The organism is Pseudoalteromonas sp. G5_S1_14_S5, assembly GCF_054968605.1.
In genome coordinates this window covers 1-45,666 of record NZ_JBQKUM010000041.1, presented here as the reverse complement: position 1 = coordinate 45,666, position 45,666 = coordinate 1, and the positions used below count along the sequence as shown (strand labels likewise).

Here is a 45,666-nt window from a genome sequence, read left to right as displayed (position 1 = left end):
ACTCCCACAGGCTATTTATTAGATAAATTTCGGTTCAGGTAAACCCTTGTGCTATACTCCGCGCCCCAATCCGAATTGGCTTGCTTAATCTTAGGAAATTATTATGAGTGCTAAAAACGAACTTCAACAAATTAACAACCGTTTAGACAAGTGTCGCCATAAGTTAGCGGCTGCTAAAGCTCGTAATGATCGTCCTGTTGTTCGTCAATTTGAAGACGAAATCAAAAAGCTAACAAAGAAGATTGCCCAGCTTAAGCACAAGCAAAGCTACGATGTAAATCAAGAACGTAAGTCGTTGCTTGATATGCCATTTAGCCGTGAAATTACTAAAGCTGAGCAAGCGGATATGGGTAAACTGAAAAAGTCTGTAAAAGGATTAGTCGTTGTTCACCCAATGACGAAGATTGGTAAAGAGCTTCGTCTTGAGGTTATGACGGGTTATGCCCCTAAAAAATTCTAATTACCAGCGATTGTAATAAAAGAGGAGCTAGCAATAGCTCCTTTTTGCTTTTTTAGGGATTCAGAAAGGGTTAAATCGACGCTCGCATTGGCGATATAATAGACAGGTAGGTGTTAATTTGGGTCACAAAACCTCTCATCGCCTACTAAATTTAACGTGTTACTAACATGATACTTAGCTGACACGCTAGTGTGTTCGGTTTTCTAATCCAACAATTTCTCATCAATTTGCATAAATATAAGCATAGCAAGACAAATACTTACAGATAAAACTAGACTCATTAGGGAAGATGAGAACGTAAAACAATAGAGGTTATATGAATCAATTAATTTCAATAGGGCCACTAGAATCTTTCTTAATCGCGATCAGCGTTTTGTTTCTAGGTCATTTTGTAAACGCAAAGCTACCGATTCTCAAAAAGTACAATATCCCAGAGCCCATTGTGGGCGGCTTAATTGTTGCTTTTGCGATAACAGGTCTGCATTTTAACGGCGTTGATCTAGCGTTCTCCCTACCTTTACAGAACACATTCATGTTGATGTTCTTTGCGACCGTAGGTCTTGCTGCTAACTACACACAGTTAATGAAAGGCGGTGCGAATGTATTCTTGTTCTTGGGTGTCGCTTCGGTGTACATCATCATCCAAAATGGTGTGGGTGTGACGTTAGCTACCGCGCTTGGTCTTGAACCGTTGATGGGCTTGATTGCAGGTTCTATTACGCTATCTGGTGGTCATGGTACGGGGGCAGCTTGGTCGCAAACCTTTTCTGATACTTATGGCATAGCCAATACGCTAGAAATCGCGATGGCTTCGGCAACCTTTGGTTTGATCATTGGCGGTATCATTGGTAGCCCGGTGGCACAAAAGCTGATCGATAAAAACAATCTTGAATCAGAGTACGGCACGGGTACACAAACGCACGAGCGTTTCCCTGAGCTGGTGACGTATAACGAGTATGAAGAAGACAAAGTGACAGCCAAGAAGGTGATTGAAGTATTGTTCATTCTCCTTATCTGTATCACAGGTGCGAGATACCTAGAGCAGTGGGTAGCGACTTTCGAAATTTCTTGGTTGATGATTCCCGACTTTGTTTACGCTTTGTTTATCGGTGTATTCATCACTAACGTGTTTGAAGTGACCAAGCTGCATAAAACCGACAGTGAAACCGTTGATATTCTGGGTACTGTGTCATTGTCTCTATTCTTAGCGATGGCGTTAATGAGCCTTAAACTGTGGAATATTTTCGACCTTGCGATCCCATTCTTGGTGATCTTAAGTGTTCAATCGGTGGTACTTGGCCTGTTCTCTTACTTTGTGACATTTAAAGTGATGGGTTCAAACTACGACGCAGCGGTTATGTCGGGCGGTCACTGTGGTTTTGGCCTTGGTGCAACACCTACAGCGGTAATGAATATGGGCTCTTTGGTAAACCGATTCGGCCCATCGCCACAGGCATTCATGGTGGTGCCAATCGTCGGCGCATTTTTCATTGATATCGTTAACCTGATTATCCTGCAAGCTTACATCTCGTTTATCGGTTAATGTGAATACCTCGCTTAACGCATAAAAAAGGCCAGACGATAGTCTGGCCAAATAAGCAGTGCAATTTATTTGTTAGTTTTTAAAGCGTAGTCACGACTTCATCAAGAGCTAGACGCGCTTTTGGTTTACCGTGGTTGTAGTCTTCGCCGTCTTTGTGGTGACCGATAGCTAGTGCTACATCAACAACGTGATCTTCTAACTCATCAGCAAACTCTTCGCTGATCATAGCCGCGTCTACACCTTCCATTGGAGTTGAAGCGATACCAAGGCGAGCAAGCGTGTGCAGTGTGTTACCCAGTGCAATGTACACTTGAGACTTAGTCCAGTTGCCGTTGAAACCTGTTTCGTCAGTGTTCATTTCTGCGAATGCGTAAGCACCTAAGAACTGTTCATACATTTCAGCAGGTAGGTGACCAGAGCTTACTTCCGTATCTGCGCGTTTCGCAAACTTCTCTTTAGTGTACTTAGGATCGTGAGTGAACAGGATTGTGTGTGACGCTTCTTTCGCATGTGGTTGGTTAAACTGGAACATGTTCTCGAAAGTGTTGTGGAAACGTTTTTTTGCTTCGTCGCTCTCAATGATGATGAATTTCCAAGGCTGAGAGTTGATAGAAGAAGCTGACAGACGAAGTGCTTCTTTGATTACTTCCATGTCTTCCGCAGAGATGCGTTTTTCTGCATCGTATTTTTTAGTTGTGTAACGAGTGCTTAGATCAGTAATGATTGGATGAGTCATATTGAATCCTAAAATTTATCAATAATAAATGTTGTAGGGTGTTATGTTTGGTAACGTCAACAATAAACGGATAACGCATTTGGGCTTTGTCTCTAATATCATCGAGCTTTAATAGAACGGGTTTCTTAGAAGCAAGCGCTGAAATGGTCATCGAACATGCCCCAATAAATTGAGTATCTGCGGTAGCTCAAGTCGATGGAGGTAAGATAATAGAAGATTAGCTTGGGAAAAATAGCGAACATATCAAATCACTATGGTAAATAATATCCATAATGATTCGATAAGTGTGATGTCAATAGGTTTGAATTGTCTAGATTCAGTCGTTTAGTATGCCTTGATGCCATATTGGCGCAATAATGGTGGAAGGACGCTGTCTAGGTTTGGGATATCTTCCGGTGTGATCTCGATTAAGCCAAAACCATGCTCATCATAGATTTTTCTCGTCACTTCACGTTTTTCCTCCGCAATTGGCGCAGAGTCGGTTCCCCAAAATTGAATGTATACTTTGCCGCTTGGAAGATAAAAGTCACTGATCACTTCTTTCGCTATTGGCAGTGGACGCTCGTACGCATGTACTACACCCGCCATATATAACCAGTTGTCGATGATTAACTCTCCTTTTGAACGAACATAGTGCCCATCCAAGGTTCTATGCTTGGCCTCGAACTTTTGGCGGAAGCTAGAAAATGACACATCCGTTGAGTGGCTTTCTGCATCGTGCCCTAGGAATTCAACAACTGATTGCTTCAAACGTTTATTCCGGACTAATGAATCGTGCCACACCACGAATAAGTTTTGTGTGACTTTATCTTCTCTCTGTTCACCACCGGCCTTTAAACCTGTCGAGGTGACGTGCCAACCGTCTTCTTCTCTTGTTATCCAACCAAGTTCATTGAGCAAGAGGTTAATTTTCTTTGCGCTGAGCTTGAAAGCACTCCCAAGTTGAGTTGCGGTTAGTGTTTGCCCTGAGAAGGTGTCCAAGTCGATAAGTAGCTTCTCAGGCCAGACAATGAAGACACCAAACTTTTTGTGTTCCAGATACTCTCCACCAAAGCTTTCCCCTCGTTCGGTCAGCACCCATCGATCCTGTGAACGTACGATATAGCCGGCCGTTTTTAGGTCATTAAATAGAGTTTTAGCTTCTATATCTCTCTGTTTAGCGAGAGCTGATGTGGAGATCTTGTCTGACATAGTCTTCTCTTAACTCGTTATTGGGCTACTGGATAACGTTGGGGTAGGCATTACTAGAATAACACATCTATTTTAAGCAATTTCGTTCCTTCATTGTTCATGTATTTTGAGGGCTGGGAAAATCAGAATTTAAAAAATAGGCATTAATCTGCCCTTGTAATTAAATTACAAAATAACAAGCTAAATTCATCTAGGCGCATAGGAAATACACTTAGAATGGCGTTCTTTCATACATGGTTTATAGTATTTAAGGTGCGTCTTTTGTTTTGTGAGATTTTGATCACTATTTATTTTGTGAAGATAAGTATGCAAATGTGACCCAGGTCACTTTTAGATGGTATTTATTATCAATGATTTTTCGTTGTAATTTAAATTCATGAAGTTTTTGTGATCTTAATCGTAATTAATAACCCCTGGGTGTTTTTTGTGTGTGACTGCTATCACGAAAATTGGCTTGAGGTGCATTTTAGAAATGTTGTGATACATTTTAATCAACTCTGGAGCACGCATCTTTCGGTCATATGACCAACTAATACACAACGGGGATCTATCTATGTTATCACCAGAAGCGAAGATCAAGGTTCAAAGCTTTGGTCGTTTTTTATCCAACATGGTAATGCCGAACATCGGCGCATTTATTGCGTGGGGTTTCATTACTGCTCTTTTCATCCCAACCGGTTGGCTTCCTAATGAGACGTTAGCAGCGATGGTTGGCCCGATGATCACTTACTTGCTGCCATTATTGATTGGTTACACTGGTGGTAAAATGGTTGGCGGCGACCGAGGTGCGGTTGTAGGTGCTATCACAACTATGGGCGTTATCGTAGGTACGGACATCCCAATGTTCATGGGGGCGATGATTGTTGGTCCTCTAGGTGGTATCGCAATTAAGAAATTCGATGAAGCCATTCAAGGTAAAGTGAAGAGTGGTTTCGAGATGCTAGTGAATAACTTCTCGGCGGGTATTATAGGGATGGTGTGTGCTATCGTGGCATTCCTAGTCATGGGACCTGCTGTGAAAGTGCTTTCTAATGGTTTGGCGGCTGGCGTTAACTTGATGGTTGAATCGGGTGCACTACCTCTGGCTTCTATTTTCGTAGAACCAGCGAAAATCCTTTTCTTAAACAACGCCATCAACCACGGCATCTTCTCTCCTTTAGGTATTCAACAGTCTGAAGAAGTTGGCCGTTCTATTTTTTTCTTAATCGAAGCTAACCCAGGTCCAGGTCTAGGTCTACTCGTCGCTTACATGGTATTTGGTAGGGGGGCTGCTAAAGAGTCTGCAGCGGGTGCATCTATTATCCACTTTCTAGGGGGTATTCACGAGATTTACTTCCCTTATGTTCTGATGAACCCTCGCCTGATCCTAGCGGTAATCGCAGGTGGTATGACTGGTGTATTCACTAATGTAGTGTTCGATTCTGGTCTCATCTCTCCGGCGTCTCCTGGTTCTATCTTTGCGGTTCTGTTGATGACGCCAAAAGGTTCTTATATTGGGGTACTTCTATCGGTTATCGCATCAGCGGCAGTCTCGTTTATTGTAGCGTCTATCCTACTTAAAACCTCTACGCAAGATGACAGTGAAGATTCACTTGAGAAAGCCTCGGCACAAGTTAAAGGCATGAAAGCGTCTTCAAAAGCTACAACAACCGTTGCAGACATCAACCTAGCAGACGTAAAAGCCGTTTACGTAGCATGCGATGCGGGTATGGGTTCAAGTGCAATGGGTGCTGGTCTACTGCGTAAGAAAGTAGATGCAGCGGGCCTAAATATCACGGTAACTAACTACGCAATCAACAACTTACCAGCTGATTCACAAATTGTTATTACGCATAAAGACTTAACAGACCGTGCACGTAAAACCATGCCTAGCGCCATGCACATGTCGTTAAACAACTTCCTAGATGGTGGGGTATATGACAGTCTTGTTACTGAATTACTTGAAGCTAAGGAAGGTGATGTAAAAAAGCATAAACCAGCAACTCGTGTAGAAGACAAAGAAGAAACGTTAGCTCTGACAAGTGACGCTATTTTCCTTGGTCTAAAGGCATCTGATAAATCGGATGCAATCAAGTTTGCTGGCGACCAATTAGTGAAGCTTGGCAACGTATCTCCAGAGTACGTAGATGGCATGTTTGCTCGTGAAGAGCTTGTATCTACTTACCTAGGCGAGTCTATTGCAGTACCACACGGCACAATCGAAGCTAAGCAATACGTGCAAAAAACCGGCATTGTCTTCTGTCAGTATCCTAAGGGTATTCAGTGGGGAGAAAATGAAGATGATGTCGCGAAGATGGTTATCGGTATTGCCGCTCAAGGCGATGAGCACAACATGGTGCTGATGGCTATCACTAATTCACTTGATGATGAAGACGCTGTGGAAAGCCTACAGAACACAACAAACCCTGCTGATGTTCTCCGTATTCTTGGCGGAAACTAAAAATCTACTCAAGCTCCTAAGTGAACGAGGCCAGTACCCCCCTACTGGCCTTATTTTCGGTCTAAATCTGTCTTAACAAGATTCAGTCTGAATAGCTTACTGCTTAGGGCACATCGTCAAGGCATGTTGTCGAGCAGTTAGCTATCTAGATTCAAATATTTATAAGGTCAAAATTATGAAAGCGTTACATTTTGGTGCAGGTAATATCGGTCGTGGCTTCATCGGTAAACTTCTTTCTGACGCTGGTATGAAGGTTACTTTTGCTGACGTAAATGAAACGGTTGTTAATGCGTTAATTGAACGCCAAGAATACCCAGTGAAGATTGTTGGTGAAGAGTGTGTTGTTGAAATCGTTAAGAACGTGACGGCAGTAAACTCCGCAACAAGCGATGTGGTAGATTGCATTGCTGAGTCTGACATTGTGACCACTGCGGTTGGTCCAACGGTTCTTAAAATTATCTCTAAGTCTATTGCTCAAGGCATTGAAAAGCGTGCAGCGGCAAACAATACCGCGCCAATGAACATCATCGCAGCAGAGAACATGGTTCGTGGTACTAGCCAGCTTAAAGCTGCGGTTTTAGAGCACCTTTCTGACGAAATGGAAGCGTTTACTGAAGCGCATATTGGCTTTGTTGATTCAGCGGTTGACCGTATCGTACCACCAGCTGAAGCTGCTGAAATTGACCCACTAGCAGTAACGGTTGAAACGTTCAGCGAGTGGATCGTAGATCAAACACAATTTAAAGGTGAGATTCCAAACATCCGAGGTATGGAATGCACTGACAACCTTATGGCTTTCGTTGAGCGTAAACTATTCACGCTAAATACAGGCCACTTGGTAACGGCATACCTTGGCGCGCTTGCAGGCCATGAAACAATCAAAGACGCGATTGAAGACCAAGCAATTTACGTTGAAGTAAAAACGACGATGGAAGAGAGTGGTGAAGTTCTGATCAAGCGTTACGGCTTTGATCGTGATGCACATGCCGCTTACATTTTGAAAATTCTTGGCCGTTTTGCAAACCCATTCCTGCGTGATGAAGTAGACCGCGTGGGCCGTCAGCCTATTCGTAAACTGAGCCCACAAGATCGTCTAGTCAAACCACTGAACGGTACGCTAGAATACGGTCTACCCAATGCTCACCTTGTAAAAGCGATTGCCGCGGCTTTCCACTACAAGAATGAAGATGACCCTCAAGCGGTTGAACTTCAGGCAATGTTCGCAGAAAAAGGTTTTGCTAAGACATTAGCGCACTATTCTAAGCTGAATAGTGACTCAGAAGTTGTTAAACTAGCGGAACAAGCTTACCTAGCATTGAAATGATAAATCATCAAAGTGCCACACCTGTGGCACTTTCTTATTGCCGAGCCGTTATGCCTATACATCCTAGCCATGAAACAGAATTACTTGAAGCCTTATCTGAAGCCGAGAGTGCTAGCGCCTGCTTGATGGCTGCTTACGATGCATTGGATGACACGGTAGATGCCGTATTAAAGAATATCTTCAAGAAAGACGATACTGCAATTAAGTTTGTTGTAGAACCTCTTCTTAACAGCGGTGGCCCGTTAGGCGAGATTATGATTCGCGGTAAGTTGCTCTTGGGTTTGGGTGCCATCAGTAAAGAGCTTTATGACGATTTAGAGGTTTTCGTTACCTTGAAAGAGTGGGCGAAAATACAGGGTGACGACACCAGTTTTACCGAAGTTGATGTTATCTTTGAGCTCAATAAGGTACACGCGATCCAGCGTATTATGCCTATCGAATATGATGCGGAGATGGTAGAAACCATGTCTGGCCCGATGCTTCAAATGTTTTTAGGGCGACATCACCAGAAAGTGAAGTCGACCATTGTTTTGGCTATCACAGACATCATTAACACCTTATGCCGCGACAACGCCTTGAGTTCTTAGATTTCGTTATTGAACGTTTTCATTACGACACAACCACTCGCTACCACCTGTTTTATCCATCCTAGAATAAATATTGATTGCGGTTTCTCAGTGAGGGATCGCTTTTTTATATTCACTTTAGCCTTCATTTCTTCTGATATAAGCAAGAGCTGTATCGGAGGTGATTCTCTCGCATAGCATTCAATCTGATTGTTCAAACTTGTCGGTAGTTCAGCATATCGACGACAAATTTCAGGCACAAAAAAAGCCACCGAAGTGGCTTTTTATTTCAACAAGACCTCAGATTATAGGTCTTGGATGTTCTCAGCTTCTAGCTCTTGGAAGTAACGTAGAGTCTTAACTTTTAGCTCTTGTTGAGCTGGTTCATCAGCAACGATGATGGCTTTACGGTGCATTTGTAGTGCTGTCACAGTCCACATGTGGTTTACAGAACCTTCGATAGCAACTTGTAGAGCTTGTGCTTTGTTGTGACCCATAGTCAGTATCATTACTTCTTCAGCGTCTAGTAGAGTCGCAACACCGATAGTTAGTGCGTATTTTGGTACTTGGTTGATGTCGTTGTCGAAGAAGCGAGAGTTCGCGATGCGAGTTTCTTCAGTTAGCGTCTTGATACGAGTACGAGATGCTAGAGAAGAGCCTGGTTCGTTGAATGCGATGTGACCGTCGATGCCGATACCGCCCATGAACAGGTTGATTTTACCGTAAGAACGGATTTTTTCTTCGTAAGCTGCACAGTGAGCGTCGATGTCTTCTGCTTTGCCGTCTAGTAGGTTGATGTTCTCTTCTTGAATATCAACGTGGTTGAAGAAGTTTGTGTACATGAAAGTACGGTAAGACTCAGGGTGGTTAGGATCGATACCTACGTACTCATCCATATTGAATGTAACAACGTTTTTAAAGCTAACTTCACCCGCATTGTATAGTGCGATTAGCTCTTTGTAAGTCGTAAGAGGTGTGCCACCAGTTGGTAGCCCAAGAACGAATGGACGATCAGCTGTTGGGTTGAATGCTTTGATAGCTTCAACGATGTGACGTGCTGCCCATTTACCTACTTGTGCCGCGTTGTTTAAAGGAATAAGTCTCATTTTTGTAGCCCCTAAGATAAGTCATTTATAGTGTGCTGAAACATTAATTTGCATTATAAAATAAGTGATCTATTTCTACCATTGTTTTAGGTCAACTTTTTACATTTTTCGTCGTATCTGTGACTCCAACTCGCAAAATTGCATGCATATTGCATGGATATTTGGTGGCGTTAAACAAGATTAATACGCTTGTCATATATCGCAATCTTGATTCAATTCAGCGCCTGAAAGGGTTCACCGATTTTGAAGTTGGAGTGAGTTAGAGGAGTATAGTAGAGGTGAGCAGATAAGCATGAACCCAGGAGATAGAGCAGCTATCAAAAAGCCGCAGTAATAGTCGCTTTCTGAAAGGGCTCTTAGCTTTGAATTTGCAAGATCTGGATACTTAGAGATAGCTATTGTGTACTATCGTTATGAATTTTATATAAATCTTGGTAAAACTTAATGGGTTGGCTAAAATTACTAATCACGAAGTGAAGTCGTGTTTGAAGGCACAAAAAAGCCCAAAGTGATGAGGTATCACTTTGAGCGATTTTACTAATCTTCTAACACTAACTCGCTGTTGTATTCTTCCCTAGGCATTTCGCCGCGTTTACAGCCGTTTAGGGTATGAAAGCGACGGCGCCCGCGAGCCAGTTGAATGTACTTCAACCAAACACGCTCTAACTTGGACTTTGCCTTATGAGGGTGAGACAACACTTTAAGGAAGTGCTTTTCTTCTGCATTGATTGGTGTAAGTTCACCAGTCTCAAGTGCAAGCATAGTGTCGCCAAACAAGGTTAGGATTTCCTCTTCTGAAAGAGTAAAATCCCCTGACTTAGCGAACCCTCGTGGGAATTTAATGGTGTCATAAAAACGTTTTTTTCCATGACGGAATTCGGTCTCAGACATATCAGCCTCAGTAATGTGGTTAGATAGAAATTAGTGTTTATTGCTCACGCGAAAATATTGTTAAAAGGCTAAAATAGGAAACAAAACGTTTTTGCCTTTACGATAAACAATCCTAGATCCGCTAGTTAGCAGATTTATTACAGAGATGTATTTGATGGATGTGAAAGTATTTAAAACCTTTCTTGAGGTTGCAAGGGTACGCCACTTTGGGCGTGCTGCTGAGAACTTGTATTTAACACAAGCGGCGGTGAGTGCGCGGATCAAACAGCTAGAGGGCTATTTTGATACTCAGTTGTTCATCCGTGATCGTAATAACATTAAGCTTACCTCTTCAGGTGAGCGTTTGATTGGTTACGCTGAGGTGATGGTTTCTACTTTGCAACAGGCTAAGTTTGAGCTGTCACTTGAGAGTGGAAAAGCCTTGCAGCTAACGCTGGGTGGCACACCGAATATTTGGGATGCGTATTTACAAAACTGTCTGAGTGTTGTGACGGATTCTTTTGGTGGTTACGGTTTTATGGCAGAGGTGATGGGGCGTGAGCAACTGAACCGTAACTTGCTTGAGCGCACCTTAGATATGGCCTTTGCATTTGACCAGATCAAAGCTGAAGAGCTGAACTGTAAAAAAGTGGCAGATCTCGTGTTGGTTTTGGTATCGACACAACCTGATGATTTAGAATCCGTGTTCCAGAATAAGTATGTTTATGTCGATTGGGGCACTCGTTTTGGTTCTGAGCACGCAGAGCGTCATCCAAAAGTCCCCGCACCGTACTTACGCACCTCAACGGCTCGTATTGCACTCGATTTCATTTTAGAGAAAGGGGGCAGTGCCTATTTGCCAGTGTCTCTTGTTGAGCCTTTTATTGAGTCAGGACAGTTGCACAAGGTGAAAGGCGTTGAAGACTGGTATCGCCCGATTTACCTAAGCTACCGTAAAAACAGTACCTCGGTAGAGGCGATCATGCAGGTTGAGAAGTTGGTTAACGAGATTGACCCATCGACGACACACACACTGCAACAAGCAGCAGAACAAGCGCCTGAGTAGCCGTTTAGGCTGTCACTCATTGCTTTGTTGAATAAATAAAAACTGGCTCCTTTTTGGGAGCCAGTTTTGTTTAAACCAGAGATATTCATACTGTCCAAGTTAGAGAAAGCTGTAAGTCGGAAACTCGTTTAAGCCAGGTGTGTAACCCGTCTAAAAGGCTCTTGTAGTGTTAAAGCACTCATAGGTTCATTAGGTTTTCAATCGACTCTTCAAGAGAGTGTGACATGTACGAATGGATTGTTTGTCCGTCCGTTGCGTCAATCTCAATTTTAGAAATCCCCTGTTCTGCTTGGTCTTCAAGAAACCCTAGTGACTGCTCGACTGATTGACTGGTAAGAACCTGTTGGTTGGATAAAACAATACGACACGTGTGAAGAACCATAGCCTTTTCCTTTTTGTATTCGATAGGTCTCTGCATCTTTGGCGTGCTAAGTACCTATCGTTTGACGTTGTGAGAAGATTGACTTCTCTTGATTAAATTTAGTTGAATTGGATAAAAATAAAACCCTTTTATGTGATTTATCTAACCTTCAGTTCCGAAAATGGCTAACGACAGTGTTTATTCAAGATAGACTTTTAGGGCGTGAAGCAAGAATTACTGAAAAAGAGAAGAACTCAATATGTCGAAAAATATTCATCACAACAGTGCGTTAACGAATGAGCAGTGTCATTTGGCTCGCTATGCGCGAGACGCTCGCTTTGATGGTATGTTTTTCACTGCGGTAAAAACGACCGGGATTTTCTGTCGTCCTATCTGCCCTGCAACACCCCCAAAAGAAGAGAACGTCGAATATTTTTCTCATCAGGCTCAGGCATTAAAAGCGGGCTACCGACCTTGTTTACTTTGTCGACCAGACAGTGCGCCCTTCTCACCTGCATGGAAAGGAGTTGAAACCACGTTCCTTAGAGCGATGCAGCTTATCGACAATGGTGCATTAGGCTCAGGTTCGATTACCGACCTTGCCGATCGTTTGGGGATATCTGATCGGTACTTACGTACTTTGTTCGACAACTATATTGGTGTTTCACCCAAGCAATATAGCCTGTACAGTCAATTAATGTTCGCTAAACAGTTGCTGCACACTAGTAGCATGAGTATTACTGATGTCGGCTTTGCGAGTGGTTTTAATAGCACGCGTCGCTTTAACGATGCGTTTCAAAAAGAGCTGAAGCTTTCGCCAAGTCAGATTCGACGAACCAAACTTAATGATAGTCTGAGTAATCACATCCAACTGGCTTTTCATGGCCCATTAGATTGGAAGCTCTTATTAGACTTCTATCGACGCAGAATGATCGAGGGGATAGAAGAGGTTAGGGATGACTATTATCAGCGAACTGTGACAGTCAATGGTTCGGAAGGTTGGTTTAAGGCGACCTTAGCTAAAAAGAACCGATTAGATATTGAATTTGAGTTGGATGATATAAACCAGTTACGAGGTTTGATCACTCACATTCGTCGCATGTTCGACTTAGATGTTGACATCGCCAAAGTTGAAGCCTTTTTTGCGACGATCGATCCTCACTTAGTCGCCAGAAGTGGTATTCGTATTCCTGGCGTATGGAGTGCTTGGGAGGCGGGTGTCAGAGCGATACTTGGACAGCAAGTCTCGGTAACAGCAGCGATTGGTCAGCTAAACCTATTGGTTAAAGAGCTTTCTGAATCAGATAAGAAAACCTATTTTCCGACACCGAAACAAATAGTGGAAGCCGATGTGAGCTTTTTGCGAATGCCAGGAAGCCGTAAGGAGACCTTAAAGCGTTTTGCCGAATACATGGTCGACAACCAAGCCGAGCACCCTTCCAAATGGATTGACCTAAAAGGTATTGGCCCTTGGACCATACAATACGCATTACTTCGTGGCTTGAGTGAGCCGAATCATTTGCTGGTGAGTGATTTAGTGGTGAAGAAGTTTATCGAGCACCGACCGGATATCAACATAGAGAGTGTTTCACCGTGGGGTAGTTACGCGACGTTCCACTGCTGGAATCAGTCTTAATAGAAAGAGCAACTCGCGAAAGTCCGCAATACAAAGCTAGGAGTAATCATGGCGAACCGTTTTACATATTATGACAGCCCATTAGGCACAGTGACTCTGCAAGCGAATGAGCAAGGCTTACTCGGAGTTTGGTTTGAAACACACACAACGAAACCGGAAGACCTAGGTACACAAGAAGATAGCTTTCCGGTTTTCCAATCGGTCAAAGAGCAGCTCGATCGTTATTTTGCAGGAGAAGCCGTTCAATTTGATGTACCGATCGCTGCCACAGGCACTCCGTTTCAGCAATCGGTTTGGCACACACTTACTACTATTCCTTACGGAGAAACATGGAGCTATGCTCAGTTAGCCGATGCGATCGGTAATCCAAAAGCGGTGCGAGCTGTGGGGTTAGCCAATGGCAAAAACTCGGTATCAGTGATTGTTCCGTGTCATCGAGTGATAGGCAAGAATGGAAAATTGACGGGTTACGCGGGCGGGATTGAACGCAAGCAGCGCTTATTGGCGATTGAAGGAATTGGCGAAGAATAGATCGCTTGTTTTTTGGTTTTTTGGTTAAGTGATGCCTCGCAATGTTGAACTTAGCCCAAAGGCCTTAAAAGTGTGACTTTCCACTAAGGTTGGTGCTTTCTGGAAAATACTTACTTGGTTGCAGTAGTACGCTGTTACTGACAGACTGTTTAAGCAATAGCAGTCACCTTTTGAAGTCCCACAGCTGTTTCTATTTAAAGATATGTATGAAAGTACTGATAACGACAGCTGTCTGCTTTTTGAGTCGGGACAAGTTACTTATCAGACGGCAGATAACACAGTGACGCGCAGTTATAGCGTCGATGATGATTTAATTACCATTGAGCTGAACTCAGGAAGCAGCCGAACGGACTCTGGTCTCGAGTCGACCCCCGCACCAAGAAAGCTCATCTAACTAGAATAATCCACCATTAAGCCATAAGTGGGCCGCGATACTGACCGCATAGCCAATCATGATGACTGGCATCCACTTTAGGTGTCCAAAGAAGGTGTATTTGCCATGAGCTGCCCCCATCAATGCCACACCAGCAGCGCTACCGATCGACAATAAGCTTCCGCCAACGCCAGCGGTTAACGTAATCAGTAACCAGTTGCCCATCGACATTTGTGGCTCCATTGATAACACTGCAAACATCACCGGAATGTTATCGACAATCGCAGATAAGATGCCCACCATGATATTCGCCCAAATCGGATTCCATTGGCTGTACATGACGCCTGAAGCGAGTTCTAAGTAACCAAGCAAGCTCAAGCCACCGACACACATTACCACTCCGTAGAAGAAGAGTAATGTGTCCCATTCGGCATGAGAAACTCTTCGGAAGACATCAAAAGGCACAACTGATCCGAGTCGCTTTAAAGCTCCTTCATCGTTATTCGCAATTGCCACAGCTTTCTTCTTAGCCAGCGAGTTGGGCAGTGTTTTTCTCAAGAAATATCCAAAGAACTGGAGGTATGCGAGCCCCATCATCATGCCCATTACTGGTGGGAAATGCAGGATGGCGTGGAAAGCAACCGCAGTAACTATGGTCATAATGAATAGGAATACAATTCGTCTCGCGCCTCGTTTCAATTCAACGTGTTGATGTACCGTGTCGGGCTGGGTGGTGGGTACAAAGTAAGACATGATCAGTGCAGGAACGAGGTAGTTCAACATTGAAGGAATGAATAAGGGGATAAACTCGCTAAAACTGACATAGCCCGCCTGCCATACCATCAAGGTAGTGATGTCGCCAAATGGACTGAACGCACCACCTGCATTCGCCGCTATCACAATATTTACAAAGGCGAGGTTAACAAATTTAGGGTTATCTCCTGCGACTTTAAGTACCACGGCACACATTAATAGAGCCGTTGTCAGGTTATCGGCTATCGGGGAGATAAAGAACGACAAAATACCGGTTAACCAGAATAGAGACCGAAAATTAAAGCCTTTACCCACCATCCACGCTTGAAGCGTATCAAATAATCTTCGCTCCTCCATCGCGCTGATGTAAGTCATGGCGACGAGCAGGAAGAGTAGCAGCTCGGCGTATTCTAATAAGTTGTGTTCGAGCGCTTGCTTCGCGACTTCAACCAGATTGTGCTCTTGGTACGTGAAACCAATGATGATCCAAATAAGGCCTGCGGCAAGTAAAACGGGTTTGGACTTTCGCAGCTTTAGATACTCTTCCATCATCACTACAACGTAAGCAATAACGAAAATTGTTAGCGAGAGGTAGCCAGCAAATGAGTTGGTTAGCTTGAGAGGTTCCCCTAGTTGGGAGGTAGCTGCCCCCGCCACCGCAGAAAAACACAGTAAATAGAGAACAACAGAAAGCTGGATACCTAGCATGGATTACGCTCCAAAGTTAATAAGTTATTAACACGCGTAAAAGCGTAGACCTAAATAGCCATGTGGAGTGTGATAGATATCTCAATAATTCAATGGATTACAGGAAAAGCGATAGACTGTGAGGTAGGCTGAAGTAGAGCTTTGTGTGTCTCTAATTACAATCTTGTACACACGAGTAATAAAGAATAAGCCCTATCGGGCTTAGTCCGATAGGGCTTATTCTGTGTCGCCAATATTATGCAGCATTACGATCAAACGTCATTGTTTGTTCTGCAGCACATATCTCAACAGGCCAGCCATAGGATTGGTATTCCATCGCAAGTTTGTCCGCAACTACGCGAGATACCGTGGCAGTGATCCACATGCCTTTACCCATTACCTGATATTTGAGTGTTCTCATTTCCATTCTTGTCACCATTTTCCTTCTATATTGGCTGCGCGAAGTCTATAGCACCTCTTGAGGCTGGAATTTCGAATCAAGCTCAAATCCTTTATAAAATGGCTCATTAATTCGGCCTGGATTAAAACTCAATCAGCAAAATGAAAACGATTGCGTTTTGGAAGAAAAATCACGATACAAGTGCCTGTATTATAATTAAATAAAAATTTAACTAAAAGTTTATGTAAGAGATTTCTCACATAATTATCAGAGATCGGACTATCCAGAATCTTATCCGTTGGGCACTGATTTTTGTGTCTCGTTTGTATGTTTTCGGTTGAGCTATTGCAGTAAAATTTATTTAGTTTTGTATGTGAAATATGAGGATTTTGTCCGTTTATATTTCGATAACTAAACCATAGTCGCAGTTTTATATGTTGCCTATCATCTTCAATTTAAACCGATACTCTGTTTGATTTTAGTCATTAACCTTCTTCTCATTAGTTTGCACTATCTGTGTGTGTTCTGTTTTAGATAAACTTGATGTATAGGGGTCCTTATGACTAATCCAACGAAAATAGATCATAAAGTCACGATCGGCAGTTACATCGCACTCGCCTTTTCGGTTGTTTTTTCTCCGGTTTTATGCAGTCCAATGAATGGTATGGCGTATTCGATTTTACGACGCTTAACGGCTCATTCGGTAAAGTTGCTTACGATGTAAGTGAATCCGCTAATGGTATCCAAGCGGCAACCACCTCTTTACGTGGTAAAGGCGGTAGCGGTGCTCGTGACGGTTTCATTTTTGCTTTGACATTGATTCCGACCGTGATGTTTGCTTTGGGTATGATCAACGTACTTGAGCACTACGGTGCGCTAGATGCTGCTCGTAAACTGCTTACTCCACTACTTAGTCCTCTAATGGGCATTCCTGGTAACTCAGGCCTGGCACTGATCACCTCTTTGCAAAGTATCGATGCAGGTGCAGCTTTGACACGTCAGCTTAAAGATGAAGGGCATCTAACTAAGCGCGAAACCGATGTCTTTACCATGTTCCAATTCACAGCAGGTGCGGCGATCGTGAACTTCTTCTCGTCTGGTGCTGTGCTATTTACTCTAACCGCAATGGACGGTTCCTCGCGGTAACGTCATCTATTGGTCTTGCTGTGGCGGTGATGTTCATCTTTAAGTTTCTGGGTGCCAACCTGTTCCGTATCTACCTCAATATTACTGAAGGTAAAGAAGACAAACCAAAATCAGGCAAAGAACAAAAACTGGAAGAGGAAGTAGCATAATGAGCGAAGTAAAAGCAAAGAAACCAATGGTGACTGATATTTTCGTTGAAGGTGCTAAGAAAGGCTGGGTTATTGCGACCACCTCGACAGTGCCAAATGTTCTGATGGCGTTTGTAATCATTAAAGCATTACAGATTATGGGTGCGTTGGATCTGATGGGCAGTGTGTTTGCTCCAATCATGGCGGTGTTTGGTTTGCCGGGTGAAGCTGCTGCAGTATTGATCGGTGCGTGGATGTCGATGGGCGGTGCAGTGGGTGTGGTAATCACGCTGTTTGACCAAGGTATCTTAAATGGCAATCATATTGCGATCTTAGCGCCAGCGATTTACTTGATGGGCTCACAGGTTCAATACATGGGGCGTATCATGGGACCAATTGGAACCGAAGGCCCTTACATCCCAGTGATGATCGCTATTTCAGTGTTGAATGCGTTTGGTGCGATGTTGCTGATGAACATTATTCTGTAGCCTGACTTCTGAAAATTCTTAGGCTTTAGAAAAAGGAAACCCCGTTTGGCTCTCACCAAACGGGGTCTATTCTTTTTGTAGCCATCCTGCTATTGCGTGTTAATTATCTTTCAATAGGTAACTGGTGCTCCCTGCATCGTTCCTTGACGTGGCTAAATCCTTTAACCTATCCAATTCATCGCCTTCCTGGCGGTGTCCTTGCTAACTCATCATCCTGATAAGTGACTCTATCCTAGAGCATAACTTCCTTGCTGATAACTCATCCTAAGTCATCAAATCTTCATCCTGAAGATACCTAATCCATTAGGCTTTATCCTGTTCCAGCCAACTCCCTGTCGACATGTATATTAAACATTCTCGAGGCTTCTCCCACAATCTACCTCAAGCAAATAACTTGAAGGCAAAGCTAAGAAAAACTGTGCGGACTCATACAAAACAAGGGCTTGGGTTTGTAATCTAGGATTTTTCTGCGAAGCTTGATTGTAATCTCTTACGTTTGTTGTGAGAGATCTCTTACACATTTGCGGGCGTGAATGCTCCATGTTTGCTAAATACAGATACGTTGAGGTAGCCCGCCGAATAAACTAACCAGTAGGAAATGATAATGGTTACAGCGTTATATGCTTCGTTGCTCACTTTGGTCATGTTATGGCTCTCTATTGAAGTGATTAAGCAAAGAAGAAAGAATCAAGTGGCACACGCAGATGGTGGTGTTGAATCGTTACAAGTGGCTCGTTCCGCTCAAAGTAACGCAATGGACTATATTCCGATTACCGTTATACTGATGGCGTTGCTAGATTTCAACGGCGCCAATGTATGGCTGATTCACGTTATTGGTGTCGCTTTTGTCGCTGGTCGTATTATTCATGGAAAAAGCATTCTTGCTCGTAGCCTGAAGGGAAGAAAGCAAGGTATGTATTTGACTTTTGCCAGCATGGTGTCTTTAGTTGTTCTAAACTTGTTTTATCTGCCGTTTGATAAGCTCATATAAGGACAAGCATGGCGTTACGCCTCCCTCCACCGTCGATAATTGTATTAACAGGGTTAGTGCTGAATATTCTGGCCATTGTTGTGTCGAGCCTAGTGCTCGACAAAATGGTGGTTGCACAAGCTCAGTATCGAGAGCGTCAACAGGGCAATGTATACTCGATTCAGTTGGCTTGGAATACGATTGAAACCTTAGAGCGTAAGCGTGAATCCATGTTGCTGCACATGGATATTAGTACTTCTCCAAATTCGTCGGTGACACCAGAGTTAGAAGAAGCGGTGCGCGGTCAGCTTGGTGCGTGGGTTAGTGGCGAAGTTCCAGAGATTACCGTCGAAAACCTTCCTCAGATCATGATGTTGATTAACCAAGCTCAGCAATCGCAACGCACACGCATCGATGACTTCTACCTTGATAATCTAACCTTATCTGAACTTCTTCAAGCCCTTGAGGAGCAGATGACCCTCTACAAAAATATCGCGCTCTTTGTTCAGATTTTGGGCTTAGCATTGATTCTTGCGCGTGACCTAGCGAGACGAAATTAACCGTTCCACGCCTTAAGCAAAAGCTGATGATAAGTTATTTTTCGAGATTAGGGTGCTGTTGCCCTTGGTACTTTGGAAGCTGGTCTTTAAGCTTTTTGAAGGTACTGAATGCGTTATTAGCTGATAAGCGGTTCTTTAACCAGTCAGGCAAGATACCGCCCGCATTCGCATATGCCGTATAGGTGATGTGAGTCAGGCCATTGGTTAGAGGCTGCAAAACCCAAAGCGCATCGACCTCGTTGATTCGAATATACCCCGATTCTTTAGCCAAGTAATTGGATGCATCTTTAATAGTTAAGGTGAATTGACCGTCTTCTACTTCATATTTCGAATACGTCACCATATCACGGTTACGAGCTGGCCAAGGAGCTTTGAACTGGGTATAGACGATATTCTCATTACTAGAGATCTGCATTAATACTTCACTGTGCGACACATTGTCGATCCAATTCGGTACATTATCGCTGTCTTCTAATAATAAGAGAAAACCTGAGTAGCTCGTTTCGACCTGCATTTGAGATCGAACTTCAACAAGACCACTCCCATGATTACGCTTATGAATGGTGATGCCGTTTTCACTTTTGACAAATTGCCACGGAGCCGCATAAGAGAGGGCTGAAAATAAACAGAGTCCAAGTACCAAAATCCTAGGTAATATCATTATTCTTCCATGAAATGATAAGCTTATCTGCCATGAGTATAGAATAAAAATAGGTTGGGTTCGCGTGACATTTGTTTCTGTGTAAGTGAGAGAATATGACAAAAGAAGTGATAGATGGTTTAGGAAAAAGGTCGGGGAGCTTTGCGCCCCACGACCCTAAATGTAGCGGTCTAGATTATTGCCCCAAGCACGCTTCCCCAAGTCGAGCTGGGGCAATTTTATCAAGAACTACATTTAATTCTTTCCAATCGCTAGCCATCTTATCTGCCTGCTCTTGTGTCAAAACTGAGCCATACTGTTTCATGCGATCATGTTCCACCTTGGTGTAGTGGAAAATGTTGATGTCGATAGAGGCATCATCTTTGTATGCTTCTGCCATGTTGACGATGTTCTTTTTACTGTCATCGATAAATACAACACTGCTAAAGCTTTGACCTGTTTTATCAAGGATGTAGTCGAGCATGACCCCCTTGTTCATTCCTGTGGTCATCATGATACCATTAATGTAACTCAGTGGGCGGTCAGGGTTATCGATGTAAATTGGTAGCTCATCTGAGCCTTTTTCTTTCAGTGCGGTACGTGTCATATCGTATTGATTACGAATCATCTCGCGTTCGGTCGCATAACGGTAATTTGGTGAACGCGAAGTGAGAGCCATTACAGTAAGCCCTTTATCTTGCCAGCTGCTGACTGTGCTTGGCACATCGTCTTCGATAATTCTCATGGGAACAAGTTCGTAAAGAAGTCCGATTGAATCTTGGAATAGGCAATCTACTTTGTCTTCAGCTGATGGCTTCACATCCAGTTTCCCTCGCTGCCACTGATACCAAATATCACCGCCGATATCGCTCGTCGAGGTTAGAAGCGTGTTATCGATATCAATAACGATCAGCGGTTTTTCGCCTTTCTCTGTTAGTTGACTTACTTTATCTGCCACATCTTGGAATTTATCTGTTTCATTAACGGTGACGTCGGCAAATGCATTACCGGCTAGAGTAAGAGCGCACAGCGCCGCTAACTTGTGTAGTTTCATCATACCTTCCTTTAACTCAAGATTGACCTCTTAAACGCTTTGCGAAGAAACCATCGAAAGCAGAGGTTGCATGATGTTATAACATAGCATTATTATCTGGTTAGATTATCAATAACTAACCCACTTAAAATGTTGTCTAGGTCACATAGACTAAGAGCAATGTTAGCTGGAGCTTGGAAAATCAATGTTTTATGTACGCAAGCAATGAACCAATAGAAATGGTTAACAAGTGCAGATTGAAAAACGTTTATAGAAGGGAGGGTAGTGGCAATTTATCTAGAGCTTATAGGCTTCAACCGTTTTTATAGTGGTCCAATTGTTGTCGGCATCTTGAATGCACTCTTGTGTGTTCTCTAACCAACGCTTTTACACTCACTTATTTAAGTTCAGATAAGACTTCCCATCTTCTATTTTCCAGGCTTGTGGTCCGGCGCGGAATTGTTCTCGGTTTTCACTGCTCACAAACTGATAAATGGCATTTTTGGCTGCGATGTCTCGAATTCACTTTATTGAAGTGTTCAAGCGGGAAGTTGGCGAAACTCCAGATGACTATGTTCAAAAGTGGCGGGTTTCTGTTACTCAATCGTTGCTGTTGCAAAACTAGCCCATCAACTGAGTCGCTGATGAAGTGGGGTACAACAGCTATTCTGGTTTTGCTAGTGGGTTTCAACATGTCACCGGAATGTCGCTGCGGTTATGGCTAAAACAGAATGTGGCGTAAAGCGCTGGGCAACCATATCTGAAATGTGGTTATTAGTATTAGGCTTGGTTATGTTTTAGCGGAAATTGAGCGTAGTTTACTCATTTCTCGAATGATGGGCTAAAAAGGTGGACTTTATAAGCTCGTTGTAACATCCTGCCCGTCCTATTTTATCAGACATCAATGAGACGAAGTGCCTGCTGAACATTATTCAGCCTCCCGTATCTCATTAAAGCACTAAGGAGTTCCACTTGAACCTATTTGTAAGAGACCTTACCGTTATCGATTCTTCATACATCTGTGAACACAGAGGGGTCGTAGGAGATAGTTGGATTTTAGATGTCACCATGTCTGGTGAACTGAATGAAATGAGCATGGTTTTAGACTTCAGCAGAGTCAAAAAACAGATCAAACACCTTGTTGATCAGCATGTCGACCACCGCTTACTGCTGCCAATGAAAAATGCTGCGATCGTGCATCAAGCAAGTAAACCAGGCTACGCTAAAGTCGATGTATTGCGTGGTCATAAGAGCCTTCACTTGCACTGTCCTGATGAAGCTTACTGTCTGGTTGATGCTGAGGCGATCACCATCGAGAGCGTGACCGCACATGTTTATGACATTCTTCGCGACAACCTTCCAAGTAACGTAACAGGGTTAGAGATCACCCTTCGCCACGAGAACATTAATGGTGCGTTCTACCACTATACCCATGGCTTGAAAAAGCACGATGGTAACTGTCAGCGTATCGCCCATGGCCACCGTTCTCCGGTTGAAATTGTGGTTAATGGTCAGCGTGATGAGCAACGTGAGTTAGCGTTTGCAAAGCGCTGGGAAGACATCTATTTAGGATCTAAAGAAGACCAAGTTTCTGTTTCATCATTAAACCTAAGTGAGCACGCTAAAAGTGCAAATGATGAAAGCCATTATGGTTTTAGCTACATGGCCCCACAAGGTGAGTTTGAGTTAGCAATTGCTAAGAGTGAAACAGAGGTTTTGCCAACTGATACCACGGTGGAATTACTGGCAGGTTACATTGCGGATCAAGTTGCTCCAAGTTTGACAGAAAACCAATCACTACAAATTGTGGCTTACGAAGGGGTCGGTAAAGGCGCGATGGCGTTCCGATAAAACTTCATGGGGGACGCAAGTTCACTTTCAATTTGAACAAAAAAGGCAAGATACTAAGTTATTGTGCCTTTTTTTTTGTTGCTAGTTAAACCGAGAAGGTTATTCGCGCCATTTTGTTGGTGCTAAAGAAGCAGTATGTGTCGCAGTGGGCTTTTCTCAATCGCAATAACCAACCCATGGCACGTCATTGATTTGCCAATAAGTAAGGGCCATGTATGCCAATGATCGCCAAGATAGCAATCACTCGGCCCAACTCAATACTGGCGACGCGTTGTGAAGGCGTATTTTGAACGGAAGACATATAAGATCTCTAAGAAAATTTTCGTCAAATCTAGCAGCCTTTGTATTGAACCAGTTAGCGTTAAATCAAGGGTTGAGACCTTTATATTAAGGCTTGTGTTGATTATTTGAAGCCTGTCGCAGCTATATTAAATCCATTGCCGTAAGTGAAAAAATACCAACCGTACAAGTGATAAGCGAACCCATAGTGGTAAGCGCGATAATATTGGCAGCAAGCGTTGCATTTCCGCCCATCGCTCGTGCCATTACATAACTTGCGGCAGCGGTTGGTGCCGCGCTCATCAGGAAGAGCAGCCCAAGCTCGGGTCCTTCAAAGCCTAAGGCCAATGCAGTCAATGTGATAAGTAACGGCGAGGCAATTAACCGGTAACTCGAGGAAAACCAAGTCGCACGTTTCTCCTGTTTAAGAGAGCTGATATCCAATGAGCCACCAGTACAAAGTAAAGCCAGAGGCAAGGTCATTTTTGCCAAGTATTGCCCGGCATCAGTAACCATTTTAGGAATTGGAATAGACAGTACGTAACAGAATACACCGAGGAAAATGGCGATAATAAGAGGGTTCTTGGTTATCGACTTTGCTATCGCTTGAATGGCTTTATCGCCCGTGTCTTTGCCTTTAGGGGTTAAAGCAATCACGGCTTGGATATTGTAGAGCACAGTAATTGATGCAACATAGATCGCCGCAAGTGCCACGCCTTGATTGCCGTAGATATTGGCTACGTACGCTAGACCTATGATACCCGTATTCGCTCGGAATCCACCTTGAATGATGACGCCTTGGTCCTTTGAATCTCTGAATAATAGCTTGGTTGAGAGGGTAGCGATGAGGAAAAAAGCGAAATTAGCAGCGAGAGCAAATAACACTAAGGTGCTGCTAGCAGAGAAGTTATGCTCGGATTGAACGAGACTCAAGAACAGCATCGCAGGTAAGGTGATCTGAAAAACAATCTTAGAAGCGACATCAATGAAGTTGTCATTGATAAGCCCTATTCGTTTGAGCACCACACCAAGAAACAGCATTAAACAGATAGGGCCTGTCACTGAGGCTGAAAACGCAAACTGTTCCCAAAGTGTTTCCATTATTTTTCCTTAAATTTAGCCAACTTCAATATCCTTTGAATACTGTCGCATTTTTCCACAATTCTTTGAGAAGAGAAATTGAATCCCAATAGTTAAATAAAAATCTTTTACAAAAAGAACGAACGTGCTAAAAGTGATATATCAAATTTATCCTTGGTGAATAATGAGTAAAGGAAAGATAACCAAAGAGTATATTTTGAGTCATGCATTCGCCTTTGCGAGTGAGAACGGGCTTGAGAGTTTGACGATTGGTGAACTAGCCAAGCAGTGTGGTATGTCTAAGAGTGGTTTGTTTGCGCACTTCAACTCTAAAGAGAACCTGCAGCTCTCTGTACTTGAGTACTCCAATACTATCTTCACCGAGCGAGTCATCATTCCGGCAAGAGAGCTTGGTGATGCTGACATTGAAGCGAAATTAAAACAGCTGCTCGACAACTGGTTAGGATGGAACCACTCATTCCAAGGCAGTTGCATGTTTATAGATGCTTGGAAAGACGCGGGCAGCGAAACATCTGTGATTCAGCAAGCGCTGCAGAAAACCATTTCGGTTTGGATTGATTACTTGACGATTCAAGTAGCAAAAGCGGTGGAGAGTAAGCAGTTTAGATCAGACCTAGACCCAAAACAGGCGACCTTTGAATTGTATGGACTCTACTTGAGTGCGAACTTGTTCTATTCGTTACAAGGTCAACAAGCGAGCCATACCCATTTTTGGAGTGGCGTAGAGCGCTTAATTGCTGGCTGGAAAGTAGTTTAACAAGTAAGCCATAGAAGTGGCGAAGTCCATGAGTTTGGCCTACCTAAGGCCCAAAAAATTTAAGATAAGTGGCGGTAGCATGCATAAACAGCAGAAGCGCCATTTTTTATATTAACAAATAGCACGGTCGTTCGTTTTTGTGGCCGAGCTGGATACGCCAATAAATTTGGTGAGATAAGGAACGGTCATGAGTGACAAAATCTATTTTAATACATCGAATAAATTCAGTTTCAAGCGTAGCCTGATTGGTGCAACCACCTATCTGCATTACACCTTAGCGCCGAGCCATGCGAAGAAAACTGCGCGTAAACTGCTGCTTACACCAATGCGAACTGAGCAAAAAAATGCGGATCCACAAGGGCTGATCAAGAGCGAAATTAAAGGCCGTGATGGTGTGCTAAAAACTTACTCTTTGGGTACAGGCCCAGTTTGGGTATTAACTCATGGCTGGTCAGGTACCGCGAGTCAATTCTTTCCTTTGATGGAACATATCGCCGCTAAAGGTTATACCGCTCTGGCTTACGATCACCCGGCGCATGGTGGCAGCGATGGCGTGCATGGCCATATTCCGGCGTTTGTGAACGGTCTTGAGGCGATTCTCGATTCGGTGGGTGAAGTGGCAGGCTTGGTAGGTCATAGCATGGGTACTGCTTCTGCGTTGGAATGTAAGCACGTTAAATTAGAAAACAAGCCGTTGCTTCTGATCGCACCAGTATTGGACTACTTGGACAATTTGTTTGGCAGCGTTGCTCGTTCTGGTTATTCAATGAAGCTCTTCGAGGCGGTAGTTGAAGAAGTACAGGAGCAGTTTAATTACCCAATTCAGTCTATTGACCCGTATGGCAAGCTTGCGCTTCGTCAGTCTCAAACCATCATTGTGCATGATGAGCAAGATAAGTTTACTAAGTTCGATGTGTCGCAGCGTTCAGCGAATGAAATGGATCGCGTTACCTTGATTGCCACTCAAGGGCAAGGTCACGGGCGAGTAATGAAGTGCCCGCAAGTGTTTGAGAGCTTTGATATCTTGATTGGCTAGGTTTAGTTAATCAATTCGGTAATACGTAGGCTTAGATAAAACAACAAAAAGGCCAACCAGATATTTCTGGTTGGCCTTTGCTTTTAGGATTTTAGTAAGTATTTAGCTTACACCTATTTTTAGTTAGCACAGTTTGCTAGGCCAATTTTTTTCCATACGCCCCATTCACCAGAGTTAACTGGGTCATCACCTTTAGTCCACCATTTCGCTTCCCAAACCTTACCAGCTTGAGTCACTTGGTCGCCGCGAGTGTAGACTGCACTTGAATCCCAAGCGTAAGTACACGTACCACCGTCTGTGTTTTTCTTAAGTACTTTCACTGATGCAGCTGCGACTGATGAATCTGTACCGTCACTCACGGTCACAGAGAAGTTCAGAATAGTGTCTTGCGTGTATTCTGCTGCAACAAAGCTTACTGAAGCGCCTTGTACTGTTGCATCGATACCTGCAGGTACATGCCATGTGAAGGTTAGTGTGTCTTGATCGGCATCGCTAGACGCTGATGCATCCACGACCACAACATCACCCGCATTGACTTCAGCCGGAGCCGAAACCACTGCAACTGGTGCTGTGTTAACTGGACCTGTATCTTTCGGGTTTACCGTTACAACAAGCGTGTCCGTTGACGTTGCACCTTCGTTGTCCTTTACTGTTAGGCTGAAGGTCAGTGTTTCTTGCTGAGCGACTTCAACAACATCTAAGCTTGCAATCGCGGCATTCGCGTTAGCCAGAGTTACTGCTGTACCGCTCACTTGAGACCAAGCATAGCTTGCAATTGTGCCATCACTGTCTTTTGAAGCGCTGCCATCCAGAGAAACAGAAGCAGGGCCTTCAACAGATTGGTCTGCACCGGCTGATGCGGTTGGTTTCTTGTTCAAAGGTTCTGTAGTGCCACCTGCTAAACCCTCGTGCATCGCATTTAGGATGTCGCCGTTATCTGCATCAATTTCCCAAGAGAACAGACCCGCAAGACCAAGGCTACGCACGTACGCACCTTTTGCTTTAACTGAGCGGTCGTCATCAAACGTGATCAACTGACCTGAAGTACGGTTCCAAACGTATGGCGCTTCTGCCATTTCGTCGTAGCCATATTCGAAGCCATTGATGCCTTGGTTGCTGGCGCCAAGCATGTTCGCTTTAATGCCTTTGTAGTCGATAACGCCATCTTCCCATACACCTTGTGCAGTGCTGCCTTTCAGCTTGCCATTACCGACACCTGTCATAGGGTCGCTTGGGTCGGAGAGTGTTGATGGTAGTACGCCTTCCCAACCACGACCGTACATTGCTGTACCTACGACAAGCTTGTTAGCTGGAACACCTTGCTGAAGCAGTAATTGGATACCGTTGTCAGTGGTGTAAGCAGGGCCTGTGTATGGTTTGCCATTTTCATCAATGCCAGAGCCATCACACTGGCCAGGACGCATGAAGTTACCGCAGTTTAATGCTGTTTGGTGACCTAACACATTGTTCCAACCTCCGTAGAAGTCGTAAGTCATCGCAAAGATGTAGTCCATGTACTGGATAGCATCACCGTAATCCACATCCTCAATTTTGTCGTGACCAACACCGATCGCTGATGTGAGTTCGTAAGTACGACCATTTTCGGCTTCTAACTCATCAAGCATTGCGCGCAGTTCTGCCATTAGTGCGATATAAGCTGGGCCATCATTTACTGGGTCACCAAGATCTGGCGCAGCACCGCCGCCACCTGGGAATTCCCAATCGATATCCACACCGTCATAGAACTTCCATGTATTTAGGAACTTCTTAACCGATGCGACGAAGGTGTCACGGTTTGCTTTAGTTGTGAAATCGAAGAATGGGTCTGACAGGGTCCAACCGCCAATTGAAGGGATGATTTTCAGATCAGGATTACGCTGCTTGAGCGCCATCATCATTGCATAGTTGCCCTTGATTGGTGAGCTGTATTCGTGACCTGCTTGAGGGAAACTTTTCTGGAAAGCTGCCCATGGGTCATGAATCACTACTTCGTAATCGTTGACACTCTGACATGCCGTCATGAGTGCGTTATAGCTGTTACCGCCAACCGATTTCACTGACTCGTTAGGACCACAAATTGGTATGAAGCCATAAAGGATATGGGTCAAGTTATCAGCGGGTAGGTTGTCGACTGTGTAATCGCGGCCATAGATGCCCCATTCAACAAAGTAAGTACCCACTACTGTATTTGGGTCTGTATTGTATGACTTGTTGTTTGGATCAATGTTCATTGCTAGTGGTGCTAAGTGTGCACCATCCGTATCGGCGATGGTGATCTTTGCGGGTGCACTCTTGCTACAACCCGTTTCGTCACACGCTTCGATTTCCATATCAAATAAGCCGCCCTGACCGTATTCGAATGAAGCTGTAGTTTGGCTGCCCGTGATTGGACCGGTCGCAACCTTAACGCCATCAAAGTAGATGTTGTACGTGTTTCCTGACGTTCCGCTCCACTGATTAAACTTAACGTCGACTTTTGCTTTGTCATGATACTTAACCATCTGGTTGTAGCCAGAAGTTGTTTCCATCGCGAGTTCAATTTTAGAAAACTGTAGGTTGTTGGAACCGTACATGTCGATGCTAGGTGCTGTTGGAGCAGCTAAAGCTGTACCAGATAGCGTTAGAGCAATGCTCGCAGCACAGGTATTAAAACGAATCATACTATTTCTCTCATTCTTTGAAGGTTACGAGAACCAAATGGCCCCATAAGTTGCTCCGATCAGTTTTAAAGGAGCTTCTCCGTCAGTATTCGAGAGAGTTTTAATTTCATAACTGAAAATAAATCTGTTTTCGATGGACAACTAAAAAATTGTATCTTGTTACAAAATTGTTGCTTAATGAGTGAGAGGTCGAGTCCATGTTTTATAAAATTAAATTTCTATTAGCATGAAAACCTTATATGTGAAACTTCACGACATGAAGTTGTGTAAAGTTGCGACAATCTGCATGAAAATATTGTTTAGTTGAAGCGGTATCACAAAGTAGTGGCGGCTAGGCAGGGGAGGTATGAAGCGTGTTGGTGGAGTGATTTTGGCGATTGAAGGCTATCTTTTGAATTGCTCAGCTAATGAAGCTCTTCTTTGTTGCATGACACTGTGATTATCACCGGTAGCGGTATGCTCAAAGCCTTCTTTAATAAATTGCTGGGCAGGTGTGCTTGGCTCCAGTCGTTTTAGGCGAGGTGAGTCGTAGGTACCACTGATGGTGTAAACCCTTGGTCCAGAGCCTGTATTTATCGTGACGATTTTACCGTCAAACTCAAACGAAGTGGTGATAAGGCGATGATTCATCATCACCCCTTTTTCAGAAAGGGTCAGGATGTCGGTATTGTATGGTGGAGCACCAACCTCAATCCAATTACCATGTACGTTGCTTGGGCTGACAGACTTTTGGTGGGCTTGATAAGCAAAATAAACAGCGGTGACGGCAATCATAAAACCTGCTAATAGAAAGCCGTAGAGTAGTGAGTTGGCAAATATATCTCTGCTTTTAGTGGGCTTTTTTGCCATTATCTCTTCATTTTTTGCTTGTACCGTCTTTAAGTCTATAAATTAAAACCTTTGTTTGCAAAGATCGTTAGAAGAGTTAGAAGCAAGATCCAATGTTACGATAAATAGGCTTGCTTTGATGTTTCTTTGAATATTACCACCAATATTTATGTCATCAATGCAAGTTGCTGTCAGTAAATCTTAAGTTATGCGTATTTATTTCTTGTAGGAAAGTCGTGAATTGGTTAAAACAATTATCACCCAAGTTTACATATAGGCTTATTCGCTAAGCCCAATAACTGCAATTTTAATATAACAAGGAAGTACAATGATTAAAGAAAACACATACTTTGAAGGTGGCGTAAAATCGCTGGCGTTTAACCAATCTGGTGCTGATGTGAGTGTTGGGGTAATGGCTGCGGGCGAATATACCTTCGGTACGGCGGCTCCAGAAAAGATGACGGTTGTAAAAGGTGCACTAACGGTAAAACGTGTTGGTGATGAAGGCTGGACCACATATCAATCTGGTGAGTTTTTTGACGTTGCTGGCGATTCATCTTTCGACTTACAAGTAAAAGAAGCAACGGCTTATCTATGTGAGTACCTTTAGGGGAAAGTGAGCTGGCTTCTCTCCAATAAGAAAAAACCACGCTCTAAGAGCGTGGTTAAATAAGTCATAATAACCGGCAGTGGATAGTGTCACTTGTTTTACAGTCATCAAATCAACGACCAAATTCGTTGTTATCTTCTCAATCCCTCAAAAGTCCAAACCAAACACTAATAAGTTTTAAATACGCCGCTGTTATAGTCTTGAATGGTTTGTTCAATTTCTTCCATAGAGTTCATGACAAATGGACCATAATGTACAACCGTTTCATCGATTGGCTCTCCGATAAAGATAAGCGCACCAGAATCCTCTTGGCTTTCTAAATATAGAACTTCAGCGCTTGTTAGGAACGCCAGTTGACCTTGGCTTATGATCTTTTCACCATTTTTAAGGCTGCCCTTGTAAACATAAGTCATGGCATTGTGACTGGTGTTAGTGCTTAGTGAGATTTGATGCCCAATGCTCGCTCGCCAATCTGAAACACTCAGTGGCACGCCCGTTTGTTGTAGTGGTCCTTGTATTTTTAAAGTGTCAGCAGCAGAATTCAGTAATTCAAACCCACCCGCAATAACTCTTAGTAAACCGCTTTGCTCACTTTGGTGTTCAGTAATAGTTTCGTTTTGGAAGTCATGGTATTGCGCTGGCTTCATTTTGTCTTTGGCTGGTTGATTTATCCAAATCTGAAAACCATGAAGTGCACCTTCCTCCATCATCGGCATTTCACTGTGAATAACGCCACGGCCTGCAGCCATCCATTGTGCCCCACCACTACGAAGTTCTCCGACATTGCCCATGTGGTCTTTATGTTGAAAGTGACCTTGCAGCATATAGGTGAGTGTCTCTATCCCACGGTGAGGGTGGGGAGGAAAGCCGCCAACATAGTCTTTGCTCTCATCTGATTTGAGTTCATCAATCATCAAAAATGGAGAGAAGCGTTTGTCATTAAAACCAGCAACTCTTTGGATTTTAACCCCATCGCCATCGGACGTTGCATGGGCTGAGATTACATGTTCTATGGTTCTTACATTTGACATATTGAAACCCTCATAAGCTTGAATAGGGCTAGTGTATGGAATTTAATTTATAAAGAAGAGGGTACTGCGTTGAGTGACTTATTCGAAAATTTTGAACAGGTAACAATATTAAATTAAGTATATACTCAGTATAAGGTAGACCGCCAAGGAGGCCGCTATGGCAGTACAACAAAAACATGGCGAAAGGCACGGTCGAATGGGCTTTGAAAATGACTTTACGACAGATCAAGGTCAACGTTTCACTGAGGTTGCGAATAACGCGGTGAAACGTCGTATCAAAAAGCGCGAAGTTGAAGCGCCTTTTGTGCATTCGGCAAAGGAATCCGCGCTTAAAACCGTCACTAGATCTAAGTGGGAAAACCGAAGCCGAGTTCGGCAAGTGGTTTGGATTATTGTTATTGGTCTTGTCAGCTTATGGGCTATGTATATGGTTGGTTAACGCTGGCGAGTTTTTAGTAGTGTTACATTGTTCCCTTCTACGTTAGTTTGAATATTCTCTTCACGTTCAGGGGGTTCGGCTTCTTCATAGATGCTGTCCATCGGACACTCTTCTTTCAAAGTTGAAACCGGGTTGTCATGATAATAAGCGTATCGGTTCTTGCCTGAATGCTTAGCAACATACATGGCTTTATCCGCACATCTCGTTAACTCATGTAAATCTTGCGCGTCTTGTGGGTACAAAGACACACCAACACTGAGCGTTAGCTCTTTTATTCTTTCATTTGTTTGGCAGCCGCTTTCGAACAAACCACAGATTCGGTCCAGGATACCGTCGAGGTCTTTTCGGGTCGGGATATCGTAGAGCATTAATACAAATTCATCGCCCGCAAAACGCGCAATCGAATAGTCGTATTCGTGACTTTTTCGATCTCGAGTTCGAATATTGTTGCTCAAGCGGTTCGCAAAGTGCTGCAACACACTGTCGCCAACATCGTGTCCATAACTGTCATTGATCCCTTTAAAATCATCGATATCTAAAAAAACTAATGCAGTAAGTGATCGCTCACTATCAACGGTTGTTAGCTTCTCAATGGCCCAACGTTCAAAGCTCCATCGATTTGCTAGTCCAGTGAGTTGGTCTCGGTAAGCTAAGTCTTCGATCCCTTCTTTATACAAACGCTGAATGTAGCTTACTGCTTTGGTGTAGTAGTAAGCGGAGGTATGACACACCAAGCTCATGGTAAACAAGCTAAGAATAAAGCGATGTGTGCTGTTAAAAGGTAGAGAAAAATTACTAGGTAATGCGGTGATCAGTGTACTTATGAATAGACAAAAAGAGGTGCTTAGGATGACCCCAACTCTGAAGTCGTTGATGAAAATAACGGCTGCTAAAATTGGGTAAAGCCAAAGTATGCGGTTGGGAATGGCATAGCTGTATAAAAATAAGATGACGCCTTGCACAAGCAGTACACAGCTAAGAATTAACTCGGAGTACTCAGGGCTGTAGACTTTTCTTACATAAATCGCGTTGGCGATAGCGATAAAAGCGAAGCACAGCTCAAACATGGACAGCGTGTAGTGTTGCCCCTGAAAGTAAGCCCATGTGTAAAAGATAAAGAGCGTGGCAGCAGTCAGTGAAAAGGAGTAGACGATTTTTTGTTTTCGCGTAGAGCGGAGATCCGCCATTTCTTCAAGGTGCCTTCCCACAAGCCTGTTCATGTGATTTGTGCCACTAATTTTGATAATGGTATTAATACTAGATTAAATAATGGTCAATGCGGAGCCTTCGGTGATCATTTAATGTGACTATTATCAAGATTTCATATGAAAGGTTGGTTAACGCATTCTGAATGGTGATGAATATCACTGGTGGTGCAGCTCGCCAAAAGCAAGCGGCCGATAATGTGCTTGCTTTCCAACAATTTACTCCACATAGTTCTTTTACTATTGAATTATCAAGGGACCAATTATGTTAATCACATTCAGTTGCAAGGCGCACGCAAGTGTCACGATGTTTGGTGAAGTAGGCCTACAGTTTATTAAAATGCTCGGACATAGTGGCAAGATCCCAGGAGCGATTGATGCTTCAGAGGTTCCTCAAGCATTGAATAACCTGCGTACTGCAATCGCTGCGGAGCAAAATCAAGCTGTAGAGCAAGACGATATGGATGACGACAATGAAGATGAAGTTGTTGAAGCGCCAGTAAACATTGGCAGCCGAGCATTTCCGTTGGTAGAGCTATTAAAAGCAGCCATTAAAGAAGAGTGTGAAGTGATGTGGGAAGATGGCAGCGGTAAGCGTTTGTAGGGGTATTCGCCTACATCTTGTGAATCAGTTTCAGTATCGAGTGCAAAGTGCGGTTTGTTCATATGATAGCTTGTTAAAAAGTGGCGCTTAAGTGGGCGTGTTTGGGTTATTTAACTAAACTGGAACAATAACTTAAATTTATAAAAACACATTAAACTAAGGATATTTGATGAGTTTCTATTCCCAAGTCGTGGCCGTACCATTTTATTTAGCACTCTTTCTTTAGCGGTTTTATCAACGTCTAGTGTTGCCGATATGTCGACAACGCCTGCCATTGGTGGCGTATTCAGTTCAAGTGAGGTTTTGAAAAATCAGGTGCTTTCAGCCTGAGTTATTCGGTCACATTATCTCGCACAGCCTTTAGATGCTAAAACGAAAGCACGGGTGATCGCTCAGTTGTCTAACCCGACTTACTCCATTCCTTTGGACTACTTTCTCTATAGTTACTACGATCGCTATTCGGGCTTGGGAAGTGAAGATGTGTTCAAAGCATACCTATCGACAGTCTACGATGATGAGGTATTAAGAGGCTTTGAACATAGCCTCTATCTATGTGGGTGATGCGCCTGATTCTGATTACAAAGAGCCTGATACGTCCACAGAAGCAACCGGACATCATGAGGGTATTCGAATCGATGAATACTTCATTGCGAACATGGTTGTGATCTACGATGCGCTGTTTGATATTGGCGTTTAGCAAGATATGGACAAATTGCCAGAGAGCTACACCTATTTAACTAACAGCCCTGAAGATTTGGCAATTATTAATCAGATTCAACCGTTAGCACCGACTCTCTATGAATATCTGACTGGAGAACCCGTAGTAGCAGGCGAGAATGGTTGGGGCTTCCCTTCATTGTTGAATAAATTGGATATACGTTCATGTTTTACTCTCTTCCTAATTAACGACTTATAAATAGTTATTAAGGGAGAGAGTCATTCCGACAAAATCCTCATCACTGATATCAACAACTTGATAGCCAAGGCCTTCATAAAATTGGATGGCGCGACTGTTGCACCTGAAGCTAGATAGGGTGACTTGGTTTCGCTGTTCTATGCGAGCTTTATTGTGAATCAGCATCATGACTTGTTGACCGATGTTTTGGCTTTGATTTTGAGGGAAAATAATCAATAAGTGAATGTGGTATGCGTTGTCGTAAGGTTTGAAGCAGGTAAGCCCGACCTTTTGAGAGTCTCTATACACCCAATGGAACCAAGAAGAGTGGTAGTCGTTTGAGAGGCGGTTGCGCTGAAACTCGTCATCCCAGCCAAATACATTGTTGACGTGTTCGAAGATACCTTGCTTAACGCAGTCAAACAGCTCGTCAAACTCGGAGCTTAAGACGGCTTCTAACCTAAGTTCTTCGCATTTGCTTGTCATTCTTTCTATTTCCTTGTCCTGAATCTTGGATAAGCAAACAATACCATAAGCGGCTGAGATTTATACTAAATGAAAAAGCCACGTAGATACGTGGCCTTGAAAGTTATATTGTCAGAAGTTTGGCTAAACCATTTTCAGTGCGTGATGTCGAGTGAGTTGTTTGTGTAGCACGTCTTTGAGCTCCAAGCGTTCTACTTTGAGGTTGTGCATGCTGTCGTCATCAATCGGACTGCCTGATATTTCTAATTCACGGATGTCATAATCAAGCTGATGGTACTTTTGCATGTCTGCTTTGAACTTTTCGTCGTCGTGGTTGAGTTGCACAATGTCTAATTTCAGCTCTGGGAAATCTAAGATAAAGGCATGGTTTTCATTGAGCATTGGCACTTCCTCTTTCGTTCAATTAAATTCAGTATAGAACCTATTTTTGAAGATAAATGTGGTTCAAAACACAAAGCGAGATTAGGATCAAAAAAGGGCATTAGCGTGCCCAAGTGGATTCGCTGATGCCCTTTGTTCTATCAGTTGCGTTGATCGCTATAGCGTTTCTACTAAGAGATTATTTCGCTTTTTTACCAGAGCGTTGTTGCTCTTTGTATGCCAACTTTTCTTTCTTACGTTGCTCGATTAGGTGAGCTGCATCACCACCTACGTGAGTTTCGCCGCGTGCATTTGATAGCTGAACTTGTTTTTCACGCTCACGGAAACGCGCTTTCTGCTCGTCCGTGTGCTTATCGAAACACTTAGGGCAGCTTACGCCTTTCTCGAAGTGCTCAGAGGCTTTGTCTTCCTCTGTGATTGGTAGACGACAAGCGTTACATACATCGTAGCCACTTTTTTCTAGCTGGTGGTTAACGGCAACACGGCCATCAAACACGTAGCAATCGCCTTCCCACATGCTCTCTTCTTCAGGCACTTCTTCTAGGTATTTTAGAATGCCGCCTTCAAGATGGTAAACCTCTTCAAAGCCTTGCTCTTTCATGTAGGCTGTTGATTTTTCACAACGAATACCACCCGTACAGAACATCGCGACTTTCTTGTGCTTCTTAGGGTCTAGATTGTCTTCAACGTACTGAGGGAATTCACGGAAAGTTTCCGTGTTTGGGTTTACCGCGTTTTTGAATGTGCCGATGTCTACTTCGTAGTCGTTACGAGTATCAACCAAGATCACATCTGGATCAGAGATAAGGTCGTTCCATTCGTTTGGCTTAACGTAAGTACCGACAACATGGCGAGGGTCGATGCCTTCAACACCCATGGTTACGATCTCTTTCTTAAGCTTAACCTTGGTGCGGTTGAATGGTTGTTCGTCGTTGAACGACTCTTTGTAAACAACATCCGCTAGGCGGTCGTCTTGCTTGAACCATTGAAGAAGAGCGTCGATGGATTCGCGCTTACCTGCAACGGTACCGTTGATACCTTCACTTGCGAGTAACAAAGTACCGCGGATGTTATTAGCTTCTAGAAGCTCAGTTAGCGGTTGGCGAATTTCTTGGTAATCATCAAGTGCTACGAATTTATACAGAGCACATACAACATATTGAGACATGGTTTTTCCTTTCTGCGAGCTGGAACGTAAATCCAGAGCGGTTGCCTATTCTGATCATAGCTGGGCATTGAAACCTAGCTCGTCATGATGGCTTATTAAAATCCGCCGCAGTATAACTAAGGCGGTGTAGGACAAAAACCAACCAAGTGTAGGGCTATTTATCACCTATTTTATTGTGGATTTATGGTTTGAGGAACGAAAAAGCCCTGCTATACAAATACAGTAGGGCTTGGTGTTGAATCTGTCTTACTTAATCAGAGATTACGCTGGGTTAAGTACTTCTGCTAAGCGTTTCACTGCTTCAGTCAGTTCTTCTGGATTAGCGTTAGTGAAGTTTAAGCGCAGTGCAGCTTTTGCTCCCTCCGGCTTTGGATAGAATACTGGGCTTGGTACAACCGCCACACCATTTGAAAGTAGGGTTTTAGCCAGTTCAAAAGTATCGCACTCTGGAATCTCAACCCAAATGAACATGCCGCCATCGACCGCCTTCAATACGCAGTCAGCAGGCAGTTGTTTTTCTAGTTCTGAAAACAGCACTTCATAGCGAGACTTGTACATTGAACGAATGCTCTCCATGTGGACGTTAAAGTCTTGGTGTTTTAGAAGGCCAAGCAGTAGGGCCTGCATAGGAACGCTTGAGTGCAAATCTGCGCCCTGCTTCACTTTGATCAATGGCTCAAGGTAGCTGCGCTTGCCTGTTACTGCACCAATACGTAAACCAGGTGATGCAATCTTAGAGAATGAACGAAGAACGATAGAGTTGTCAGGGCAGAAAGACGAAACCAACGGTAGCTCTATGCCTGTGAAACGTAGCTCTCGGTATGGTGCATCTTCTATGAATGCCACGTTGTATTTGATACACAGTTCAGCTACTTTTTGGCGAGTCTCTGTTGTCCAGCATACGCCAGTTGGGTTATGGAAATCTGGCACCGCGTAGAACATCTTTGGCGATTGCTCGGCAAAACACGTTTCTAGTTCATCTAGGTTAGGTCCAAATTCAGTTTGAGACACAGTCACAATGTTTGCTTGAACCAAACCAAACACTTGCATCGCACCCAAGTAGCTCGGTGCTTCCATTACTACCACATCATTGGGATCGACATATGCACGAGCGATCAAGTCCAAGCCCTGCTGAGAACCAGTACAGATCATCGCTGTGTGAGTTTCTGGCAATTGGTAGCTTTGTGTCAGGTGGTCAAGCAAAGGGCCGTAACCCGAGGTCGAGCCGTATTGGAAAACTTCAGGCATGTTCGCTAGGTTTTCTAGCGTTGGCTTCATTAAATCGATTGGGAAGGTTTTCTCATCCGGCAGACCACCAGCCAGTGAGATAACGTTTGGATCGCTTGCTGCTGCGAGGATCTCTCGAATATATGAAGATTGAATTTGTTGTAATGACTGTGCGATTTCCATGTTTTATGTCTCGTCGTTTTTCGTTTTTATTCTATCGCTTGATATTACACGGCAATTGTAAAAACTAGCGTGTCCATTTATGCTCTTAAACATGTCCATTTATGCTATTTAAACGATATCACGTCAACACATATCTCGAATCAATGATGTTCTTTTCCATATTCATCAAGACATCAGCCAGCCGCTGTCTGCCAAAGCGTTATCTGAGATAGCAGCCTACTCAGAGCAACACTTTCATCGCACCTTCAAAAGTGTGGTGGGGGAGTCGCTGCATCAATATATCCGACGCACTCGGATGGAGTATGCCGCTAATCAGTTGATGTTTGATACTAGCTCGTCGGTGGTTGAGATAGCGAATAAATGTGGTTTCAGTTCGGTGTCTTCGTTTAGCCGAGCATTTAAAGCGACCTTTGATATGTCTCCGGGCGAGTGGCGCAAACACGATTTACAGATCGCCGAAAAGCCTTATTTGAAAGATCCTGAGGTGGCGGCTGGTTATCAAAATGTCGCACAGCGCAAGCTACCCGAGCCCAAAATAGTCGAAACACCAGAGCGCACGGCAGCCTATGTTCGACACACTGGTTATAATCGTTCTATTCGTAATGCATGGTTGATATTGAAAGCGTGGGCGAATGCCGAACAGCGTGATTTTTCGACCCAGTTTGGTTTGCACCATTCAAATCCTGCTTGGGTTGAGATGGATCAGTGTCGCTATGTAGCATGTATCGCGATCTGCGAACCTATTAAGTACCGCAGCGTGGTTAATCAGATGGTTATTCCCGGCGGTTTGCATGCTGTGTTTCGACTCAATGGCCGTTATGGAGAGTTGCTACCACAAATCAGTATGGTGTTAGAAAAGTGGTTACCTACATCAGGTTTCAAGCAGCGTTCAACACCAGCTTATGTGCACTATCATCAGAATCATTTTTTGAATAGTGATGAAGTGTTCGAACTCGATTTCTATCTTCCGGTAAGTTTTTATTAATCCACCCATTTTGAGGAGTAAACATGTATCTCGTTTTGTATTGCCACAATATTGGTATGACCGACTTTTCTTTCTTTGAGACGGAAGATTTCGACAAAGAAGAGGGTTATATCGTGCGAGGAAAATGGCCGAACGAAAAAGCGTTTCGTGATTACTTGACTAAAGAGTTTGGTGACATGAGTGAGTTCCAAGTGATTGATCTCATCGCCAAAGGTGCAGAGGCAGAACACTACTCGCCAGAAGAGTTGATGCGCCTAGCCCAACAACATAAGGCTTTGTAGTCTTAGCTCAATAGCATCTAGTTTAAGCATATATTTCAAGCCGAATAAAGAAATGGCAGCCTGATTAGGCTGCCATTTTTCGTTTTCAGTTAGAGTTCGTCGCACGCAGTATGAGTTGAGCTATTGCGCGACTTCATCCACTAATTACAAGATCGACTGATACGGAATGCCGCTGTGATGTGATAAACCGATTTCACAGGTTCGGCTGTTGCTAAAACCACGAGTGCAGTTACTTGGCACTTGTTCTTTAAGTGGGTGAACTGCCGCTTCATTCAATTCTGGTGTAGTGAAGCCTTTGTCACCCGCCCAGCCACAACATTGAATATGATCTGGAACAATCACTTCTTCGGTACAGGCCTTCGCAAGGTTTAACATCGCCCCTTCTAAGCCCATTCGGCGAGAGCTACAAGTGACATGCAGCATTACGGTTTCTTTCAGTGGCTCTAGCGTCAGGTGCTCTAGCAAGTATTGATTCACAAACCCTGTCGGTTCTAGTACTTCTAACGGCTTGGTGAACTGCTCAATACTGCGTTTGGCACACGGGCTGGTGTCCATCAATATTGGGTATTCTCCCTGAAGACTCGCTTGCCATAATACTTCTTCGAGCTGTTGTGCTTTAGATTGGGCTAGACCGTTCATCCCTTTACTGTCGTAAGGCATACCGCAACATTGGTCGTCTAGTTTTTTCGGCAGGATGACCTCAAATCCGGCTTTGTTAAGCAAAGACATGGTCACTTCAGTAAGAGGGCGTTGATCACTCGCATCGCTTTGCTGCCCCATAGTTCGACTGGTACACGAAGGGAGGTAAACCACCTTCTTAGCGCTGTTCGACGTTGCGGCTGTCATTGGTGAACCCGTGAGTGAGTGAATGTTGGGTTGCGGCATCTCAGGCATCCAAACTGGTGTTGCGCCTTTGGTTACTGAGCGCAGGCCATTTGTTAGCTTGCCGACCGTGTTGGCACCTAGTACTTTGCTCGCCATTTGGTTGGTTTTGAGGCCAGCCTTGGCCAGCTTAGTGGTGGTCGAGAAATGATCTGCAGTCCACTTAGCGATTGGCGTGAACTTCTCATACTTGGCAACACGAAGCTTCTTCACCAAGTCACCCGTATTAATGCCTACCGGACAACGCTCAGCACACAGGCCTGTTACCGCGCAGGTATCAATACCAAGGTATTCGAAGGTTTTTTCTAGTTCACTGGCTTGTATCTCTTCACCAGCAGCTCGGCGGCGTTGCAGTTCTCGATACAACACGATGCGTTGGCGAGGTGATAAGGTCAGTGTACGAGACGGACAAACAGGCTCACAGAACCCACATTCAATACAGCGGTCGACAAGGTCGTCGGCTGCGGGCATTGGCTTTAAGTTTGTGATGTGGGAGTTTGGATTGTCGTTGATGATAACGCCAGGGTTGAGCAGTCTTTCTGGATCGAACAGCGCTTTGATCTGTTGCATCAAGGCGTAGCCATCTGTACCCCATTCCAATTCTACGTAAGGTGCCATGTTGCGGCCCGTGCCGTGTTCCGCTTTCAGAGAACCTTGATATTTCACGGCGACAAGTTCGGCAACGTCATCCATGAAACCACCGTAACGGTCGATCTCTTCTTGGCTATCAAAGCCTTGAGTAAACACAAAGTGCAGGTTGCCTTCTAGGGCGTGGCCAAAAATGATCGCCTCGTTGTAGTCGTATTTATCGAATAGCTCTTGCAGCTCTCGGATACCATTCGCTAGGTTTTCAACTGGGAAAGCAATATCTTCAATGATAACGGTAGTACCGACTTCACGCACGGCGCCAACGGCTGGGAACATGCCTTTGCGAATGCCCCACAGGGTAACGACAGTCTTCGGATCGGAAGTGAAAGGAACAGATTCAATAATCGTGTAATCAGCCAATGCATCCAAAATTGATTGACAATGTAAATCTAAGTCCTGCTGGGAGCTGGCGTGAGATTCCACCAAAATAGCTGCAGATTCTAGATTTAAGCTTGGCATGAACGCAGGCATACCCGGCTTATCAGCGACAGAACGTAGCGCCCTACCATCCATCAGCTCAACAGCAGCAACCGGAGTCTTGGACAGCGTAGTTACGGCTTTACTGGCTTGCTCGATGTCGGCAAACACCAGCAGTGCAGAGGCTTTATTCGGGTGTTCAATCACCGTGTTGTAAGTGATCTCGGCAATGAAGCCTAGCGTGCCTTCTGAACCAATCATCAGGTGTTTAATAATTTCGATTGGATCGTGATAATCGACCAATGCATTTAGTGCATAGCCCGTAGTGTTTTTAAGGCGATACTTGTGGCGGATTCTGTCGGCCAGTTCTTGGTTCGAGCTGGTTTGACGGTGCAGTTCAACAATGCCATCAAACAGCGTTTTGTGTGATTGTTTGAATGCCTCAACGCTAGCACTGTCTGCGGTATCGAGCAGGGTGCCATCGCTTAAAACGACTTTCATGCTTGCGACGGTGCGATAGGAGTTTTGCGCGGTACCGCAACACATGCCACTGGCGTTGTTCGCGGCAATACCACCAATCTTACAGGTGTTGATGGAAGCTGGATCTGGACCGATTTTACGTTGAAATGGGGCAAGGTATTTGTTGGCATCGGCACCAATCACACCGGGCTGAAGAATGATTTGATTGCCGTTATCGACGATCTCATGGCCACGCCAATCGTCGGTTAGAGTGATAAGTACGGAATCTGAAACCGCTTGTCCCGAAAGGCTGGTACCTGCCGCGCGGAAGGTAAAATGAATGCCCAGTTCACGACAGCTTTGAATAGTGAATATCACTTCGTCTAGGTTTTTAAGCCTTAGAACCATTTTCGGCACCAAGCGATAAAAACTCGCATCGGTGCCGTAAGCCAATCGATTTGCCTCTTGCGTGACAATGCGTTCCGTTTCTATTCTTTGAGCCAGTATCGCCTCAAGCTGCTGATAAGCCTTGGCGTCAATTACCCGCTCATGGGATGTGTTTGTTTCCATCTTTGCTTCCTTGTGCTTCTTATTTGGCACTGTTCAGGGCGTGTTGGTCTTTTGTGGTTAAATTTTGTTCAAGACAAAAGCATTTTAATCGCGGCGAGGGGGAAGTCGCCTAGTCACTCTAAGCAAATCCCTCTAAACAAAGAGTAAAACGCTTTAGCTGAACCCTTCGGGCAGCGTTTGCTGGCAATTTCTACTGCGTTATCGGCTTCTCATGTAGGCGAGCTACACATCAACGCCTCTGCCTTGTATAAATACCAAGCAGCTCGTTGCAAAAATCAGCTCGAAAGATCAACACGCCCTAGCTTTTTATTTTCCGGTGCTTAAACGGTGTCACAACGGCAGTGGAATTGCTGTGACACCAATTGAACTTCAGTCTAAGTAGATCAAAGCATTATAGTGAATCAACGGCTTAATCTAACCCCACCAAAGATTCACGAGTTAAGTCTTTGATTGTCTTTGTGCCAGTTAATGTCATCGCCACGCACATCTCTTTGTCGTATAGGTCGAATAAGTTCTCAACGCAGGCTTGTCCTTGCGCTGCTAATGCATATACGAAAGAGCGGCCAAGCAAGGTGCAGTCTGCGCCAAGTGCCATCATGCGAACCACATCTAAGCCCATGCGAATGCTAAAGTCGACCATAATCTTGGTGTCGCCTTTAACTGCATCAGCAATCGAAGGCAGTGCTTTAGCACTCGATAGAACACCATCAAGCTGATGACCACCGTGGTTTTAAACGACGATACCGTCTGCGCCAAATCTCACCGCGTATTTGCATCTTCTTCGTCGAGAATGCCTTTGATAACCATTGGGCCGTCCCAGAAATCACGGATCCACTCTAGGTCTTTCCATGAAATCGACGGATCGAAGTTGTCGTCCAACCAACCGATGTAGTCTTCCAGCCTGGTAGGAGAACCATGATAAGTAGAGATGTTATTCTTCTTCTTTTAGAGCTTGGTTTGGGCTGCTTTAATTAGGGGGAATAACTTATGGTCTACATAAGTGTGTCGATCATATCGAAGGCGAAGATAAACACTAGGCCGATGATGCCTGTCATCACCAAGTAGTAGATCTGGGCAGTTTCAGTAAGGTGGCAGAACAAAATAACCTTACAAATTAATTGGCGTGCAATTATTATATCGAACGACGCGTAAATTGACCCTGACTGAAGCGGGCAAGGCAATTTTGCACGGAGCCAAAAATGTGAAGCAGGCGACTCAAGAGGCTATGGACGCAGTTTTATAATTTGGTGAAAATGTCAGCGGTCATATCAAAATGTCAGTGCCCACTATCTCTAGAGATTTGATTTTGGCAGACGCCGTTGCCGAGTTTTGTAATATGCCCCCAGGTTTAACGGTCGAACCGACAACGACAAATATATCGTGCGCGTTTCGGGCTCTTTCTCGACGGACAACGCGACCGCGCTAAGAAAAGTGGCATTAGGTGGGCAAGACGTTGGGTATTTATGCGGTTTACCCTTTTACTCGCCAGCCGCCCAACAAGATTAAGTTATTGATTGAACATATAAGAACGCGTTACCTGACGATTTCTCACTATTTTTAATAAGGATCACGATGAGCTATTTAAAAGAGTATCAATATCCAATCACCAATAAACAGATTGTCAGCGATGACTATTTTGGTCAGATAATCGAAGACCCTTATCGCTGGCTAGAAGATGACAGAAGTGACGGAACCGCACAGTGGGTAGCGAGCCAAAATGCAGTCACGTTTGATTACCTTGCTCAGATTTCCTACCGCGCAGAACTGCGAGAGCGCTTGGCAAAAGCGCAAGACTACAAGAAGAGCTCGCAGCCATTTGTCCGAGGTGATTACACCTACTTCTATAAGAATGATGGCTTGCAAAACCACAGCATTCTCTATCGTCAGAAAGAGGGGCTGCCGACCGAAATATTCTTAGACCCGAACACCTTCTCGGAAGATGGCACCACATCTCTGGGCTTAGTGTCGTTTTCGAAAGACTATAGCTTAGTGGCGTACAGTATTTCTGAGGGCGGCAGTGACTGGCGCAAGATCTTCGTGATTGACACCGAGACTAAGCAGCAGCTCGAAACAGAAATCACCGACGCCAAATTTACTGGCATCTCTTGGTTAGGCAATCGCGGATTTTACTACTCAAGCTACGATAAGCCCGATGGTAGTGAACTCTCTGCTCGCACTGAGCAACACAAATTGTACTTCCATGAGCTAGGTACAGAGCAAGCCAATGACAAGGTGATCTTTGGCGAAAGCAACGATGAGCAGCACCGTTATGTGTCCGGCTACACTACCGAAGACGATCGTTACTTAATTATTCTTGGGAAAGAATCCACGTCGGGTAACCGACTGTTCTATATCGACTTAAATTCACAAGAACAATCGTTGAACACTCTGATTGGTCATGTGGATAGCGACACGTATCTCATCGATAACCAGGATGAGACCTTCATTCTGTACAGCAATCTTAATGCTCCGAACGGCAAGGTCGTGAGCTTTGACACACGTACTGAGCAGTGGCGAGATGTCATCTCAGAGAAGCCACAGCCGTTAGACATCAGTACAGGTGGAGGGTACTTGTTCGCGCACTACATGGTGGATGTAGTATCCAAAATTGATCAGCTTGATTACCAAGGTAACCTAGTTCGAGAGCTCCACATGCCAGGATTAGGAACGGCCAGCGGCTTGGGTGGGAAAACAGAACAAACTCAGCTTTATTACACCTTTACCAACTATGTTACGCCGCCGACTATTTTCTCGTTTGATGTTGAATCTGGAAACTCAGAAATCTATCAGCACTCTGAGTCTCCGTTTGAGTCGGATAAATTTGAATCTAAACAGGTCTTCTATACCTCAAAAGATGGCACTCAGGTTCCAATGCTTATCTCTTATAAGAAGGGGCTAAAACTGGACGGCAATAACCCAACCATGTTGTACGCTTATGGCGGCTTTAATGTCAGCCTTACGCCCTCTTTCTCGGGCACGGTGGGCGGTTGGTTGGAACTTGGTGGCGTGTACGCAGTTCCTAATCTGAGAGGCGGAGGTGAGTATGGGAAGACGTGGCACAAAGCAGGTACTCAGCAGAAAAAGCAGAATGTGTTTGATGACTTTATCGCTGCAGCAGAATTCCTAATCTCAGAAAACTACACCAGTAGCGACAAGCTAGCGATTCGTGGTGGCTCTAATGGTGGCCTACTTGTGGGGGCCTGTATGACTCAAAGGCCAGAGATATTCCAAGTGGCCCTGCCTGCGGTTGGGGTACTAGACATGCTGCGCTACCACACATTCACCTCTGGCGAAGGCTGGGCGTATGACTACGGTACATCTGAACAAAACAAAGAGATGTTTGAATACCTGCTTGGTTATTCTCCAGTTCATAATGTTGTACGTGGTGTCGATTATCCAGCAACACTGGTTACGACGGCTGATCATGATGACCGTGTGGTGCCTGCTCACTCTTATAAGTTCATCGCTGAGCTACAAGAAAAGCACGACGGTGGTGCGCCTGTGATGATTCGTATTGATGTTAATGCGGGGCACGGTGCTGGAATGCCATTGAGTAAAGCTATCGATCTTACTGCAGATATTTATGCATTTACGCTATTCAACATGGGTGTTGAGTCTCTTGATATGCCTTAGAGATGTCTTGAATCATTTAAAATAGATATTTGACCATAACTA

At 44.1% G+C, this 45,666-nt stretch carries 44 protein-coding genes and 1 pseudogene; 25 read left to right on the top strand and 20 right to left on the bottom strand.

Features of this window, described 5'->3' with window-relative positions; translation table 11 throughout:
- The first annotated feature begins 103 nt into the window (after positions 1-103).
- Positions 104-460, top strand: coding sequence for a YibL family ribosome-associated protein (locus tag ACTRWI_RS13460; RefSeq protein ID WP_004737001.1), 357 nt, complete (start codon positions 104-106; stop codon positions 458-460).
- Positions 461-776: 316 nt separating this feature from the next.
- Positions 777-2,003: a sodium/glutamate symporter gene (gene gltS / locus ACTRWI_RS13455; RefSeq protein WP_499132082.1), complete on the top strand. Its 1,227-nt coding sequence runs from the start codon at positions 777-779 to the stop codon at positions 2,001-2,003.
- 79 nt (positions 2,004-2,082) lie between these two features.
- Here the strand turns inward: gltS and ACTRWI_RS13450 are convergent, their stop codons facing one another.
- Together ACTRWI_RS13450 and ACTRWI_RS13445 are read right to left on the bottom strand one after the other, a co-directional pair.
- On the bottom strand, positions 2,083-2,739 hold the full coding sequence (locus ACTRWI_RS13450) for a nitroreductase family protein (RefSeq protein WP_499132080.1): 657 nt from the start codon (positions 2,737-2,739) through the stop codon (positions 2,083-2,085).
- Between the two features lie 324 nt (positions 2,740-3,063).
- Positions 3,064-3,930 carry a glycerol kinase gene (locus ACTRWI_RS13445; RefSeq protein ID WP_499132078.1) on the bottom strand — a complete coding sequence of 289 codons (867 nt, stop codon included), beginning with the start codon at positions 3,928-3,930 and terminating at the stop codon, positions 3,064-3,066.
- 553 nt (positions 3,931-4,483) lie between these two features.
- On the opposite strand from ACTRWI_RS13445, the gene ACTRWI_RS13440 reads away from it, so the two are divergent.
- The 3 genes from ACTRWI_RS13440 (at position 4,484) to ACTRWI_RS13430 (ending at position 8,281) form a co-directional block, all read left to right on the top strand.
- Positions 4,484-6,370, top strand: a complete 1,887-nt coding sequence (locus tag ACTRWI_RS13440; protein WP_499132077.1) for a PTS mannitol transporter subunit IICBA — start codon at positions 4,484-4,486, stop codon at positions 6,368-6,370.
- A gap of 175 nt (positions 6,371-6,545) precedes the next feature.
- Complete coding sequence (locus ACTRWI_RS13435; protein WP_499132075.1) at positions 6,546-7,694, top strand: mannitol-1-phosphate 5-dehydrogenase; 1,149 nt, start codon at positions 6,546-6,548, stop codon at positions 7,692-7,694.
- A 50-nt stretch (positions 7,695-7,744) separates the two neighbouring features.
- The gene (locus ACTRWI_RS13430) at positions 7,745-8,281 is read left to right on the top strand and encodes an MltR family transcriptional regulator (RefSeq protein WP_499132073.1); all 537 of its coding nucleotides are present in this window, start codon (positions 7,745-7,747) and stop codon (positions 8,279-8,281) included.
- Between the two features lie 284 nt (positions 8,282-8,565).
- Here the strand turns inward: ACTRWI_RS13430 and nagB are convergent, their stop codons facing one another.
- Both nagB and ACTRWI_RS13420 read right to left on the bottom strand, forming a co-directional pair.
- Entirely contained in the window at positions 8,566-9,366 is an 801-nt protein-coding gene (gene nagB, locus ACTRWI_RS13425; protein WP_063524791.1) for a glucosamine-6-phosphate deaminase, read from the bottom strand.
- A 537-nt stretch (positions 9,367-9,903) separates the two neighbouring features.
- Complete coding sequence (locus ACTRWI_RS13420) at positions 9,904-10,257, bottom strand: MaoP family protein (protein ID WP_499132071.1); 354 nt, start codon at positions 10,255-10,257, stop codon at positions 9,904-9,906.
- 154 nt (positions 10,258-10,411) lie between these two features.
- Between ACTRWI_RS13420 and ACTRWI_RS13415 the strand changes: the two genes are divergently transcribed.
- On the top strand, positions 10,412-11,302 hold the full coding sequence (locus ACTRWI_RS13415; protein ID WP_499132069.1) for a LysR family transcriptional regulator: 891 nt from the start codon (positions 10,412-10,414) through the stop codon (positions 11,300-11,302).
- A gap of 178 nt (positions 11,303-11,480) precedes the next feature.
- Here ACTRWI_RS13415 and ACTRWI_RS13410 read toward each other — a convergent pair whose 3' ends face one another.
- Positions 11,481-11,684, bottom strand: a complete 204-nt coding sequence (locus ACTRWI_RS13410; RefSeq protein WP_128163269.1) for a hypothetical protein — start codon at positions 11,682-11,684, stop codon at positions 11,481-11,483.
- Positions 11,685-11,922: 238 nt separating this feature from the next.
- On the opposite strand from ACTRWI_RS13410, the gene ACTRWI_RS13405 reads away from it, so the two are divergent.
- The 3 genes from ACTRWI_RS13405 to ACTRWI_RS13395 all read left to right on the top strand — a co-directional run bounded on the left by ACTRWI_RS13405 (position 11,923) and on the right by ACTRWI_RS13395 (position 14,224).
- Entirely contained in the window at positions 11,923-13,299 is a 1,377-nt protein-coding gene (locus ACTRWI_RS13405) for an AlkA N-terminal domain-containing protein (RefSeq protein WP_499132068.1), read from the top strand.
- Positions 13,300-13,347: 48 nt separating this feature from the next.
- Complete coding sequence (locus tag ACTRWI_RS13400) at positions 13,348-13,830, top strand: methylated-DNA--[protein]-cysteine S-methyltransferase (protein ID WP_499132067.1); 483 nt, start codon at positions 13,348-13,350, stop codon at positions 13,828-13,830.
- Positions 13,831-14,032: 202 nt separating this feature from the next.
- Complete coding sequence (locus tag ACTRWI_RS13395; protein ID WP_499132066.1) at positions 14,033-14,224, top strand: hypothetical protein; 192 nt, start codon at positions 14,033-14,035, stop codon at positions 14,222-14,224.
- On the opposite strand, the gene nhaD is transcribed toward ACTRWI_RS13395, so the two are convergent.
- Both nhaD and ACTRWI_RS13385 read right to left on the bottom strand, forming a co-directional pair.
- On the bottom strand, positions 14,225-15,664 hold the full coding sequence (nhaD, locus tag ACTRWI_RS13390) for a sodium:proton antiporter NhaD (RefSeq protein WP_499132064.1): 1,440 nt from the start codon (positions 15,662-15,664) through the stop codon (positions 14,225-14,227).
- Between the two features lie 235 nt (positions 15,665-15,899).
- Positions 15,900-16,070: a hypothetical protein gene (locus tag ACTRWI_RS13385; RefSeq protein ID WP_164880346.1), complete on the bottom strand. Its 171-nt coding sequence runs from the start codon at positions 16,068-16,070 to the stop codon at positions 15,900-15,902.
- 618 nt (positions 16,071-16,688) lie between these two features.
- On the opposite strand from ACTRWI_RS13385, the gene ACTRWI_RS13380 reads away from it, so the two are divergent.
- The 5 genes from ACTRWI_RS13380 (at position 16,689) to ACTRWI_RS13360 (ending at position 19,335) form a co-directional block, all read left to right on the top strand.
- Entirely contained in the window at positions 16,689-17,189 is a 501-nt protein-coding gene (locus tag ACTRWI_RS13380; RefSeq protein WP_499132063.1) for a nucleoside recognition domain-containing protein, read from the top strand.
- A 20-nt stretch (positions 17,190-17,209) separates the two neighbouring features.
- On the top strand, positions 17,210-17,338 hold the full coding sequence (locus ACTRWI_RS13375) for a hypothetical protein (protein WP_499132062.1): 129 nt from the start codon (positions 17,210-17,212) through the stop codon (positions 17,336-17,338).
- Positions 17,338-17,805 carry a YjiG family protein gene (locus ACTRWI_RS13370; RefSeq protein ID WP_499132061.1) on the top strand — a complete coding sequence of 156 codons (468 nt, stop codon included), beginning with the start codon at positions 17,338-17,340 and terminating at the stop codon, positions 17,803-17,805. The genes ACTRWI_RS13375 and ACTRWI_RS13370 overlap by 1 nt, the downstream gene beginning before the upstream one ends.
- A 604-nt stretch (positions 17,806-18,409) precedes the next feature.
- Positions 18,410-18,796, top strand: a complete 387-nt coding sequence (locus ACTRWI_RS13365; protein WP_499132059.1) for an MAPEG family protein — start codon at positions 18,410-18,412, stop codon at positions 18,794-18,796.
- Positions 18,797-18,804: 8 nt separating this feature from the next.
- Complete coding sequence (locus ACTRWI_RS13360; protein ID WP_499132057.1) at positions 18,805-19,335, top strand: hypothetical protein; 531 nt, start codon at positions 18,805-18,807, stop codon at positions 19,333-19,335.
- A gap of 34 nt (positions 19,336-19,369) precedes the next feature.
- On the opposite strand, the gene ACTRWI_RS13355 is transcribed toward ACTRWI_RS13360, so the two are convergent.
- The gene (locus ACTRWI_RS13355; protein WP_499132055.1) at positions 19,370-19,996 is read right to left on the bottom strand and encodes an START domain-containing protein; all 627 of its coding nucleotides are present in this window, start codon (positions 19,994-19,996) and stop codon (positions 19,370-19,372) included.
- A 175-nt stretch (positions 19,997-20,171) separates the two neighbouring features.
- Entirely contained in the window at positions 20,172-21,032 is an 861-nt protein-coding gene (locus ACTRWI_RS13350) for a DUF2608 domain-containing protein (RefSeq protein ID WP_499132054.1), read from the bottom strand.
- A gap of 948 nt (positions 21,033-21,980) precedes the next feature.
- Between ACTRWI_RS13350 and ACTRWI_RS13345 the strand changes: the two genes are divergently transcribed.
- Positions 21,981-22,859, top strand: coding sequence for a 6-pyruvoyl trahydropterin synthase family protein (locus tag ACTRWI_RS13345; protein WP_499132052.1), 879 nt, complete (start codon positions 21,981-21,983; stop codon positions 22,857-22,859).
- Positions 22,860-23,282: 423 nt separating this feature from the next.
- On the opposite strand, the gene ACTRWI_RS13340 is transcribed toward ACTRWI_RS13345, so the two are convergent.
- Positions 23,283-24,239 carry an AEC family transporter gene (locus ACTRWI_RS13340; protein ID WP_499132050.1) on the bottom strand — a complete coding sequence of 319 codons (957 nt, stop codon included), beginning with the start codon at positions 24,237-24,239 and terminating at the stop codon, positions 23,283-23,285.
- Positions 24,240-24,402: 163 nt separating this feature from the next.
- On the opposite strand from ACTRWI_RS13340, the gene ACTRWI_RS13335 reads away from it, so the two are divergent.
- Both ACTRWI_RS13335 and ACTRWI_RS13330 read left to right on the top strand, forming a co-directional pair.
- Positions 24,403-24,996 (top strand): TetR/AcrR family transcriptional regulator, encoded by a 594-nt coding sequence (locus ACTRWI_RS13335; RefSeq protein WP_499132048.1) that lies wholly within the window; start codon positions 24,403-24,405, stop codon positions 24,994-24,996.
- A gap of 187 nt (positions 24,997-25,183) precedes the next feature.
- On the top strand, positions 25,184-26,032 hold the full coding sequence (locus tag ACTRWI_RS13330; RefSeq protein WP_499132046.1) for an alpha/beta fold hydrolase: 849 nt from the start codon (positions 25,184-25,186) through the stop codon (positions 26,030-26,032).
- Positions 26,033-26,151: 119 nt separating this feature from the next.
- Here the strand turns inward: ACTRWI_RS13330 and ACTRWI_RS13325 are convergent, their stop codons facing one another.
- The gene (locus ACTRWI_RS13325) at positions 26,152-28,692 is read right to left on the bottom strand and encodes a glycosyl hydrolase family 18 protein (RefSeq protein ID WP_499132044.1); all 2,541 of its coding nucleotides are present in this window, start codon (positions 28,690-28,692) and stop codon (positions 26,152-26,154) included.
- A 384-nt stretch (positions 28,693-29,076) separates the two neighbouring features.
- Positions 29,077-29,541 carry a DUF2850 domain-containing protein gene (locus tag ACTRWI_RS13320; RefSeq protein ID WP_499132042.1) on the bottom strand — a complete coding sequence of 155 codons (465 nt, stop codon included), beginning with the start codon at positions 29,539-29,541 and terminating at the stop codon, positions 29,077-29,079.
- Between the two features lie 307 nt (positions 29,542-29,848).
- On the opposite strand from ACTRWI_RS13320, the gene ppnP reads away from it, so the two are divergent.
- The gene (gene ppnP / locus ACTRWI_RS13315) at positions 29,849-30,130 is read left to right on the top strand and encodes a pyrimidine/purine nucleoside phosphorylase (RefSeq protein WP_499132040.1); all 282 of its coding nucleotides are present in this window, start codon (positions 29,849-29,851) and stop codon (positions 30,128-30,130) included.
- A 167-nt stretch (positions 30,131-30,297) separates the two neighbouring features.
- Here ppnP and ACTRWI_RS13310 read toward each other — a convergent pair whose 3' ends face one another.
- Positions 30,298-31,161 (bottom strand): pirin family protein, encoded by an 864-nt coding sequence (locus ACTRWI_RS13310; RefSeq protein WP_499132039.1) that lies wholly within the window; start codon positions 31,159-31,161, stop codon positions 30,298-30,300.
- Positions 31,162-31,318: 157 nt separating this feature from the next.
- On the opposite strand from ACTRWI_RS13310, the gene ACTRWI_RS13305 reads away from it, so the two are divergent.
- Positions 31,319-31,600 carry a hypothetical protein gene (locus ACTRWI_RS13305; protein WP_499132038.1) on the top strand — a complete coding sequence of 94 codons (282 nt, stop codon included), beginning with the start codon at positions 31,319-31,321 and terminating at the stop codon, positions 31,598-31,600.
- Here the strand turns inward: ACTRWI_RS13305 and ACTRWI_RS13300 are convergent.
- The gene (locus tag ACTRWI_RS13300; RefSeq protein WP_499132036.1) at positions 31,597-32,820 is read right to left on the bottom strand and encodes a GGDEF domain-containing protein; all 1,224 of its coding nucleotides are present in this window, start codon (positions 32,818-32,820) and stop codon (positions 31,597-31,599) included. The genes ACTRWI_RS13305 and ACTRWI_RS13300 overlap by 4 nt on opposite strands.
- Before the next feature lie 250 nt (positions 32,821-33,070).
- Between ACTRWI_RS13300 and ACTRWI_RS13295 the strand changes: the two genes are divergently transcribed.
- The 3 genes from ACTRWI_RS13295 to ACTRWI_RS13285 all read left to right on the top strand — a co-directional run bounded on the left by ACTRWI_RS13295 (position 33,071) and on the right by ACTRWI_RS13285 (position 34,325).
- Positions 33,071-33,409 carry a DUF1840 domain-containing protein gene (locus ACTRWI_RS13295; protein WP_422487740.1) on the top strand — a complete coding sequence of 113 codons (339 nt, stop codon included), beginning with the start codon at positions 33,071-33,073 and terminating at the stop codon, positions 33,407-33,409.
- A 532-nt stretch (positions 33,410-33,941) separates the two neighbouring features.
- The gene (locus ACTRWI_RS13290) at positions 33,942-34,106 is read left to right on the top strand and encodes a hypothetical protein (protein ID WP_499132034.1); all 165 of its coding nucleotides are present in this window, start codon (positions 33,942-33,944) and stop codon (positions 34,104-34,106) included.
- A 6-nt stretch (positions 34,107-34,112) separates the two neighbouring features.
- Complete coding sequence (locus ACTRWI_RS13285) at positions 34,113-34,325, top strand: hypothetical protein (protein ID WP_499132032.1); 213 nt, start codon at positions 34,113-34,115, stop codon at positions 34,323-34,325.
- Here ACTRWI_RS13285 and ACTRWI_RS13280 read toward each other — a convergent pair.
- From ACTRWI_RS13280 to ACTRWI_RS13265, 4 genes are all read right to left on the bottom strand, one after another.
- Entirely contained in the window at positions 34,320-34,790 is a 471-nt protein-coding gene (locus tag ACTRWI_RS13280; protein WP_499132031.1) for a GNAT family N-acetyltransferase, read from the bottom strand. The two genes, ACTRWI_RS13285 and ACTRWI_RS13280, sit on opposite strands and share 6 nt — an antisense overlap.
- 123 nt (positions 34,791-34,913) lie before the next feature.
- On the bottom strand, positions 34,914-35,171 hold the full coding sequence (locus ACTRWI_RS13275) for an HP1242/YdcH family protein (protein ID WP_499132030.1): 258 nt from the start codon (positions 35,169-35,171) through the stop codon (positions 34,914-34,916).
- A gap of 178 nt (positions 35,172-35,349) precedes the next feature.
- A complete protein-coding gene (trhO, locus tag ACTRWI_RS13270) occupies positions 35,350-36,339 on the bottom strand; it encodes an oxygen-dependent tRNA uridine(34) hydroxylase TrhO (protein ID WP_004737051.1) in 990 nt (329 codons plus the stop codon).
- Positions 36,340-36,600: 261 nt separating this feature from the next.
- Complete coding sequence (locus ACTRWI_RS13265; protein WP_499132025.1) at positions 36,601-37,749, bottom strand: aminotransferase-like domain-containing protein; 1,149 nt, start codon at positions 37,747-37,749, stop codon at positions 36,601-36,603.
- A 115-nt stretch (positions 37,750-37,864) separates the two neighbouring features.
- Between ACTRWI_RS13265 and ACTRWI_RS13260 the strand changes: the two genes are divergently transcribed.
- Complete coding sequence (locus tag ACTRWI_RS13260; protein WP_499132084.1) at positions 37,865-38,734, top strand: AraC family transcriptional regulator; 870 nt, start codon at positions 37,865-37,867, stop codon at positions 38,732-38,734.
- A 23-nt stretch (positions 38,735-38,757) separates the two neighbouring features.
- Positions 38,758-39,015: a hypothetical protein gene (locus tag ACTRWI_RS13255; RefSeq protein ID WP_499132022.1), complete on the top strand. Its 258-nt coding sequence runs from the start codon at positions 38,758-38,760 to the stop codon at positions 39,013-39,015.
- A gap of 144 nt (positions 39,016-39,159) precedes the next feature.
- Here ACTRWI_RS13255 and ACTRWI_RS13250 read toward each other — a convergent pair whose 3' ends face one another.
- Positions 39,160-41,991 carry an FAD-binding and (Fe-S)-binding domain-containing protein gene (locus ACTRWI_RS13250; protein WP_499132020.1) on the bottom strand — a complete coding sequence of 944 codons (2,832 nt, stop codon included), beginning with the start codon at positions 41,989-41,991 and terminating at the stop codon, positions 39,160-39,162.
- Positions 41,992-42,400: 409 nt separating this feature from the next.
- A pseudogene (locus ACTRWI_RS13245) lies at positions 42,401-42,924 on the bottom strand (alpha-hydroxy-acid oxidizing protein); the annotation flags it as partial.
- A gap of 639 nt (positions 42,925-43,563) precedes the next feature.
- Between ACTRWI_RS13245 and ACTRWI_RS13240 the strand changes: the two are divergent.
- Positions 43,564-45,624: a prolyl oligopeptidase family serine peptidase gene (locus tag ACTRWI_RS13240; protein WP_499132018.1), complete on the top strand. Its 2,061-nt coding sequence runs from the start codon at positions 43,564-43,566 to the stop codon at positions 45,622-45,624.
- The last annotated feature ends 42 nt before the right edge of the window (positions 45,625-45,666 follow it).

Excerpts from the sequence above, each read along its gene's own strand:
- ACTRWI_RS13460 (WP_004737001.1), top strand. The coding sequence starts at position 104 with ATGAGTGCTAAAAACGAACTTCAACAAATTAACAACCGTTTAGACAAG.
- gltS (WP_499132082.1), top strand. The coding sequence starts at position 777 with ATGAATCAATTAATTTCAATAGGGCCACTAGAATCTTTCTTAATCGCG.
- ACTRWI_RS13450 (WP_499132080.1), bottom strand. The coding sequence starts at position 2,739 with ATGACTCATCCAATCATTACTGATCTAAGCACTCGTTACACAACTAAA.
- ACTRWI_RS13445 (WP_499132078.1), bottom strand. The coding sequence starts at position 3,930 with ATGTCAGACAAGATCTCCACATCAGCTCTCGCTAAACAGAGAGATATA.
- ACTRWI_RS13440 (WP_499132077.1), top strand. The coding sequence starts at position 4,484 with ATGTTATCACCAGAAGCGAAGATCAAGGTTCAAAGCTTTGGTCGTTTT.
- ACTRWI_RS13435 (WP_499132075.1), top strand. The coding sequence starts at position 6,546 with ATGAAAGCGTTACATTTTGGTGCAGGTAATATCGGTCGTGGCTTCATC.
- ACTRWI_RS13430 (WP_499132073.1), top strand. The coding sequence starts at position 7,745 with ATGCCTATACATCCTAGCCATGAAACAGAATTACTTGAAGCCTTATCT.
- nagB (WP_063524791.1), bottom strand. The coding sequence starts at position 9,366 with ATGAGACTTATTCCTTTAAACAACGCGGCACAAGTAGGTAAATGGGCA.
- ACTRWI_RS13420 (WP_499132071.1), bottom strand. The coding sequence starts at position 10,257 with ATGTCTGAGACCGAATTCCGTCATGGAAAAAAACGTTTTTATGACACC.
- ACTRWI_RS13415 (WP_499132069.1), top strand. The coding sequence starts at position 10,412 with ATGGATGTGAAAGTATTTAAAACCTTTCTTGAGGTTGCAAGGGTACGC.
- ACTRWI_RS13410 (WP_128163269.1), bottom strand. The coding sequence starts at position 11,684 with ATGGTTCTTCACACGTGTCGTATTGTTTTATCCAACCAACAGGTTCTT.
- ACTRWI_RS13405 (WP_499132068.1), top strand. The coding sequence starts at position 11,923 with ATGTCGAAAAATATTCATCACAACAGTGCGTTAACGAATGAGCAGTGT.
- ACTRWI_RS13400 (WP_499132067.1), top strand. The coding sequence starts at position 13,348 with ATGGCGAACCGTTTTACATATTATGACAGCCCATTAGGCACAGTGACT.
- ACTRWI_RS13395 (WP_499132066.1), top strand. The coding sequence starts at position 14,033 with ATGTATGAAAGTACTGATAACGACAGCTGTCTGCTTTTTGAGTCGGGA.
- nhaD (WP_499132064.1), bottom strand. The coding sequence starts at position 15,664 with ATGCTAGGTATCCAGCTTTCTGTTGTTCTCTATTTACTGTGTTTTTCT.
- ACTRWI_RS13385 (WP_164880346.1), bottom strand. The coding sequence starts at position 16,070 with ATGGAAATGAGAACACTCAAATATCAGGTAATGGGTAAAGGCATGTGG.
- ACTRWI_RS13380 (WP_499132063.1), top strand. The coding sequence starts at position 16,689 with ATGCAGTCCAATGAATGGTATGGCGTATTCGATTTTACGACGCTTAAC.
- ACTRWI_RS13370 (WP_499132061.1), top strand. The coding sequence starts at position 17,338 with ATGAGCGAAGTAAAAGCAAAGAAACCAATGGTGACTGATATTTTCGTT.
- ACTRWI_RS13365 (WP_499132059.1), top strand. The coding sequence starts at position 18,410 with ATGGTTACAGCGTTATATGCTTCGTTGCTCACTTTGGTCATGTTATGG.
- ACTRWI_RS13360 (WP_499132057.1), top strand. The coding sequence starts at position 18,805 with ATGGCGTTACGCCTCCCTCCACCGTCGATAATTGTATTAACAGGGTTA.
- ACTRWI_RS13355 (WP_499132055.1), bottom strand. The coding sequence starts at position 19,996 with ATGATATTACCTAGGATTTTGGTACTTGGACTCTGTTTATTTTCAGCC.
- ACTRWI_RS13350 (WP_499132054.1), bottom strand. The coding sequence starts at position 21,032 with ATGATGAAACTACACAAGTTAGCGGCGCTGTGCGCTCTTACTCTAGCC.
- ACTRWI_RS13340 (WP_499132050.1), bottom strand. The coding sequence starts at position 24,239 with ATGGAAACACTTTGGGAACAGTTTGCGTTTTCAGCCTCAGTGACAGGC.
- ACTRWI_RS13335 (WP_499132048.1), top strand. The coding sequence starts at position 24,403 with ATGAGTAAAGGAAAGATAACCAAAGAGTATATTTTGAGTCATGCATTC.
- ACTRWI_RS13330 (WP_499132046.1), top strand. The coding sequence starts at position 25,184 with ATGAGTGACAAAATCTATTTTAATACATCGAATAAATTCAGTTTCAAG.
- ACTRWI_RS13325 (WP_499132044.1), bottom strand. The coding sequence starts at position 28,692 with ATGATTCGTTTTAATACCTGTGCTGCGAGCATTGCTCTAACGCTATCT.
- ACTRWI_RS13320 (WP_499132042.1), bottom strand. The coding sequence starts at position 29,541 with ATGGCAAAAAAGCCCACTAAAAGCAGAGATATATTTGCCAACTCACTA.
- ppnP (WP_499132040.1), top strand. The coding sequence starts at position 29,849 with ATGATTAAAGAAAACACATACTTTGAAGGTGGCGTAAAATCGCTGGCG.
- ACTRWI_RS13310 (WP_499132039.1), bottom strand. The coding sequence starts at position 31,161 with ATGTCAAATGTAAGAACCATAGAACATGTAATCTCAGCCCATGCAACG.
- ACTRWI_RS13305 (WP_499132038.1), top strand. The coding sequence starts at position 31,319 with ATGGCAGTACAACAAAAACATGGCGAAAGGCACGGTCGAATGGGCTTT.
- ACTRWI_RS13300 (WP_499132036.1), bottom strand. The coding sequence starts at position 32,820 with ATGAACAGGCTTGTGGGAAGGCACCTTGAAGAAATGGCGGATCTCCGC.
- ACTRWI_RS13295 (WP_422487740.1), top strand. The coding sequence starts at position 33,071 with ATGTTAATCACATTCAGTTGCAAGGCGCACGCAAGTGTCACGATGTTT.
- ACTRWI_RS13285 (WP_499132032.1), top strand. The coding sequence starts at position 34,113 with ATGGACAAATTGCCAGAGAGCTACACCTATTTAACTAACAGCCCTGAA.
- ACTRWI_RS13280 (WP_499132031.1), bottom strand. The coding sequence starts at position 34,790 with ATGACAAGCAAATGCGAAGAACTTAGGTTAGAAGCCGTCTTAAGCTCC.
- ACTRWI_RS13275 (WP_499132030.1), bottom strand. The coding sequence starts at position 35,171 with ATGCTCAATGAAAACCATGCCTTTATCTTAGATTTCCCAGAGCTGAAA.
- trhO (WP_004737051.1), bottom strand. The coding sequence starts at position 36,339 with ATGTCTCAATATGTTGTATGTGCTCTGTATAAATTCGTAGCACTTGAT.
- ACTRWI_RS13265 (WP_499132025.1), bottom strand. The coding sequence starts at position 37,749 with ATGGAAATCGCACAGTCATTACAACAAATTCAATCTTCATATATTCGA.
- ACTRWI_RS13255 (WP_499132022.1), top strand. The coding sequence starts at position 38,758 with ATGTATCTCGTTTTGTATTGCCACAATATTGGTATGACCGACTTTTCT.
- ACTRWI_RS13250 (WP_499132020.1), bottom strand. The coding sequence starts at position 41,991 with ATGGAAACAAACACATCCCATGAGCGGGTAATTGACGCCAAGGCTTAT.
- ACTRWI_RS13240 (WP_499132018.1), top strand. The coding sequence starts at position 43,564 with ATGAGCTATTTAAAAGAGTATCAATATCCAATCACCAATAAACAGATT.